This is a genomic window from Dactylosporangium aurantiacum (genome assembly GCF_000716715.1).
GTDB classification, from domain to species: Bacteria; Actinomycetota; Actinomycetes; order Mycobacteriales; family Micromonosporaceae; genus Dactylosporangium; species Dactylosporangium aurantiacum.
In genome coordinates this window covers 114050-170343 of the sequence record NZ_JNYJ01000015.1, presented here as the reverse complement: position 1 = coordinate 170343, position 56294 = coordinate 114050, and the positions used below count along the sequence as shown (strand labels likewise).

The 56294-nt window shown below is 72.8% G+C and carries 53 protein-coding genes (2 of these 53 running past the window's edge); 25 read left to right on the top strand and 28 right to left on the bottom strand.

Features of this window, described 5'->3' with window-relative positions; genetic code table 11:
- The 3 genes from OP18_RS19285 to OP18_RS19275 form a co-directional block, all read left to right on the top strand.
- On the top strand, positions 1-918 hold the 3' portion of the coding sequence (locus OP18_RS19285) for a lipase/acyltransferase domain-containing protein (protein ID WP_033360309.1). 504 nt of this gene lie to the left of the window's left edge; the window shows 918 of its 1422 coding nt (coding positions 505-1422); its start codon lies off the left edge, out of view; its stop codon occupies positions 916-918.
- Positions 915-5138 carry an ATP-binding protein gene (locus tag OP18_RS19280; protein WP_156089622.1) on the top strand — a complete coding sequence of 1408 codons (4224 nt, stop codon included), beginning with the start codon at positions 915-917 and terminating at the stop codon, positions 5136-5138. Before OP18_RS19285 ends, OP18_RS19280 begins: the two co-directional genes overlap by 4 nt.
- A 932-nt stretch (positions 5139-6070) precedes the next feature.
- Complete coding sequence (locus tag OP18_RS19275) at positions 6071-7015, top strand: hypothetical protein (RefSeq protein WP_156089621.1); 945 nt, start codon at positions 6071-6073, stop codon at positions 7013-7015.
- A gap of 17 nt (positions 7016-7032) precedes the next feature.
- On the opposite strand, the gene OP18_RS19270 is transcribed toward OP18_RS19275, so the two are convergent.
- Positions 7033-8067: a hypothetical protein gene (locus OP18_RS19270; protein WP_063745541.1), complete on the bottom strand. Its 1035-nt coding sequence runs from the start codon at positions 8065-8067 to the stop codon at positions 7033-7035.
- A 59-nt stretch (positions 8068-8126) separates the two neighbouring features.
- On the opposite strand from OP18_RS19270, the gene OP18_RS19265 reads away from it, so the two are divergent.
- On the top strand, positions 8127-8618 hold the full coding sequence (locus OP18_RS19265) for a MarR family winged helix-turn-helix transcriptional regulator (protein ID WP_033360306.1): 492 nt from the start codon (positions 8127-8129) through the stop codon (positions 8616-8618).
- A 293-nt stretch (positions 8619-8911) separates the two neighbouring features.
- On the top strand, positions 8912-9274 hold the full coding sequence (locus tag OP18_RS19260) for a VOC family protein (RefSeq protein ID WP_033360370.1): 363 nt from the start codon (positions 8912-8914) through the stop codon (positions 9272-9274).
- Positions 9275-9413: 139 nt separating this feature from the next.
- On the opposite strand, the gene OP18_RS19255 is transcribed toward OP18_RS19260, so the two are convergent.
- Complete coding sequence (locus tag OP18_RS19255) at positions 9414-10136, bottom strand: SDR family oxidoreductase (RefSeq protein WP_033360369.1); 723 nt, start codon at positions 10134-10136, stop codon at positions 9414-9416.
- Between the two features lie 103 nt (positions 10137-10239).
- Here OP18_RS19255 and OP18_RS19250 point away from each other — a divergent pair, with 103 nt between their 5' ends.
- Positions 10240-11016, top strand: a complete 777-nt coding sequence (locus tag OP18_RS19250) for a helix-turn-helix transcriptional regulator (RefSeq protein WP_033360305.1) — start codon at positions 10240-10242, stop codon at positions 11014-11016.
- Here the strand turns inward: OP18_RS19250 and OP18_RS19245 are convergent.
- A complete protein-coding gene (locus tag OP18_RS19245; RefSeq protein WP_033360304.1) occupies positions 11003-11596 on the bottom strand; it encodes a TetR/AcrR family transcriptional regulator in 594 nt (197 codons plus the stop codon). The two genes, OP18_RS19250 and OP18_RS19245, sit on opposite strands and share 14 nt — an antisense overlap.
- 101 nt (positions 11597-11697) lie before the next feature.
- Between OP18_RS19245 and OP18_RS19240 the strand changes: the two genes are divergently transcribed.
- On the top strand, positions 11698-12432 hold the full coding sequence (locus tag OP18_RS19240) for a 3-oxoacyl-ACP reductase family protein (RefSeq protein WP_033360303.1): 735 nt from the start codon (positions 11698-11700) through the stop codon (positions 12430-12432).
- Here the strand turns inward: OP18_RS19240 and OP18_RS19235 are convergent.
- The 4 genes from OP18_RS19235 to OP18_RS19220 form a co-directional block, all read right to left on the bottom strand.
- A complete protein-coding gene (locus tag OP18_RS19235) occupies positions 12420-12986 on the bottom strand; it encodes a dihydrofolate reductase family protein (protein ID WP_033360302.1) in 567 nt (188 codons plus the stop codon). The genes OP18_RS19240 and OP18_RS19235 overlap by 13 nt on opposite strands.
- A gap of 65 nt (positions 12987-13051) precedes the next feature.
- Positions 13052-13783: an ABC transporter ATP-binding protein gene (locus OP18_RS19230; RefSeq protein WP_033360301.1), complete on the bottom strand. Its 732-nt coding sequence runs from the start codon at positions 13781-13783 to the stop codon at positions 13052-13054.
- Positions 13756-14574 (bottom strand): ABC transporter permease, encoded by an 819-nt coding sequence (locus OP18_RS19225; RefSeq protein WP_033360300.1) that lies wholly within the window; start codon positions 14572-14574, stop codon positions 13756-13758. Before OP18_RS19225 ends, OP18_RS19230 begins: the two co-directional genes overlap by 28 nt.
- Positions 14571-15536, bottom strand: coding sequence for an aliphatic sulfonate ABC transporter substrate-binding protein (locus OP18_RS19220; protein ID WP_033360299.1), 966 nt, complete (start codon positions 15534-15536; stop codon positions 14571-14573). The genes OP18_RS19225 and OP18_RS19220 overlap by 4 nt, the downstream gene beginning before the upstream one ends.
- Before the next feature lie 111 nt (positions 15537-15647).
- On the opposite strand from OP18_RS19220, the gene OP18_RS19215 reads away from it, so the two are divergent.
- The 3 genes from OP18_RS19215 (at position 15648) to OP18_RS19205 (ending at position 17601) form a co-directional block, all read left to right on the top strand.
- Positions 15648-16430, top strand: a complete 783-nt coding sequence (locus tag OP18_RS19215; RefSeq protein ID WP_033360298.1) for a hypothetical protein — start codon at positions 15648-15650, stop codon at positions 16428-16430.
- Between the two features lie 2 nt (positions 16431-16432).
- Positions 16433-17188 carry a DUF5995 family protein gene (locus tag OP18_RS19210; protein WP_033360297.1) on the top strand — a complete coding sequence of 252 codons (756 nt, stop codon included), beginning with the start codon at positions 16433-16435 and terminating at the stop codon, positions 17186-17188.
- A gap of 116 nt (positions 17189-17304) precedes the next feature.
- Positions 17305-17601 carry a peptidoglycan-binding protein gene (locus tag OP18_RS19205; protein ID WP_033360296.1) on the top strand — a complete coding sequence of 99 codons (297 nt, stop codon included), beginning with the start codon at positions 17305-17307 and terminating at the stop codon, positions 17599-17601.
- Positions 17602-17604: 3 nt separating this feature from the next.
- Here the strand turns inward: OP18_RS19205 and corA are convergent, their stop codons facing one another.
- Complete coding sequence (gene corA, locus OP18_RS19200; protein ID WP_052386958.1) at positions 17605-18621, bottom strand: magnesium/cobalt transporter CorA; 1017 nt, start codon at positions 18619-18621, stop codon at positions 17605-17607.
- Between the two features lie 215 nt (positions 18622-18836).
- Between corA and OP18_RS19195 the strand changes: the two genes are divergently transcribed.
- A complete protein-coding gene (locus OP18_RS19195) occupies positions 18837-19265 on the top strand; it encodes an STAS domain-containing protein (protein ID WP_081970890.1) in 429 nt (142 codons plus the stop codon).
- Between the two features lie 68 nt (positions 19266-19333).
- Here OP18_RS19195 and OP18_RS19190 read toward each other — a convergent pair whose 3' ends face one another.
- From OP18_RS19190 to OP18_RS52735, 5 genes are read right to left on the bottom strand one after another with little or no spacing between them, the layout of a single operon-like run.
- Positions 19334-19768 carry a VOC family protein gene (locus OP18_RS19190; protein WP_033360294.1) on the bottom strand — a complete coding sequence of 145 codons (435 nt, stop codon included), beginning with the start codon at positions 19766-19768 and terminating at the stop codon, positions 19334-19336.
- Entirely contained in the window at positions 19765-20616 is an 852-nt protein-coding gene (locus tag OP18_RS19185; protein WP_052386957.1) for a helix-turn-helix domain-containing protein, read from the bottom strand. The genes OP18_RS19190 and OP18_RS19185 overlap by 4 nt, the downstream gene beginning before the upstream one ends.
- A gap of 16 nt (positions 20617-20632) precedes the next feature.
- Entirely contained in the window at positions 20633-20956 is a 324-nt protein-coding gene (locus OP18_RS19180; protein ID WP_033360293.1) for a hypothetical protein, read from the bottom strand.
- 17 nt (positions 20957-20973) lie between these two features.
- Complete coding sequence (locus tag OP18_RS19175; RefSeq protein ID WP_033360292.1) at positions 20974-21912, bottom strand: TIGR03557 family F420-dependent LLM class oxidoreductase; 939 nt, start codon at positions 21910-21912, stop codon at positions 20974-20976.
- A 48-nt stretch (positions 21913-21960) separates the two neighbouring features.
- On the bottom strand, positions 21961-23073 hold the full coding sequence (locus OP18_RS52735) for a glycosyltransferase (protein ID WP_156089620.1): 1113 nt from the start codon (positions 23071-23073) through the stop codon (positions 21961-21963).
- Between the two features lie 79 nt (positions 23074-23152).
- Between OP18_RS52735 and OP18_RS19165 the strand changes: the two genes are divergently transcribed.
- Positions 23153-25072: an ABC transporter ATP-binding protein gene (locus tag OP18_RS19165; protein WP_052386955.1), complete on the top strand. Its 1920-nt coding sequence runs from the start codon at positions 23153-23155 to the stop codon at positions 25070-25072.
- A gap of 20 nt (positions 25073-25092) precedes the next feature.
- Positions 25093-26310 (top strand): multidrug effflux MFS transporter, encoded by a 1218-nt coding sequence (locus OP18_RS19160; protein ID WP_245635440.1) that lies wholly within the window; start codon positions 25093-25095, stop codon positions 26308-26310.
- Between the two features lie 106 nt (positions 26311-26416).
- Here OP18_RS19160 and OP18_RS19155 read toward each other — a convergent pair whose 3' ends face one another.
- Positions 26417-26770 (bottom strand): histone-like nucleoid-structuring protein Lsr2, encoded by a 354-nt coding sequence (locus OP18_RS19155; protein ID WP_033360291.1) that lies wholly within the window; start codon positions 26768-26770, stop codon positions 26417-26419.
- Between the two features lie 91 nt (positions 26771-26861).
- On the opposite strand from OP18_RS19155, the gene OP18_RS19150 reads away from it, so the two are divergent.
- The 3 genes from OP18_RS19150 to OP18_RS19140 all read left to right on the top strand — a co-directional run bounded on the left by OP18_RS19150 (position 26862) and on the right by OP18_RS19140 (position 29413).
- Positions 26862-27569, top strand: coding sequence for a DinB family protein (locus OP18_RS19150; RefSeq protein ID WP_245635439.1), 708 nt, complete (start codon positions 26862-26864; stop codon positions 27567-27569).
- A 63-nt stretch (positions 27570-27632) separates the two neighbouring features.
- The gene (locus OP18_RS19145; RefSeq protein WP_162189807.1) at positions 27633-28886 is read left to right on the top strand and encodes a phenylacetate--CoA ligase family protein; all 1254 of its coding nucleotides are present in this window, start codon (positions 27633-27635) and stop codon (positions 28884-28886) included.
- Positions 28883-29413: a GNAT family N-acetyltransferase gene (locus tag OP18_RS19140; RefSeq protein ID WP_033360290.1), complete on the top strand. Its 531-nt coding sequence runs from the start codon at positions 28883-28885 to the stop codon at positions 29411-29413. Before OP18_RS19145 ends, OP18_RS19140 begins: the two co-directional genes overlap by 4 nt.
- A gap of 37 nt (positions 29414-29450) precedes the next feature.
- On the opposite strand, the gene OP18_RS19135 is transcribed toward OP18_RS19140, so the two are convergent.
- The 8 genes from OP18_RS19135 to OP18_RS19100 form a co-directional block, all read right to left on the bottom strand.
- Positions 29451-30140, bottom strand: a complete 690-nt coding sequence (locus tag OP18_RS19135; protein ID WP_052386952.1) for a hypothetical protein — start codon at positions 30138-30140, stop codon at positions 29451-29453.
- Between the two features lie 189 nt (positions 30141-30329).
- On the bottom strand, positions 30330-31001 hold the full coding sequence (locus tag OP18_RS19130) for a GNAT family N-acetyltransferase (RefSeq protein WP_033360289.1): 672 nt from the start codon (positions 30999-31001) through the stop codon (positions 30330-30332).
- A gap of 216 nt (positions 31002-31217) precedes the next feature.
- On the bottom strand, positions 31218-32525 hold the full coding sequence (locus OP18_RS19125) for a hypothetical protein (RefSeq protein ID WP_033360288.1): 1308 nt from the start codon (positions 32523-32525) through the stop codon (positions 31218-31220).
- Complete coding sequence (locus OP18_RS19120) at positions 32500-33174, bottom strand: hypothetical protein (RefSeq protein ID WP_052386951.1); 675 nt, start codon at positions 33172-33174, stop codon at positions 32500-32502. The genes OP18_RS19125 and OP18_RS19120 overlap by 26 nt, the downstream gene beginning before the upstream one ends.
- The gene (locus tag OP18_RS19115) at positions 33171-34355 is read right to left on the bottom strand and encodes an ATP-grasp domain-containing protein (RefSeq protein WP_033360287.1); all 1185 of its coding nucleotides are present in this window, start codon (positions 34353-34355) and stop codon (positions 33171-33173) included. The genes OP18_RS19120 and OP18_RS19115 overlap by 4 nt, the downstream gene beginning before the upstream one ends.
- The gene (locus tag OP18_RS19110; RefSeq protein WP_052386950.1) at positions 34352-35326 is read right to left on the bottom strand and encodes a glycosyltransferase family 2 protein; all 975 of its coding nucleotides are present in this window, start codon (positions 35324-35326) and stop codon (positions 34352-34354) included. Before OP18_RS19110 ends, OP18_RS19115 begins: the two co-directional genes overlap by 4 nt.
- Positions 35327-35340: 14 nt before the next feature.
- Positions 35341-36309, bottom strand: a complete 969-nt coding sequence (locus OP18_RS19105) for an NAD-dependent epimerase/dehydratase family protein (protein ID WP_033360286.1) — start codon at positions 36307-36309, stop codon at positions 35341-35343.
- 457 nt (positions 36310-36766) lie between these two features.
- Positions 36767-37576 (bottom strand): SDR family NAD(P)-dependent oxidoreductase, encoded by an 810-nt coding sequence (locus OP18_RS19100; protein ID WP_033360285.1) that lies wholly within the window; start codon positions 37574-37576, stop codon positions 36767-36769.
- A 77-nt stretch (positions 37577-37653) separates the two neighbouring features.
- Here OP18_RS19100 and OP18_RS19095 point away from each other — a divergent pair, with 77 nt between their 5' ends.
- From OP18_RS19095 to OP18_RS19065, 7 genes are all read left to right on the top strand, one after another.
- The gene (locus OP18_RS19095) at positions 37654-38037 is read left to right on the top strand and encodes a winged helix-turn-helix transcriptional regulator (RefSeq protein ID WP_033360284.1); all 384 of its coding nucleotides are present in this window, start codon (positions 37654-37656) and stop codon (positions 38035-38037) included.
- Positions 38038-38049: 12 nt separating this feature from the next.
- A complete protein-coding gene (locus OP18_RS19090) occupies positions 38050-38259 on the top strand; it encodes a hypothetical protein (RefSeq protein WP_033360283.1) in 210 nt (69 codons plus the stop codon).
- A 37-nt stretch (positions 38260-38296) separates the two neighbouring features.
- On the top strand, positions 38297-38878 hold the full coding sequence (locus OP18_RS19085; protein ID WP_033360282.1) for a TetR/AcrR family transcriptional regulator: 582 nt from the start codon (positions 38297-38299) through the stop codon (positions 38876-38878).
- Complete coding sequence (locus OP18_RS19080; protein ID WP_033360281.1) at positions 38875-40110, top strand: glycosyltransferase; 1236 nt, start codon at positions 38875-38877, stop codon at positions 40108-40110. Before OP18_RS19085 ends, OP18_RS19080 begins: the two co-directional genes overlap by 4 nt.
- A 132-nt stretch (positions 40111-40242) precedes the next feature.
- Entirely contained in the window at positions 40243-41532 is a 1290-nt protein-coding gene (locus tag OP18_RS19075; protein WP_033360358.1) for a ThuA domain-containing protein, read from the top strand.
- Between the two features lie 151 nt (positions 41533-41683).
- Entirely contained in the window at positions 41684-43894 is a 2211-nt protein-coding gene (locus OP18_RS19070) for a rhamnogalacturonan lyase family protein (RefSeq protein ID WP_033360280.1), read from the top strand.
- A 99-nt stretch (positions 43895-43993) separates the two neighbouring features.
- Positions 43994-46246: a discoidin domain-containing protein gene (locus OP18_RS19065; protein WP_033360279.1), complete on the top strand. Its 2253-nt coding sequence runs from the start codon at positions 43994-43996 to the stop codon at positions 46244-46246.
- A 686-nt stretch (positions 46247-46932) separates the two neighbouring features.
- On the opposite strand, the gene OP18_RS52730 is transcribed toward OP18_RS19065, so the two are convergent.
- Positions 46933-49167: an NB-ARC domain-containing protein gene (locus tag OP18_RS52730; protein ID WP_156089618.1), complete on the bottom strand. Its 2235-nt coding sequence runs from the start codon at positions 49165-49167 to the stop codon at positions 46933-46935.
- Between the two features lie 159 nt (positions 49168-49326).
- Positions 49327-50274 (bottom strand): thiamine-phosphate kinase, encoded by a 948-nt coding sequence (locus OP18_RS19055; RefSeq protein ID WP_033360278.1) that lies wholly within the window; start codon positions 50272-50274, stop codon positions 49327-49329.
- Positions 50275-50575: 301 nt separating this feature from the next.
- Here OP18_RS19055 and OP18_RS19050 point away from each other — a divergent pair, with 301 nt between their 5' ends.
- Entirely contained in the window at positions 50576-51019 is a 444-nt protein-coding gene (locus tag OP18_RS19050) for a DUF5990 family protein (protein ID WP_033360277.1), read from the top strand.
- Positions 51020-51024: 5 nt separating this feature from the next.
- Here the strand turns inward: OP18_RS19050 and OP18_RS19045 are convergent, their stop codons facing one another.
- The 4 genes from OP18_RS19045 to chvE all read right to left on the bottom strand — a co-directional run bounded on the left by OP18_RS19045 (position 51025) and on the right by chvE (position 55670).
- Positions 51025-51651: a maleylpyruvate isomerase N-terminal domain-containing protein gene (locus OP18_RS19045; RefSeq protein WP_033360276.1), complete on the bottom strand. Its 627-nt coding sequence runs from the start codon at positions 51649-51651 to the stop codon at positions 51025-51027.
- A gap of 115 nt (positions 51652-51766) precedes the next feature.
- Positions 51767-52990 (bottom strand): multiple monosaccharide ABC transporter permease, encoded by a 1224-nt coding sequence (gene mmsB / locus OP18_RS19040; protein ID WP_033360275.1) that lies wholly within the window; start codon positions 52988-52990, stop codon positions 51767-51769.
- Positions 52987-54507 carry a multiple monosaccharide ABC transporter ATP-binding protein gene (mmsA, locus tag OP18_RS19035; RefSeq protein ID WP_279327188.1) on the bottom strand — a complete coding sequence of 507 codons (1521 nt, stop codon included), beginning with the start codon at positions 54505-54507 and terminating at the stop codon, positions 52987-52989. Before mmsA ends, mmsB begins: the two co-directional genes overlap by 4 nt.
- A gap of 35 nt (positions 54508-54542) precedes the next feature.
- Complete coding sequence (chvE, locus tag OP18_RS19030) at positions 54543-55670, bottom strand: multiple monosaccharide ABC transporter substrate-binding protein (RefSeq protein WP_033360273.1); 1128 nt, start codon at positions 55668-55670, stop codon at positions 54543-54545.
- A gap of 221 nt (positions 55671-55891) precedes the next feature.
- Here chvE and OP18_RS19025 point away from each other — a divergent pair, with 221 nt between their 5' ends.
- Positions 55892-56294: the beginning of an AMP-binding protein gene (locus OP18_RS19025; RefSeq protein WP_033360272.1), read on the top strand. The gene runs 944 nt beyond the window's last position; 403 of the gene's 1347 nt are visible here — the first part of the coding sequence; its start codon is at positions 55892-55894; its stop codon lies off the right edge, out of view.

The window sequence follows — 56294 nt, the reverse complement described above, 5'->3', positions numbered from 1 at the left end:
AGCCGTGCTCTCGTCACGTTCGGCACCCCATTTCTCGGCTCATTGGAGGCGCTGGGATATCTCGCCAACGGGTACAAACGGCTCCACGTCGACTTGACCGAGGCCATGCGGTCCTTCCCGTCGGTGTACCAGCTCATGCCCGTCTATCCGGCGTTGCGTACGGCTGCGGGCTGGCAGCGGGTCGCAGAGACGGTCGGCATACCCAACGTCGACCCGGCCCGAGCCGCTGACGCGCTGCGGTTCCATCGCGAGATCGAAGCCGCGGTGGCCGCCAACGACCGGGAGGACCCGCGACGATACGCGCTGCTTCCGGTCGTCGGCACTCACCAACCGACCAACCAGTCCGCGACGCTGGAAGGCGGAACGGTCACGCTGGGCGTGGACCTGCCGGAGGGCGTGGACGCCTTCTTCACCGACGAGGGCATCGAAGGCGACGGCACCGTACCCATCTGTTCCGCCTCGCCGGCAGACATGGGCAACGTGTACAGCGACATGTACCAGCCAGCCAAGCACAGCGCCCTTCAGGTCGGCGAGTACTTCCTCGGAGATCTCGTCGGCAAGCTGGCCAAGATGCAGGCCCAGCACCCCGGCAAGTTGCGCGGCCCGCTACCGCCTGGCGGGTACGACCGGCCGTGCTTCTCCGTTGCCGCTGATGACGCGTTCGGCTCGGACGAGCCGGTCAGCATCGCTGTACGGTGCGCGCCGGACGCCGACCCGCTGGACGAGGTCCGCGCCGAAATCGAATCCCTCGACTCGGGCGAGCGGTGGACCTGGCCGCTCAAGGCCAGCGGTGACAGTGAGTGGTCGGTCACCGTCGGGCCACTGGCACCCGGCGGCTACCGCTTCACCGTTACCGGGTTGGGAGGCGGCAACGTTCCGGTCCCGGTCAGCGACCTGTTCGAGGTAGGCGGGGCATGAGCGAATGGCCGCCCTGGTCAGTCGCCGACCCGGTGGGACTTTCCCGGTACGTCGTCCCGCACCTCGACCGACTCCTCGGCAGCCTGGACAGATACCAGTTCGCGGCAGGTCCCGGCGGCCCGCTGGCAGTCGCCCGCGCCATCTACGACCACCTCGCCGGCCGCGGAATCGCCTACGATCTGGAGAGCTTCCATCCGTCGGACGCGCTGCAGATCATCCGTACTCCGGTCGAGGTGGTCTTCACCGCACGCCGCGCGACGTGCCTCGACGCGGCACTGCTCTATGCAGGCATGCTCATGGCCTACGAGCTGCTGCCCGTCGTCGTCGTGCTCGACGGGCACGCCGTGACGCTGGTGTCGCGGGTATACGGCAAGCGTGACTGGCAGACACGCGGGGGCGCCGACCTCTTCATCAACGGACCGTTGACCGACCCCGAGGCCATCCGGCGCCTGGTGGCGTCCGGCGACTTCGCGGCCGTCGAATGCACCGGCTTCACCCGCGTGCTCACCGACCCGACCGGTGAGCTCAGCGCGGCACAGCGACACGGCGGTGTTCTGCCGTTCGACCAGGCGGTCGAAGCGGGTCGGCGAGCACTGCTGGCAGGCGACCGCACGCCACGGTTCGCCATCGACATCGCCGCGGCGTGGTACGGCTGGCGCATTGACCCATATGAGTTCAATGACTCGCCGATCGCCGCCGAGGTCGACGAATGGGTCTTGCCGCACGGGACGATGCTCGCCGACCTTCGCAACCGGCCGCGGTTCCTGCTCAGCAGCCAACTCGGATTCGTCAGTCCCGGAAAAGACCATCCGACCGCACCCGCCAACATCCTCCGCCGCCTCACTGAGGCCGCCGAGCCGTGCGTGCTGTTGACCGGGCAGGCCGGCGCCGGGAAAACCCGCACCTGCATCGAGGTCGCGATCCTGGCGGACAAGGCCGGCTGGCGGGTCCTGCACGTCCAGGCCAATGGCCAGCTCACCAACGCGCACCTCGAAGCGGCGATCCTGCGCGACCCGACTGCCCGCACGCTGCTCATCCTCGACTACCTCGATCTGTGCGGCGGCCTGGACATACCCCAACTCCTGGTCAAGATGTTCCCCCGCGTCGCCGCCGGGTCGGGCCGGCTGGCGCTGCTGGGCACCTCCCGCCCCGGCCAGCTCGGCGCGGTCCTCGCCCATGGTGGACAGCAAACGTTCGAGCAGCTCACACTGCGGCAGGACACCGAATACCAGGAGGAGATCGCGGGCCGTATCGTGCACCAGGTGGCCCGTAAAGCCACTGCCGCGCTCGGGAAACCCGAGATGATCGAGATCTGCGGACGCCGCCCGATCATCACGCTGCTGATCGCGCAGGACGTGAAGCGGGCACTGGACTCGGGCCAGACCGTGCGCACCGGTCCCGGCCGCGGCCAGCTGATGCGCTGGCTGCACAAACGGTTCGTCCTCGACGGACTGGTCGAAGAGCCCGCCGATGACGTCGCCGGCCCACTGCACGACAAGGAACCTCGTCCGGTACTTCTGGCAAGCGCCCTCATCACCGCCGTGTGCCCGCTGCCTCAGCCCGCAATTGAAGCGCTCGTCCAGCCGGTACTCGACACCTCCACGGCGAGGAAGATCGGGGCCCGTCGCCTGATCGATACGTTGCGTGGCATGGGCTGGCTGGATCAAGCCGGCGACAACCTGGTGGTCGCACACGACATCATCACCGACCAGTTCCTCGTCGAGGCCATCTCTCCACAATCCGAAGTACGCCTCTTCGACGACGAGCTCCGGACGTTGCTGGACACCCTGCTCACCACGCCGGTCGCGCTGGACCACGCAGCCGGCAACGTGGCCCGTCTGCACGGCGACCACATCGACTCGGGCGCCGCGGAGAAGGCATCCCAGCTGGAGCGCACCTGCGTGGAGTGGATCGGCGCGCACGCGGCGCAACTCGGCACGGCGTTCGCCGAGTCACCCGACGGCGGACATGCGCTGTATACGTTGCTGCACGCCGCGCCGTGGCAGGCCGCAGTCTCCAGCCACTGGGACGCCATCGTCGAGCCGTGGTTGCACGAGCAGCTTCGCGACAGCGAACGCATTACGTTCCTTTCATATGCCCTGCGGGCGCTACCTACCGCCGACGCTCAGCCGATCATCATGGCTGCGCTCGTCTGGCTGGCCGGCCACCACGATGACCTCAGTGCCGAGCAGGTCCTCGGCCCGCTCCTGCTGCGCCGCGACGACCTCAAGGGAGACGAGCGTGCCCATGCTGTCGCGCACGCGCTGGCGTGGCTGAAGGCGTGGCCATCGCGCGGCGAGGCGGCATTCGTGCTGCCTGGTCTGCTTGTTCAGACGCACCGTGCCCCGTCCGGCGCAGAGGCGGTCGAGGTGGCGCTGGGCTGGCTGGCAAACCATGCCGGAAGCGCGGCGGCCGACTTCGTGCTGCGGATGCTGCTGTCGCATTCAGACCTGCGAGGCCCGGCGGTGCTGCAGGCGATCGAGTTCGCCCTGCATTGGGCGCGGGAGCACAGCACCACGAACCGAGCGCCATACGTACTGCGTCCCTTGATGGACCGGGCAGAGCTCCGCGGCGAGGCCCGGTCGAAGGCAAATGATCTCGCCATGGGATGGCTGCGCGAGCATGGGACGAGCGAAGGGGCCAGCTACCTTCTCCGCCCCCTGCTCGACGGAATCGGCGGTTTGAGTCCGCAGTACCGGGCCGAAGTCCTGAAGGCCGCTGACTCCTGGTTGGCCGCTTACCCCGGTCACTGGTCGGGGTCGTTCGTACTTCCAGCGCTGCTCGTAGCATCCGATCAGACGCTCGAGGAAGTGAAGCAGCGGATCAGGCAGTCCCTCCGCTGGTTGGAGGTCCAGCCCACGGAGCCCGATTCCTCGTTCGTGATCCGTCCGATGATTGCGAGTCTCGCTCACCAAGTCGGTCGCGACTTGAGATCCCAAGTCGTGAGCGCCGCTCTTGCGTGGCTCGGCGTCGACCCGTCCCGGCCGGGCGCCGGCTACGTTCTGGGCGAGCTTCTGCGCTGCGACGCGCTGGACGCTGCCCTGACGACCGAGATCTGCGCGGTGGGAATCAACTGGCTCGACGTCCATGCGGGCCATGACTCCGCCGATTACGTCATCCAGGCGTTGCTGAAGGTGCCGAGCCAGCACGATCCGGCGGCCGGGTACGCCTTCGCCTGGCTGGACGCCCACCCCGACCACGCCCACACCAACTACGTCATCCAGGCGTTGCTGAAGGTCCCGGACCAACACGATCCGGCCGCCGGATACGCCTTCGCCTGGCTCGACACCCACCCCGACCACGACGCCGCCAACTTCGTCATCCAGGCGCTGCTGCCACTGCCCGCACACGCCGACCGGGCCGCCGAGTACGCCTTCGCCTGGCTCGACGCCCACCCCGACCACGACGCCACCGACTACGTCATCCAGGCGTTGCTGAAGGTGCCGAGCCAGCACGATCCGGCGGCCGGGTACGCCTTCGCCTGGCTGGACGCACACCCCGACCACGACGTCACCTACTTCGTCATCCAGGCGCTGCTGCCACTGCCCGCACACGCCGACCGGGCCGCCGAGTACGCCTTCGCCTGGCTCAGCGCACACCCCGACCACGACGCCGCGAACTACGTCATCCAGGCCGTGCTGAAAGTGCCGAGCCAACACGACCCAGCCGCCGAGTACGCCTTCGCCTGGCTCGACGCACACCCCGACCACGACGCCGCGAACTACGTCATCCAGGCCGTACTGAAAGTGCCGAGCCAACACGACCCAGCCGCCGGGTACACCTTCGCCTGGCTCGACGCACACCCCGACCACGACGCCGCCAACTTCGTCATCCAGGCGCTGCTGCCGCTGCCCGCACACGCCGACCGGGCCGCCGAGTACGCCTTCGCCTGGCTCGACACCCACCCCGACCACGACAACACCCACACGCCGACCGGGCCGCCGAGTACGCCTTCACCTGGCTCGACACCCACCCCGACCACGACAACACCAACTACGTCATCCGGCATCTGCTGCCGCTGCCCGCACACGCCGACCGGGCCGCCGAGTACGCCTTCACCTGGCTCGACACCCACCCCGACCACGACAACACCAACTACGTCATCCGCGACCTGCTGCCGCTGCCCGAGCATGCCGACCGGGCCGCTGCCCTCGCCTTCGCCTGGCTCGACACCCACCCTGACCATCCCGCCACCAACTACGTCATCCAGGCCCTGCTGAAGGTTCCCGGCCAACGCGACCAGGCTGCCGCCCTCGCCCTCGCCTGGCTCGACACCCACCTCGACCATCCGGCCACCAACTACGTCATCCGGGATCTGCTGCCGCTGCCCGCGCATGCCGACCGGGCCGCCGAGCACGCCTTCGCCTGGCTCGAAACACACCCTGACCATCCCGGCACCAACTACGTCCTCCAGACCCTGCTGAAGGGGGCGGGCCCACGCGACCCGGCGGCCGGGTACGCCTTCGCCTGGCTCGACACCCACCCCGACCACGACCACACCAACTACGTCATCCAGGCGCTGCTGCCGCTGCCCGCACACGCCGACCGGGCCGCCGAGCACGCCTTCACCTGGCTCGACACCCACCCCGACCACGACAACACCAACTACGTCATCCGCGACCTGCTGCCGCTGCCCGCACACGCCGACCGGGCCGCCGAGCACGCCTTCACCTGGCTCGACACACACCCCGACCACGACAACACCAACTACGTCATCCAGGCGCTGCTGCCGCTGCCCGCACACGCCGACCGGGCCGCCGAGTACGCCTTCGCCTGGCTCGACACACACCCCGACCACGACGCCGCCGCATTCATCGCCCGGACTCTTCTGCAGCTGCCGGGGCAGGTCGAGCTGGCGACCCGAGTCGCGTACGGCTGGCTGGACGTCCACCGCGGCCGTTCGTCCGCCAACCTGGTCATTCGCGCTCTGCTGGACTCGCCGGAGCAGACCGATCAGGCCATCGGCGTCGCTGTTGCCTGGCTGGAGCGCCATCCACACCATGAATCGGCTCCCCTGATCCTTCATTCCCTGCTGCGACCACCGGCCCACCGCACGCGGACAACCGAGTGGGCACACGACCGGCTCGATGCCGGCTACCCGGTCGAACAGCTCGTAGACACCGGGGCGACCTCCGATGTCGCCGGAGTGCGAGTGGTGGAACTGGCCCTTGTCTGGGCGCAGGGTCATCCCGAGGATCCTGGTTGCGCACGAATCCTGCGCGCGACCATCGAGAGACGAACCGTCCGTGCCCCTGACCGTGCCGCGATCCGAGCCGGCCTCGCCTGCATCGCGCAACATCCCGAGCATCCGTGCGTTGACGACGTGATCAGCGCGCTACTCGACGCCACTGGTTTCGCCGGCGCCCGGGGGCGTAAACCTTCCGGTCGGAGTTGCACGGACGACGACGCGGCGCGAATCGTTGCGGGCCTCTGCGCAGTCGCTGATGAATCCGGTTTGTCGGGGCGTCCGGCCTTCGTGATCCGCCGGGCCGTCGACATCGCAGCGCAGTGGCTGGTCATGCATGCCGACGCGCCCGGGGCCGTCGATCTGGCTCTGGCTCTGCTCGGTTGCGACGAGACGCAAACAGCGCAACTGACGGTATGCGCCGAAGTGGTGATCGCCGCGCTGGACGCCGCGGAACGCGATGACGCGATGAACGTTGTCATTCGGCGGCTGCTGCGCAACGACAACGCCGACACGGCGATGCTCCAGCGTGCGGCCGGACGAGGTCTCGCATGGCTGGGGGCCAACCAGGGGCACCCGGTGGTGCCGGAGGCCCACGAGGCCCTGCTCGGATGCCGCGTCATCGACCCGTCGGTCGCGGTGATGGTCGCGGACAGCGCCCTGGCCTGGCTGGACGCGCATCCGGACGATCACCGCGCGGTGCGGGTGATCCAGGCGCTGCTCGCATGCCGCCATCTCGATGAGGACCACTATGAGTGGGCGGCCGTCGAGGCGTTCGCCTGGATCGACCGGAATCTCGGCGACCCGGCCATCCCCACGGTCCTCGGCGCGGTCCTCGCTCAGGGTGCGCTCGACTCCGAGCACACGGCCCGCGCGGCCGCCACGTGGCTAGCTACGGAAACCGGAGTTTGACGTCGACGGCAGCGGCGTCACTGCCGCGGTGTGGTCGCCAGCGGCGCGGTCATGAACGGCACCGCGACCGCGGACGCCGCATCGCCGAGCGGGACGGCCGCGCCGGGCGGGAGCGCGCCGGTCGCCGCCACGGGAGCGGTCGTCGCGGGTCGCGGGCCGGCGGTCGCCGGCGGCCCGGCGGCCGCCGCTGGTGCAGCGGCCGCCGTGTCCTGTGCGGTCCCCGGTGGCGGCGCCGTTGGTTCGACCCCCGCGATGAACGCGGCCGCCTGGGCTGCCAGGCTGGTCGCGCCGATCGCTGATGCCCACCGTGCGATCTCGCCGGCCAGGGTGACGGCGCCCTGCTCGTCGCCGGTCGTGCGGGCCAGCAGGGCGAGGAGCAGTTGCTGCGACAGCGTGCCCGGGACGTTGCCGCCGGCGGCGCCGAGCTCGGTCGCGCGGCGCCAGCGGTCGCCGGCGCTGACGTGGTCGCCGCGGTCGTGGTCGTGGCCGCCGAGGTGGCGCAGCGCCTCCCGGGCCAGCAGCGGGTCACCGGCCTCGAAGGCCAGCGGGTCACCGTCTCCAGCGGCGGACGGGTCGCCGGTCCCGGCGGCCAGGGCGGCGGTGTAGTGGGCGGGTGCGGTGTCGCTCTCGCCCAGGAGGTTGTCGGCGATCAGGCCCCGGTACATCTCCGCCCAGCCGCGGCGCACCGTGTCCGGCGCCGACCCGCTCAGCTCGGCGGCGCGGCGGCGGACCTCGTCGACGGTGACCTCGGGGCCGATCGCCGTCAGCGCCGTGCGGTACCAGTGCCGCAGCTGGGCGAAGGCGAGGTCCCAGCGACCGGCGTCGTCCAGGCCGGTGGCGAGCCGGGTGGCGGTGGCGAGGGGGTCGGTGGCGGTGGCCGTACCGGCGAACCAGTCAGCTTCGATCGCGACCTGTGCGGCGGTGAGGGCCAGCACCGGGTCTTCGGGCGGCGCCGCGGCGAGCAGGGCCGCGGCGTCCTGCCACCGGGCGGCGTGGGCCAGGCTGCGGGCGGCGGCGGCGATGGCCTGCCGCGGAACGGCGATCTGGGTCATGGCGTCGACAGTAGTAATCGAAAAAACTATCCTCAAGAAAACTATTTGAGGCGGGCGGGATGGACGACGACGTCGACCGGCAGATCGGCATCTGGGAGCGGGAGCTGCCGTGGCTCGACCCGGTGAAGGAGGCGATCTTCATGCGGCTCGCCATCCTTGCCCGGCACACGCAGCAGCTGCGGCGGGACAGTCTGGCGGCCGACGGGTTGCCGCACTGGCAGTACAAGATCCTGATGATGCTGCGGCGGCTCGGTCCCCCGTACGCGGCGAGCCCGTCACAACTGGCGGACACGCTCGGACTGACCCGCGGCGCGTTGTCGGCGCGGCTGGCGCCGATGGAGGAGGCCGGTCTGATCAGCCGCGCGGGCGACGACACCGACCGGCGGCGGGTCCACGTGCGGCTGACGGAGGCGGGCAGCGCCACGTTCGAGCAGCAGGCCGGCCGCGAGGACCACGGCGAGGCGGCCCTGCTGGAGGCGCTCACCGCCGACGAGCGCCGCGTCCTCGCCGACCTGCTGCGCCGGCTCGTCCTGGCCGCGGAGCAACGCTAGCCGGGTCAGCCCCGTGGCCAGCTGTACGCGACGGACAGCGAGAACGTCCGGGCGCCACCCCGATCTCCGCCGCGTGCAGCACGAGCCGCCGCCCGTCGACCCGGTAGCGGCACAGCGTGCCGCGGTAGCAGGCCGTGCTGATGGCCGTTGGTGTGCAGCCGTGCGCGGCGGCGTCGAAGAGCCCGGCCCCGTCGACCGCGGTGATCTGGTGCAGGGTCCCGTCGTACTCGACCTCGTCGGCGAACTGTCCGGTCACCGGCCCATCCTGCCCTGCGCGCCGTAGGATGGCCGCCATGGCAGTCGACCTGTTCGCGGGGATCGCGGTGCGCGACCTGCCGGCCGCCCTCGTCTGGTACGAGCAGCTGTTCGGCGCCCCGCCCGCGTTCCTGCCGAACGACACCGAGGCGGTGTGGGAGCTCGCCGAGCACCGCTACCTCTACGTCGAGCTCCTTCCCGAGCGCGCCGGCCACGCCATGCACACGCTGTTCGTCGACGACTTCGACACCCGGCTCGCGCAGGCCGCCGCCCGTGGCCTCGAGCCCGCGCGGCGCGAGACGTACGACAACGGCGTCCGCAAGGCCATCTACCTCGACCCGGACGGCAACGAGGTCAGCTTCGGCGGTGGCCCCGAGCCCGGCGGGCCCGCCGCGTCGTAGCCCGGCGTTTCCCGGACCCTCGTGCCGGGCACCGCCCCCTGCTGGCCGGCATCATCGGCGTGCCGTTGACCTTGGACACTTTCGCCGGTTGGACCAGCCCCTGAACCGGGCGGACGGGTCCTGGACCGAGCAGACAGGTCTAGACCAGGCGGTGGCCGCCGTCCACGTGCACGACGGTGCCGGTCATGAAGCCGTTGTCCAGCACGGCCAGGAACGCCTGGGCGACGTCCGCCGGGGTGCCGACCCGGCCGACCGGCAGGCGCGACGCCATCGCCGCGAGGCGGTCGGGTTTGGCGGCGCCGGCCAGGGTGTCCCAGATCGGGGTGTCGACCCAGCCGGGTGAGACCACGTTGACCCGGGCCGGGGCGAGCTCCAGCGCGAGGGTCCGGGCCAGGGCTTCGAGGGCCCCGTTCGCGGTGGCGATCATCGAGCTGCCCGGGCCCGGGCGGTACGCGGCGATGCCCGACGTGAAGGTCAGGGAGCCGCCCGGGGGCAGGGCCGTGCCGAGGTGCTTCGCCACGAGCCAGGGGCCCAGGACCTTGGTGGCCAGGACGGTCCGGGCGGCGTCGAGGGTGAAGTCGGGCAGCGGCGCGTACGCCCCGACGGCGTCCGCGGCGGTCACCACCACATGGTCGAAGCCGTCGCCGGCGAGGGCCGCCACCTGGTCCTCCACGCCGACGTCGAGCGGCACCGCCCTGAGCGGGGCGCCCGGTGAAGCGGCGAGCTGGGCGGTGGCGGCGGCGAGGCGGGCGGTGGAGCGGCCCGCGATGGTGACCCGGCGGCCGGTCTCCAGGAGGGCCCCGGCGAGGGCCAGGCCCATCCCGGAGCTGCCGCCGATCACGAGCACGTGCTGGTTCGTCATGACGGCCAGCGTCGCCCGCGTGCCGCCCGCGCGGGAGTACCGGCTCAGGAGGGGCCCTCGCAGGGCCACCCCCGGCGCCGGCGGGACCGGGCAGAATTGGCGGGTGAGTCTCGGGGAGTTCCTGCGCAACCGGCGCGGGCGGGTGAGTCCGGCCGAGGCGGGGCTGCCCGCCGGGACGGGGCGGCGGCAGACGCCGGGGCTGCGGCGCGAGGAGCTGGCGGCGCTGGCCGGGGTGAGCGTCGACTACTACACCCGCCTGGAGCGCGGCCGGGACACCAACCCGGGCCGCTCCGTCCTCGACGCCCTGGCCACGGTGCTGCGGCTCGACGACGACGAGCGCGCACACCTGCACCGGCTGGCGACCAGGGGCCACGAGCAGGGTCGGGACGCCACCACGGCGCGGCCCGCGCTGGTGCGGCTGCTGGCGATGGTGCGGCCCACCCCGGCGTACGTGCTGAGCCAGACCAGCGACCTGCTCGCCGCCAACGCCGAGGGCTTCGCCCTGCTGCCCGGCCTGACCGTGCCGGGGAACCTGGTCACGTACGTGTTCACGCACCCCGCCGCGGGTGAGGTGTTCGTCTCGTGGCAGCGGATGGCCGAGGACTGCGTCGCGCACCTGCGCGCGGTCGGGGACAGCCCGGCGCGGGCCGCGCTGGTCGCGGACCTGTGCGCCGGCAGCGAGGCGTTCGCGCGGCTGTGGGCGCACTACGACGTGCGGGTGAAGAGCGGCGTGCGGCGGGCGTTCCGGCACACGCGGGCCGGGCGGCTGGAGCTGACGTCGGAGATCCTGACCGCCGTCGACGGACAGCGGTTCGTGACGTTCCAGGCGGCGCCGGGCAGCCCGGACCACGCCGCGTTGGAGCTGCTCAGCGGGGACTGACCAGGTGCGCCGCGGCGACGTCGGCGACCGCGAGGAGCTCGGCGCGGCCCACGCCGGACGCGGCCTGCACGGCGATCCCGGAGGCCACCGTCAGCACGTACCGCGCGATCGCCTCCGGGTCGGCGTCGGCGGGCAGGTCGCCGGCGACCTTGGCCTCGGCCAGCCGCAGCGCCAGGACCCGCTCGCCGGCGAGGCGTTTCGCGGTCAGCACCTCCTGCGCCTCGGCGGCCGCCTCGCCGGTGGCCAGGGCGCCCTGGACGAGCAGGCAGCCGGGCGGGGTCATGTCGCCGGTGGCCGCGTCGACGGAGCCGCGCAGCCACATCCGCACGACCTCGGCGGCGGTCGGGGCCCGCAGGGCGCTCATGCCGTAGGCGAAGACGGTGTCGACGTAGCGGTCGACGGCGGCGCTGAAGAGGCCGAGCTTCGAGCCGTACGCGGCGTAGACGCTGCCGGGGCGCAGCCCGGTCGCGGCGCACAGGTCGGCCATGCTGGCGCCCTCGTACCCCTTGCGCCAGAACACCTTGACGGCCGCGTCGACCACCGCGTCCGGGTCGAACCCGCGCGGCCTGCCCATCGCCATGACCCGCCACCCCACTTCTTGAACGTGTGATCAATATATCACTGGCCACAGCGCGCGGCACATGACATGTTGAATGCTCATTCAACAACCGGAGGTACATCATGCTGGACGGCAAGGTCGCCATCGTGACCGGCGGGTCGCGGGGCATCGGCGAGAGCATCGCCCGGCGGCTCGCCGCCGAAGGAGCGGCGGTGGCGATCACGTACCACGGCAACACCGAGGCCGCGGAGCAGGTCGCCACGCGGATCACCGAGGACGGCGGCCGCGCGGTGGCGCTGCGGGTCGACTCCGGCGACCGGGCGGCGGTCCGCGACGGGGTCCGCCAGGTCGTCGACCTGTTCGGCCGGCTCGACATCCTCGTCAACAACGCGGGCGTCGCCGTCGTCGCGCCGATCACGGACCTGCCCGACGACGTCTACGACCGTTCGGTCGCGGTCAACCTGACCGGCGTGTTCACCGCCAGCCAGGAGGCGCTGCGGCACCTGGGCACCGGCGGGCGGATCATCACCATCGGCAGCGTCAACGCCGACCGGGTCCATTTCGGCGGCGGCAGCGTGTACGCGCTCACCAAGGCCGGCATCGCGGGGTTCACCAGGGCCCTGGCGCGCGAGGTCGGCCCCCGGGGCATCACCGTGAACACGGTGCAGCCCGGCCCCGTCGACACGGACATGAACCCGGCGGACGGGCCGTTCGCCGGGTTCACCCGCCCGCACATCGCCGTCGACCGGTACGGCACCCCGGCTGAGGTGGCGAGCCTCGTGGCGTATCTCGCGGGGCCGGACGCCTCCTACGTCACCGGTGCCACGCTCAACGCGGACGGCGGCTACTCGGCCTGAGCCGGCCGGTACCGCAGCAGCACCACACCGTTGGCGAACGCCCGGGTGCCGGTCAGCTCCAGGCGCAGCGCGGTGCCGGCGGCGAAGAGCGGGTTACCCCCGCCGATGACGGTGGGGTGCACGTAGATGCGGTACTCGTCGACGAGGCCGAGGCGCTCGAAGGTACGCAGCAGGCCGGGCCCGCCGATGAAGAGGTCACCGGCCGCGGCGGACCTGAGCGCCTCGACCTCGGCGGGCACCACCTCGCGCACGACGGTGGTGCCCCAGCCGGCCTCCCGCAGCGTGCGGGAGTACGCCACCTTGGGCAGGTCGCGCCAGATCCGGGCGTAGTCCGCGACGACCTTCGGCGCGGCCGGGTCCTCGTCGGCGGTCGGCCAGAACCTTGCCATGAGCTCGTAGCTGACCCGGCCGTTGAGCAGGCCACCGGCCGCGGCCAGCTCCTCGTTGAAGTGGGTGTGCAGCTCCTCGGAGATGTCCTGCCAGGCCAGGCTGTGCCCGGCGGTCTCGAAGTAGCCGTCGAGCGACACGGACATCATGAAGATGATCTTGTGCACGGGGGGAACGTCCTTCCGGAGCGGAGGCGGAACTTTCCCATATGGACGACGGGCGGGTGCCCGACTCATCGGTCCGGCGACGCCGGGACGTTGAGCAGGGCGAGCAGGGCCCGCCGTTCGGCGCCGAAGCCGGGAGCGTCCACGGCCCGTGGATGCCGCAGCGGTACCGCACGGTCCTCGGCGATCCGGCCGCCGTCCAGCACGAGGACCCGGTCGGCGAGCAGCAGGGCCTCGTCGACGTCGTGCGTGACGAACAGGGCGGCGAAGCCGTGCGCGGCCCGCAGCCGGCGGAACAGGCCCTGCATCCGCAGCCGGGTGAGCGCGTCGAGGGCGCCGAACGGCTCGTCGAGCAGCAGCAGGTCGGGCTGGCGTACCAGCGCCCGGGCGAACGCGACCCGCTGCGCCTGACCGCCGGACAGCTCGGCCGGCCAGGCGTCGCGGCGGTCGGCGAGCCCGACCTCGGCCAGGGCGGCGTCGAGCCGCTCGCGCAGGGAGCCGCCGCGCACCCCGAGGGCGACGTTGGCGGCGACGCGCTTCCAGGGCAGCAGCCGGTGCTCCTGGAACACCACGGCGGTCGTGCCGGTGGTGCCCACCTCGCCGGTCGCCTCGCCGTCCAGGCCGGCGAGGATGCGTAGCAGGGTGCTCTTGCCGGAGCCGCTGCCGCCGAGCAGCGCGACGACCTCACCGGCGGCGATGGTCAGGTCGACGCCGTCGAGCACGACGGTGCCGCCGAACGCGCGCCGGACGCCGTGCGCGCCGGCGACCGCGCTCACCGTGCCTTCAGCCCGTGGCGCCATGCCAGGAGCCTCCTCTCCCCGAGGCGCAGCAGTTGGTCGGAGAGCAGGCCGAGCAGCGCGTACGCGACGAGGCCGAGCACGACCACGTCCGTCTGGCTGAACTCGCGCGCCTCCATCATCATGAAGCCGAGCCCGCCCTGGCCGTTGACCTGCTCGCCGACCACGAGGCTGAGCCAGCCGGCCGCGAACGCCAGGCGCACGCCGAGGAACAGCGACGGCAGCGCGCCGGGCACCACGACGTGCCGGACCCGCTCCAGGGCGGTGAGCCCGCAGGTGCGGGCCGCCTCCACCAGCCGCTCGTCGATGTTGCGGATGCCGGAGTACGTGTTGAGGTAGATCGGGAAGAACGCGCCGAGCGCCACCAGGGTCACCTTCAGCGACTCGCCGATGCCGACCCAGATGATGAGCAGCGGCACCAGGCCGAGGTGCGGCAGCATGCGGGCCATCTGCACGGTCGGGTCGACGAGGTCGTCGCCGAGCCGCACGAGCCCGGCGAGGGTGCCCAGGGCGAGGCCGAGCAGCCCGCCGATGAGCAGCCCGAGGACGGCCCGCTCGACGGAGTCCAGCAGGTAGGCACCGAGGGTGCCCTCGGCGGTGAGGCGCCAGCCGGTCTCCAGCACCGCGCTCGGGGCGGGCAGCTTGTCGGGGTCGAGCAGCCCGCCGCGCACGCCGCCCTCCCACGCGGCGAGCAGCGCCAGCGGCGTCACCGCCCGCAGCCAGCGGCGGGCGGCCGGACGCCGCCGGGTGACGCCCGGCGGCGCCACCTTGCCGCGCTCCAGCAGCGTGGTCATCGCAGGATGTCCGAGAACTGCTCGTCGACGCGGCCCTTGATGTCGACCTTGCCGGGGATCAGCTGCAACTCGGTGAAGCCGTCGGCGATCTGCTGCAGCTCGTCGCCGATGGCCGGGTCGATCGCGGCGAGCGGCTGGGCGCTGCGGTCCAGGGCGCGGCGGGCGACGTCCTCGGGGATGTTCAGCTCCGGCGCGAGGATCTTGACGCGCTCCTCCGGGTTGGCGATGCCCCAGTCGGTGACCTCGCGGTACGTCTTGAGGAACTCGCGGATCCTGCCCGGCTTCGACTTCAGCGCCTGCGGCGAGACCAGCAGGTACTCGCGGTTGTCGGCCAGGCCGGTCGCGTCGACGAGCACCTTCACGCCCGGGGTCTCGGCCAGGGAGAAGTACGGGTCCCAGATGATCCACGCGTCGACCTGGTCGTTGTCGAACGCGGGGCGGGCGTCGGCGGGCTTGAGGTACTGCACGTCGATGTCCTTGATGGTCATGCCGTTCGCCTCGAGCAGGCGCACGAGCAGCCAGTTGACGTTCGAGCCCTTGTTCAGCGCGACCTTCTTGCCCTTCAGGTCCTTGAAGGAGGTGTACCCCTTGCTCGCCTTGACCAGCACGGCCTCACCCTTGGGCACGGGCTTGGAGGTACCGATGATCCTGAAGTCGATCTTCCCGGCCGCGGCGAAGATCGGCGGGGCCTCACCGACCTGACCGATGTCGATGGCGCCGGCCTTGATGCCCTCGGTCAGCGCCGGGCCGCTCTCGAACAGCGACCACGTGGTGCCGGCCGCCTCGGCCTTGCGGGCCTTGACCAGGCTCAGCCCGCCGAAGCGCTGGTACCCGACGCGCAGCGGCTCCTCGGCGGCGCCGGGCTGTGCGGCGGCCGGCTCCTTGTCGGCGGCGCAACCCGCGGCCAGGGTGGTGCCGAGCAGGACCAGGACACCGGTCAGGGCGACCGAGAGCCGACGCATCGATGACGCTCCTCGTGGACGGGGGATGTGCGCGGACACTATACCCATAAGACCTACCGCTTAACTAGAATTTGGGTTGTCGATGTTGCGGTGGAGGCGCACACTGCGACGGTGACCTCACTCACAGCGCCGGCCGCCGCGCGGCCGCGAAGGGCCGGCACGGTCTACCTCACGATCATGGCGTCGCTGGTCCTGGCCTGGTTCGCCACCGTTCTGCTGTGGGACGGGGACCCGTCCACGCACCGGACGACCGGCACCACCCTGATGTTCCTCATGCCGCTGGTGCTGCTCGCGGTGGCGCAGGCCTGGTACTGGTGGCTGCGCACCCGGTCGCGGCCGGTGGCGCTCGACGTGCGCGACGGCGCCTTCATCGCACCGGCCGACAACCGGCTGCTGTCGGCGTTCGCGGTGACGGCGCTCGCCGGCATCGCCATGCCGAGCGGTAGCCTGTTACTGCTGGCGTCCCCGGACATGCCGCGCTCGACGTCCGTCCTGGGGTGGGTCGGTGCCGGCTGTGCACTGGCCCTGTTCCTGATGTCCTCGCGGGCGTTCGTCCGCGGTGCCGGGCAGATCGAGGTGCGCCCAGAGGGGCTGCGGATGACGTACGCGTACGGCCGGCGCGACGTGCCGTGGGAGGCGGTCGCCGCCGGCCCGCTGCGCCGCGAGACGCTGTGGGACCCGGGGATGCGGATCGGCCGGCCTGACCTCGTGCGCTCCACCGGGCTGGCCGTCCGCCGCCCGCGCCGGGTGTTCCTCCCGGTGAGCTGGAGCCACGTCCGGCGCGAGTTCCTGGCCGACGCGGTCAACTACTACCTCGCCACGCCGGCCGCCCGGCCCACCATCGGGACCGCCGGCGGGTACGTGCACCTGCGCCGGGTCCTCGGGACGGACTGAGCATGGATGACGCCGTCGCCGCGGTCATCGCCCGGATGGAGGCCGGCCTGACCCGGCTCGCACCCACCGACGCGCGACGGCACTTCCACGGCACGTACCTGCGCACCACGTACGCCGTCGCCGCCGAGATCGACCGCGGCGGGTTCCTGGACGCGGCCTGGCTGAGCCGGTGGGACGTGGCGTTCGCCGAGCTGTACCTGGACGCGTTCGACGCCGACCTCGCCGGTGACACGGCCGGTGGCACGGTGCCGCGGCCGTGGCGGATCGCGTTCGACACCGCCCGGGACCGGCCCGACCTGCCGCCGCTGCGGCACGTGCTGCTCGGCATGAACGCGCACATCAACTACGACCTGCCGCAGTCGCTGATCGCGGTCATCTCCCCCGCCGAGTTCGACGACCCGGCGGTGCGCGCCGCGCGGGAACGCGACCACACCCACATCGACACGGTCCTGCTGGCGCGGGTCGGCGCCGAGGAGGCCGAGGGGCGCGCCGCGGCCCGCCCGGGCCTGCTCGACCGGATCCTGGCACCGGCGAACCGGGCCGCGACCCGGCGGCTGCTCACCGAGGCGCGGGCCAAGGTGTGGCGCAACACCGCCGTACTGGACGCGGCCCGCCGGCAGGGCGTCACGGCGTACACCGACGGCGTGCGCCACCTCGAGGACGCCGCCGCCGCGAAGCTCACCACGCTCACCGCGCCGGGGCAGGTCCTGCTGCGGCTGGCCCGCACCGGCTTCGGCGTCCTCATCCCCGGCGCGTAGGCCGGCGTCGAGGCGTCCTCATCCCCGGCGCGGAGACCGGTGTCAGGGACAACTCAGGGTCGGCCGGCAGGAAAGCCCTGACGCGGCACGAGGTCCGGCCGACCACACTGGAGCACATGACAGTCCGCCGTACCTTGCAGGCCGTCGGCGCCGCGCTCGCCGGAGCGGTCAGCGCGCCCGAGGCCGCCGCGCCGCCCGCCGACCCGCGCGCCGTGCGCGCCCTGCTCGCCGAGATCGGCCTGCTGCACCCGCGGGCGCCGGAGTCCGACGTGCCGCTCGAACTGTGCCGGTTCCAGGCCCGGGCCGGGCTCACCGTCGACGGGATCGCCGGCCCGCGCACCGTGCGGGCCCTCGTCCAGGCCGCCCGCGAGGCCCGCCACATCCGGTCCCTTGGCCTGCCGCTCGCCGCGTAGGGTTCACAGCCAGCCGTTGCGGCGCAGCGCCCGGTAGAGCAGCAGCCCGCTGCCGAACATCAGGGCGAGCGCGTAGAAGTACCCGTACCGCCAGTGCAGCTCCGGCATGAACACGAAGTTCATGCCGTACACGCCCGCGATCGCCGTCTGCAACGCGGCGAGCGCCGCCCACGACGCGATCTTGCGCATGTCGTCGTTCTGGTCGATCGTCACCTGTGCCAGGCGGGCCTGCAGGATCGAGTTGAGGATGTCGTCGTGGTTGGCGACCTGCTCCACCACCCTGGTCTGATGGTCGTTGACGTCGCGGAAGTAGCGGCGGATCTCCTTCGCCAGCGCGAACGACCGCCGGTCCAGCAGCGTCTGCAGCGGCCGCTGCAACGGCACCGCCGCCGTGCGGAACTCCATGAGCTCCCGCTTGAGCTGGTACACGTGCTCGACGGTGGTGCCGCTGTCCCGGCGGAACACGGCCGCCTCCAGGGCCTGCACGTCGGTGTCGATCGCGGCGACGATGTCGAGGTAGGCGTCGACGATCCGGTCCAGGATCGCGTGCAGCACCGCCCACGGCCCGCCGGCGAGCTGCGCCGGGTTCGCCTCCAGGTCCAGCCGGGCGGACCGCAGCTCGCCCGCCTCACCGTGACGGACGGTGACGACGAAGTGGGACCCGAGGAACATCCGGACCGAGCCGGTGTCGATGACCTCGCTGGTCTCGGTTAGCTCCGCGTGCGGCAGGTACCGGGCGGTCCGGGCGACGAAGAACGTCACGTCCTCGTACCGCTCGACCTTCGGCCGCTGCGGCGTGGGCTTCAACGCGTCCTCGACCGCGAGGGGGTGCAGCCCGAAGACCTTCTCGATCTCGGCGAACTGGTCCGGATCCGGTTCGTGGAGCCCGATCCAGATGAACGCGTCCGGTCGTTCGCAGGCCCGCTCGTACAGCTCGGCGAGGGGCAGCTCGTCGGCCTGGCGGACCCCGCCGACGTACAGCGCGCAGTCGACGATCGCGGGCCGGGAGTCCAGTTGCACCGGAAACGCACCTTTCGTCGGGGCCTGACGTCTTGGCCCGGCCCCTGGTTGCGTACCCACCCGGGTTCGTCCATGAACACCCACCCGACCAGTGCCACGCCCGCTTGTCGGATCACCCGCAGCGACGACCGGCTGTCCGGTCACCGGCCGGACGGACGGCCCCTCCACCTGGACAGAGGTTCACGGACGGTCACGGCGGACCGTATGGTCACAGCATGGCAGCCCTCACTTTCGCGGTGGACCGACTCGCTGCCGCGACGGTGCTGACCTGTCAGGGCGCGCTGGTCGCGGCCAGCGCCATGCAGCTGGAGACCGCGCTCTCACAGTTGCTCCTGCGCCCGCAGCCCCGCATCGTCATCGACCTGGCGAAGGTCACCGCCATCGACTGCACCGGCGTCATGATGCTGCGCGTCACTGCCGGTATCGCCCTTGAGCAGGGCGGATCGCTTGTCCTCGCGATGCCGGCCACGCCGGTCGTCCACACGCTGCGTGAGGGCGGCACGCTCTCCACGATCGCCACGTACCGGACCCTGGAGAGCGCTCTCGCCGCCGACCCGCACGGCCTGGTCACCGACGCCGAGGTCGCCGCCCAGTCCACCACCACCCCGTGGCCGGTCAACGCCGACAGACGCCGCAGCGCCTGACCCGTCCACCGGCCCCGCCGGCGGTGTTCAGACCAGGGTGGGGGTGTCGGGTGGAACCCCCGCTGGTCTTACGGCGTAGCCGCCGAGGAAGCAGCAGCTCTGGGTTCGCCGCGGTAGGTGCCGAAGGACCACAGGTTGCCCTCGGGGTCGCGGACGGCGAAGTCGCGGGAGCCGTAGTCGGTGTCGGTCAGGTCCAGGTGCGGCACGGCGCCGGCGGCGAGGGCCCGGGCGTGCAACGCGTCGGGGTCGTCGGTCACCACGTAGGCGCCGAACGTGCCCGGGCGCAGCGGCCACGTGTCGCCCTCCTCGGGGCGGACGCTGCCGAGCATGATGCCGCCGCCGAGCGGCCAGGCGAGCTGGGCGTGGTCGACGCGGTCGCCGTCGCCGTGCACGACGACCTCCTGGAAGCCGAACGCGTCGACGAGGAACCGGATCAGCGCACGGGCGTCGGTGGCGCGCAGCGTCGGCCACACCTGCGGCGCGGGTGTCTTGTCATCGCTCATGCCGCCCAGTCTGCCCACCGCGCCGCGTCGGGGTCTTGGATGTTTCGGAACGGCGGGAGCCGCTCCTCGGCGAGCCACCGCGCCGGGGGGCAGCCCGCGAAGCCGGTGAACTCGCGCGTGAGGTGCGCCTGGTCGTAGTAGCCGCAGGCGGCGGCGAGCGCGGCGAGGGAGGGCACGCCGTCCTGCAGGCGGCGGCGCGCGACGTCGAAGCGGGCGACGCGGGCGGCGGCCTTCGGCGACAGGCCGATCTCGACGTTGAAGCGGCGGCTGAGGTACCGCCCGCTCCAGCCGACCTCCCGGGCCAGCTCGGCGGTGCTGACAGTGCCGCCCGAGGACTGCAGCAGCCGCCAGGCGTGCACGACCTCCGGCGGCGGCAGCACCGCCGACGCGCACCGCGCGGCGAGCATCTCGTCGACGATCCGGAAGCGCTCCGGCCAGGTGGGCACCGAGCGGACCCGGTCGCGCAGCTCGCCGGCGAACGGGCCGAGCACGTCGCCCGCGGCGACGTCGACGTTGGTGAGCTCACCGGCGGGCAGGCCGAGCAGGGTGCGGGCGCCGAGCGGCGACAGCCCGACCTGGATGCCGGACTGCCGCCCGTCGTGCACGATCGTCGCCGGCGTGGTGTGCAGCCCGCCGAGCAGCGTGTCGTACCGCCCGGGCGGCGTCGCCGGGTCGGGGTGCGCCGCGACCCACAACGGGTCGTCGAGGGTGACGATGAGCGTCAGGTACGGCGACGGCAGCCCGCGGTGCGCGGCGGGCGCGACGCCGACGTCGCGGTAGCCGCTGTACCAGCCCGCGAACGGCCGCACCCGCGCCGAGGCGGGCCGGCGCACGTACTCCGACAGCACACCGTCACCGTAGCGCTCAGCCGACGGCCTTCTCCAGCTCGGCCTTCGTCATCTTCGAGCGGCCCTTGACGTTCTTGCGCCGGGCCTCCTCGTACAGCTGGTCGCGGGTGCGGCCGCCGGGTCCCTGGTGCGAGCGCAGCCCGCCGCGGCGGCTGGAGGAGATGTCCCGCGTCGAGGTGCGGCTCGACGTGCGGGCCTCACCGGCGCGGGCCCGTTCCTTGTTCACGGTGCGCGCCGCGATCTCCTCGGCGACGTCCTCGGCGCGGCCCTGCGCCTTGACGCTGCGCTTGATGTGCTCGTACTGGCGTTCACGCTTGTCGCTCCATGCCTGCTGCGGCATGACCCACCTTCTGACGGCTACAGGAACTCCCGCTTGTACAGATCGATCAGCTCGGCGTAGTGCGGTCCGATGTTGGCGACGTACACCTCGTCGAAACCGGCGTCCTCGTACTGCTTGAGCTGGGCCGCCTGCTTCGCCGGGTCCGGCCCGCAGGCGATCGCCTGCCGGGTCATGTCCGGGGTGACGAGCTGCGACGCCTGCTCGAAGTGCTTCGGCGACGGCAGCACCTGCGACAGCTCGCCGGGGACGCTCGCGTTCGCCCACAGCTCGTGCGCGATCCGCACGCCGGCGTCCTCGGTCTCGGCGTAGCAGGCCTTGAAGCCGCCCTGCACCGGCTTGTCCCCGCCGCCGCCCTTGCGGAACGCCTCGACGTGCTCGGCGACCGGCGCCACGGACATGAACCCGTCCGCGATCCGCCCGGCCAGCTCCAGCGCCTTCGGTCCGAACGCGGACATGTACACCTTCGGCGGGGTCTCGGGCCGCGTGTACACCTGCGCCTGCTCCACCGTGTAGTGCTTGCCGCGGTGGTTGACGAACCCGCCGTCCCACAGCTCCCGCATGACGTGGACGGCCTCCTCGAGCATCTCGAGGCGCTCGGCCGCGCTCGGCCAGGCGTCGCCGTGGATGTGCTCGTTGAGCGCCTCGCCGGTGCCGACGCCGAGGACGAAGCGGCCCTCGTGCATGACCGCGCTCGTGGCCGCGGCCTGCGCGACGATCGTCGGGTGGATGCGCATGATCGGGCAGGTCACCGCCGTCGTCACGGGGATGCTGACGACCTGGCTCAGGGCCCCGATCAGCGACCAGACGTGCGGGCTCTGCCCCTGCGCGTCGTTCCACGGGTGGTAATGGTCGGAGATCCACAGCGCGGAGAAGCCGGCGTCCTGGGCGAGCTTGGCCTGCTCGATCAGCTGCGCCGGGGTGTACTCCTCCGTGGACAGGAAGTAACCGATTCGCATGCCGTCATCCATACCCACGCACGCGGCGGCGATGCGTGCGGCGGGCCGTCAGGTCCCGCCCGCCGCGGTGGACATCGTGTGCAGCCGGTCCACGAGGCGTTTGAGCTCGGCGAGGTGCTCCGGCGGGTACACCCGTCCGGCCGGGTCGACCACCCGTTGCACGGGCTGCAGCAGCCGCCACGCCTCGGCGACGTCACCGAGCTGGGCGAGGGCCTGCGCGTCGAGCCAGTCGCAGTAGTCGCGGGCGACCCCGGCGCCGCGCAGCTGCGCGGTCAGCACCAGCACCGCCTCGTCCATCCCGGCGCCGAGCAGCAGCCGGGCCAGGGCGTCGGTGCCGAGGATCCACTGCCGGGTGCCGGGCGCCAGCTCCCGCAGGGTCTCGAACGCGTCGACGGCGTCCTGGGTGCGGCCCGCCCCGACCAGGCTGCGGCCCAGGTCCAGCAGGGTGTCCGCGACGAGCGAGGAGTCCGTGGAGCCGTCGGCGATGCCGTCGAGGACCGCCTGGGCCAGCTCGACGTTGCGTTCGGCCTTGCTACGCCGCTCCTGCGGGTCCGCGTACCCCTGATGCTCCAGCAGGATCGCCTCGCGCGGCGCCGACGGCCACTCGACGATCCCGATCCCCTGCACCGTGCCGGCCCCGTGGCCGGTCCCGTAGCCGGTGCCGACGCCGGTGCCGTGGCCGCGGTCGGCGAACACGTCCGGCGCGCCGCCGCCGGCGATGCGGACCAGGTGCTCGTGGACGCGGCCCTGCCAGCGCAGGTGCGCGGGGCGGAACAGCCGCGCGGTGCGGAACGTGTACGGCAGCTCGTCGTGCGCGTTGTCGATGTCGACCAGCAGCGCGTCGGCGGTCGTGGCGGCGAGGACCTCGCGCAGCTTGCCGGGCGCGGCGACGGCCCGGTCGTCGGCGTCGATGCTGAGCACCCAGTCGGCCGGGGTCCACGGCGTGCCCCGCGCCGCGGCGGCCGCCGCGAGCGCCGCGTTGCGGGCGGCGGCGAAGTCGCCGGTCCAGGTGCCGTGGCTGACCACGGCGCCGAGCTCGCCGGCCAGGGCCGGAGTGCCGTCCTCGGAACCGGTGTCGTGGACGTGGATCGTGTCGACGACGCCGCTCAGCGACGTCAGGCACCGCGTCAGCATGGTGGCCGAGTCACGCACGATCAGCACGGCGGCAAGGTTCACCCCTGCCCGATCGGCGGCCGTTCGGCCGACCTGAGCGTTTGTCGGAGCGCGGCACCATAGACATATGACGATCGAAGGCGACCCGGCGGACGAGCTCGCGGTCCCGTACTGGCTCACGGCCACCGCCGAGGCCGCCTCCGCGTCATTCGGGCGGATGGTGCGCCGGCTGCCGGGACTGCTGGTGCAGGCGTGGCGCCTGGCGTGGCGCACCGACCGGCGCACCACGGCGGCCGTCGCGGTGTTCAACCTGGCCGCCGGGGTCGCCGCCGGCGTCGGCCTGGTCAACGTCGTCGGCGTGCTGGACGGGCTGCTGCGGGAGGGCCCGACCCCGGACCGGATCCGCGCGGCGGTGCCGTCGCTGCTGGTCATGGTCGCCGCCGGGGCCGCACGCACGCTGCTGGCCTCCGCCGCGACCGCCGCGCAGGGGCGGCTGTCGCCGCAGGTGAGCCAGGCCGCCGAGCTGCGGCTGCTGGAGCTGACCACCCGGGTGGACCTCGCCACGTTCGACGACGCCGACTGGCGCGACCGGATGCAGCGCGCCCGTGACCGCGGCATCGACGCCGCGCAGCGCATCGTCGACCACGCCATCGAGCTCGGCACCAACGTCGTGTCCCTCGCCGCGGCCGCCGGGGTCCTCGCCGTGCTGCACCCGCTGCTGCTGCCGCTGCTGGTGCTCGCGGTCGTGCCGAACTTCTGGGCGTCGGTGCGCTCGGCCCGGCTCGGCTACCGCCAGCAGCTGCGCCTCATCGCCGTGTGGCGGCGCAAGTGGATGCTGTCGGACCTGCTCGCCGAGCGGGACCAGGCCGGCGAGCTGCGGGCGTTCACGCTGCAGCGGTACCTGCTCGCCGAGGTCCGCCGGCTGCTCGACGCGGCGACCCGCGAGCAGGTGAAGGTCTCCGCCGCGCAGGTGCGCACCAACCTGGTCGGCCATGCCCTGGGCGCGCTGGCGACCGGTGCCGCGTACGCCGCGCTCATCGGGCTGCTGCTGGCCGGCCGGATGGACATCGCGGTCGGCGGCGCGGCGGCGTACGCGATCAGCACCGGCATCAACGCGCTCACCCAGGTCGCGTTCTCGGTGAACCACCTGTACGAGCAGGGCCTCTACTTCGGCGACTACGAGTCCTTCTGCGCCCTCGCCACGGCCCGCTCCGAACCCCTGGACCAGCCCGCGGCGCCGGCCGGCTTCGAGACGCTGAGCCTGCGGGACGTGACCTTCACCTACCCGGGCGCGGCCCGGCCGGCGGTCGCCGGGGTCAGCCTCACCATCCGCCGCGGGCAGACGATCGCGCTGGTCGGCGAGAACGGCTCCGGCAAGTCGACCCTGGCGAAGCTCCTCGCCGCGCTGTACCGGCCGGACAGCGGGGTGATCGCGTGGGACGGTGTCGACCTCGCCGGGCGCGACCCCGACAGCGTCCGCGAGCACGTCGCCGTCGTCATGCAGGACCCGACGAACTGGCCGCTGTCGGCGGCGGAGAACATCACGACCGGCCGGCACGACCGGGTCACCACCCAGGCGGAGATCGAGGCCGCCGCCGACCGCGGCGACGCGCACGGGTTCATCGTCGAGCTGCCCCGGCAGTACCGGACGCTGCTGTCGCGGCACTTCAACGACGGCGCGGAGCTGTCCGGCGGCCAGTGGCAGCGCCTCGCCATCGCCCGCGCGTTCTTCCGCGACGCGCCGCTGCTCATCTGCGACGAGCCGACCGCGAACCTCGACGCCCGCGCCGAGCACGCCGTCTACGGCCGGCTGCGCGAGCTGGCCGCGGGGCGCACGGTGGTGCTCATCACGCACCGCATGGCGAGCGTCCGCGAGGTCGACCGGATCTACGTCCTGGACCACGGCAGGCTGGTCGAGGAGGGCACCCACGAGGAGCTTTCCGCCGCCGGCGGCCTGTACGCGCAGTTGTACGCCCTGCAGGCGACCGCGTACCAGACCGACACCGGGAATGTTCTGGATGATCAAACGCTTGACCACAAGATGTGACCGCAAATCCCGTTCGCCTGGTGCTCGTGCTCGGCTCGCTCATCGCCATCGGCCCGCTGACCATCGACATGTACCTGCCGGCGCTGCCGAGCATCACCGACGACCTGCACACCTCGTCGACCGCGGTGCAGCTGACCCTCACCGGCACCCTGGCCGGCCTCGCGCTCGGCCAGCTGGCGATCGGCCCCTGGTCCGACGCCGTCGGCCGGCGGGTGCCGCTGCTGGCCGGTCTCGTCCTGCACGTGCTCGCCTCCGTCTGCTGCGTCTTCGCCCCCGACGTCACCGTGCTCGGGGCGCTGCGCGTCCTGCAGGGCCTCGGCGTCGCCGCCTCCTCCGTCGTCGCCATGGCGATCGTGCGGGACCTGTTCAGCGGCGCCGCGTTCGCCCGCCTGTTCTCCCGGCTGATGCTGGTCATGGGCGCCGCGCCGATCCTCGCGCCCACCCTCGGCAGCGCCGTGCTGCGCTGGACCGACTGGCGGGGCGTCTTCGTGGTGCTCGCCGCGTTCGGGGTGCTGCTCAGCACCCTCGCCGCGCTCGCGCTGCCCGAGACGCTGCCGCCGGCGCGCCGCCGCTCCGGCGGGGTCGTGGCCACCCTCGGCGTCTACGGCTCCCTGCTGCGCGACCGCGTGTTCGTCGGGCTGGTCCTGGTCGCCGGCCTGGCCATGGCGGCGCTCTTCGCCTACGTCGGCGGCTCGTCGTTCGTGCTGCAGGAGGTGTACGGCCTCAGCGAGGCCCAGTTCGGGCTGGCCTTCGGCGCCGGCGCGGTCGGGCTGATCGGCGGCACCCAGTACAACGTGCGGCTGCTGCGCCGGTTCACCCCGCAGCGCATCCTCGGCTCGGCCCTGACCGCCGGCACGCTCGCCGGGGCGGTCCTGGTCATCTTCGCCGCCACCGGCCTCGGTGGGCTGCCGGCGCTGCTGGCCGCGCTGTGGGCGGTCCTGGCCTCCGCCGGTCTGGCCCTGCCGAACGCGCCGGCCCTGGCCATGTCCCGGCACGGCGAGGCGGCGGGCACCGCGGCGGCGCTGCTCGGTGCGGTGCAGTTCGGCGTGGGTGCCGTCGCCGCCCCGCTGGTCGGCGTGCTGGGCACCGGCGCGACGGCGATGTCGGTGGTGATCGCCGGCGGCATGCTCACCGCCACCCTCACCCTGCTCGTGGTGGTGCGGCCCGGCTCGCTGGTCACCGCCCCGGAGGACGCCACGGCGGCTCCCGCGGAGGTCGCCGCCCCAGCGGCCGCCTAGAACGGCCCTGCACCGCCTCTCCACGGCCCCGTACGGCAGCGGCTCCGGTCCTCGGACCGGAGCCGCTGGTGCTCTCACGACGGGCGGGTGACGCCCCGGGCGGCGCTCAGCGGCCCACGGCGGCGTGGTACTGGTCGACGATCTCCTGCTTGATCCGGCCACGGTCGGAGACCTGGTAGCCGGCGCCCTGCGCCCATTCGCGGATGGCCCGGTTCTGGTCGCGGTCGCCGCGGCTGGAGCTCCTGCCGCGCCCTCCCGACCGGGCCGCCGCGACGACCGCGCCGCGCCCGACCTTCGTGCCGGCGGAAACATAGGGCTTCAACGCGGCGCGCAGTTTCTCGGCGTTCTTCTTCGACAGGTCGATCGCATACTGCACGCCGTCGAGACCGAACTGGACGCTCTCGTCGGCCGGCTTGCCGTCCAAGTCGTCGATCAGTTCTTGAATGACGCGCTTGGCCATGACGGCGCCTCCTCGGTAACGGTGCGGGTGATGGCGGCGACCCTACGGTCGACCATCGCAGAAATAGTATCGCCCATTTCCAGGATTTGAAGTGCAGTCTGTTTCAAATAGGCACCATCACCGATCGTGTCGACCCAATTACGACCCGATCGGCCGGGCGGTGCATGATCGCAGCATCGGCGAGACTCTACCCATGGCGAACTCTTCCACACCTGCCTGGGGCGAGCTGCTGATCGGCCAGTTGGCCTTCTACTGGGACGCCCACCTGCACCCCCGGCTCGACGGCCTGACCGACGAGGAATACTTCTGGGAACCGGTACCCGGCTGCTTGACGGTCCGGCCCGACGCCGACGGGAATTACCGCGCCGACCCCGGTCCGCGCACCGGCCCGCAGCCGGTCACCACGATCGCCTGGCGCATGATGCACATCGCGGTCGGTTGTTTCGTGACCCGGAGCAGCACGTTCTTCGGCGCCGGAAGTGTCGGCGACGACGCGGACATGTTCGACCCGCGGCACGTACCGGCCGATCTGCCGCACACCGCCGCGGAAGGCGTCGCGTTCCTCGAGGACAGTTACCGTGCGTGGCACGGGCACGTTTCCACACTCGGCGACGCCGCACTGCAACTCCCTTTGGGACCGAAGGGCGCCTATTTCTCCGACGAGCCGATGGCGGCGCTGATCGTGCACGTCAACCGCGAGACGATGCACCACGGCGGCGAGATCGGGCTGCTGCGGGATCTGTTCGCCGCGACCGGCGCGGTGCGGCGCACCGACCGGCTCGCCGCATCGGCTTCCTGACATCGATCGACACCACCGTCTGCAAGACTTGCCGCCATGTCGAGCATCGGTGGCCTTCTTTCCGTGCGATCCGTGACCCGGGCGCAGCATCTTGACCGCGACAGGCTGGACCAGCTGACTCTGGCCGGGCTCAGGGACGCACTGCGGCACGCCCGGACCCGGGTGGCGGCGTACGGCGACGGACGGTACGACATCGGCGGCCTGCACGACGCGGCGGACTTCGCGCGGCTGCCGATGCTGCGCAAGGCCGACGTGCTCGCCGCGGGCGAGGACCGGTTCCGCGACCCGGCGTTCACCCGCGACCAGGTCACCGTGTACACGACCAGCGGCACCAGCGGGCAGATCCTCGAGGCGTGGCACGACCCGGCCAACTACGCCCACGACCGCGCCTGCAACATCCGCCGCTTCGCCGCCGCCGGCGGCCGCTACCGACCGTGGTCGCGGTTGGTGCACTTCAAGCCGTTCCCGCTGGACACCGCCTGGTACCAGCGGCTCGGCATCTTCCGCCGGTCGGTGGTGTACAGCGCGCTGCCGGTGCGCACCAGGGTCGAGCACCTGCTGCGGGAGCGGCCGCACGCGATGATCGGCTACCCGGTGATGCTGCGGGACCTGCTGCGCGGCATGCGCCCCGACGAGCTGGCCGCGCTGCGGCGCACCCTGCGGGTGGTCTTCACCGAGTCGGAGCTGCTCACCCCCGAGGTGCGCCGGCAGCTCACCGAGGGCTTCGGTGTGCCGGTCTTCAACGAGTACTCCGCCTACGAGCTCATGCACATCGCGTTCGACTGCGCCGAGGGACAGTTGCACATCGCCGAGGACCGCGTCCACGTCGAGATCGTCGACCCCGACGGCCGTCCCGTGCCGGACGGCGCCGAGGGCCACGTCGTGGTCACCGGCTGGCGCGAACGGGCGATGCCGTTGCTGCGGTACTGGCTCGGCGACCGCGCCACCCGCCACGCCGAGCGGTGCGCGTGCGGCCGGACGTTCGCCCGCCTGGAGCTCACCAAGGGGCGCGCCGACGACTATGTCACCCTCCCCGACGGCGAGCGCATCTACGCCGGCACCTTCATCGGCATGGCCATCAGCACGCCGGGCGTCGCGGAGTGCATGGTCCGCCAGGACCCGGCCGGCAACATCACCGTGTGGCTCGTCCCGGACGCCCGCACCGGCCACGGCTTCGACGACCTGGCCCGCGCCGCCCGCGAGTGGCTGCACGGCAGCGCCGGGCGCCCCTTCGACCTCGACGTACGCCGCGCCGACACCCTGGAGCTCACCCGGGGCGGCAAGGGCCGCTTCGTCGTGTCGGAGTTCCGCCGGTGACGACCGACCCGCTGCTGCGCACCGGGCGGCTGCTGCTGCGCCGCCCGGTCGCCGCCGACGTCGCCACGATCCTCGCGGTGCACCGCGACCCCCTCGCGTGCCTGCACAACCCCGGCGACCGGCTGCTCACCGGCCCCGCGGCAGCGGACCGGCTGCGTCACTGGTCGGCGCACTGGGACCGGCACGGGTTCGGCTACTGGAGCGTGCTGGCGGATCCGGAGGCGGCGCCGGTCGGGTTCTGCGGGCTGAAACTGATGCCGCTGCTGGGCGAACCGGCGCTGAACCTCTTCTACCGGTTCGCGCCGTCGGTGTGGCACCGCGGCTACGCGAGCGAGGCCGCGGCGGCGGTCGTGGCGTGGGCGGCCGCCAACCGCCCGGACCTGCCGCTGGTCGCCCGGATCCGCCCCGACAACGTGGCGTCGCAGCGCGTCGCGGCGCGGGCCGGCCTGCACCGGGCGCCGCACCTGGACCACCCCGGCGAGGACGGCCCCGACCTGCTGTACACGGCGACACCCTCGGGCGCGTGACGGGCGGACGCCCGCCGCGGCCGGAGCCGGGCGGGCGCTAGAGCGTCACGGCGGCGTGCTGGGGGACCAGGCGGGCGCCGAGGTCGGCCTTCAGGTCGGGCATGCCCTTGCCGAGGACCATGCCGGCCGCCCTGCCCTCGACGACCCGGTCGACGAGGCGCCAGAACAGGTCGAAGTACAGGTGGCGGCGGCCGCCCTCGTCGACGGGGAGCGCGCCCCAGGACAGCCACATGGGCCAGGTGGGGTGGTCCAGGATCGTGCCGGCGCCGAGCAGCAGGCCGGCGCTGTCGCGGTACGCGACGGCGTGCACGTCGTCGCGGAAGGCGACCGACTCCTGCCACAGCGGCGACCGGTGGCCGCTGCGCGGACCGCCGCCGCCCGGGTGCTTGGCGAGGTTCAGGCGGGCCAGGTGGGCCAGCTCGGCCGGGGTGACCACGTCGCCGACCGGGCCGGTGCGCACCTGCAGGTCGGGGTCGGCGGCGACCAGCTTGCGGACGTGCCGCAGGTTCGAGCGGCGTTTCTTGCGCAGGCCGGCGAGCCACGCGTCCACCGACGCCGGCGCGTCCAGGACGGCGAGGGGTTCGGTGCGTCTGGCGTACCGCGGCCGGGGCAGCCAGGCCTGGTCATCGTCGCCGAGCTGGCGCCACAGCACCCCGGCGACGCCCGGGCCGAGCGCCCGCCGGGCGGCCCGCCGGAACGCCCGCACGACGTCCCGCCGGTCATCCACTGTGGACGGTGCGAGCCCCCGGCCCGCATCACCGGCCACGCCCAGTTGGCCCGCAGCCCGGCCCGGCGGCGCAGCGCCGCCCAGTCCGCGGGCTCCGGGTCGGCGACCGGGTTGTGCAGCCGGACCGACAGCCCTTCGGTCAGCACCGCCGTTTCCATCATCGTGGTCCCCCGGGTCGCCGTGCCGCGGTCAGAACGTCACCGCGGCGCGCTGGGGCAGCAGCCGGGCGCCGAGGTCCATCTTGAGCTCCGGCATACCCTTGCCGAGGATCATGCCGGCCGCCCGGCGCTCGACGACCCGCTCGACGAGCCGGCGGAACAGGTCGAAGTACAGGTGCCGCCGGCCGCCCTCCTCGGCCGGCAGCGCGCCCCACGACAGCCAGATCGGCCAGGTCGGGTGGTCCAGGACCATGGCGGCGCCGAGCAGCAGGCCGGCGTTGTCCCGGTACGCGACCACGTGGACGTCGTCGCGGCCGGCGACCGCCTCCTGCCACAGCGTCGAGCGGGGCCCGCTGCGCAGCTCGAGGGCGCTGGCCTCGTGCTTGGCGAAGTTGAGCCGGGTCAGGTGGGCCAGCTCCGCCGGGCTGGCCACGTCGCCGACGGTGCCGGCGCGGATCTGCAGGTCGGGGTCGCGGGCAACGAGCCGCTGGGTGCGCCGGACGCTGGCGCGGCGTTTGGTGCCCAGCCCGGCCAGCCAGGCGTCCACCGACGCCGGCGCGTCCAGGACCGCGAGGGGTTCGGTGCGTCTGGCGTACCGCGGCCGCGGCAGCCACGCGTCGTCGGCCGCGCCGAGCTGCCGCCAGAGGAGCCCGCGGACGCCGGGACCGGTGCCCCGCCGGGCCGCGCGCCGGAACGCGCGCACCAGGTCCCGCCGCTCCTCCGCGGCCGACGGCGCGAGCCACCACCCGGGCAGCGCGCTGCTCTGCGGGGCCTGGCCCGGCCCGCATCACCGGCCACGCCCAGTTGGCCCGCAGCCCGGCCCGGCGGCGCAGCGCCGCCCAGTCCGCGGGCTCCGGGTCGGCGACCGGGTTGTGTAGCCGGACCGTCAGCCCTTCGGTCATCACAGCCATCTCCACCATCAGGTTCCCCCGTGCCGCTGCGAACCGTCCCCGGGACCCGGCGGCAGGGTCCGCACAGGGCGACGCCACCTTCCGCTGAGGCCGACGTCGAGACCGAACGCGCTCGCCCCGGCGGACAGCAGCAGCGCCGCCATCGCCCCGGACGACGCGGCGTGGGGCACCAGCAGCGCCGCCGCGGCCGCCACGACGACGAGACCGACGGTAGCCGATGTCGCGGTCAGCCGGGGGGACCGTCCGTCGGTGTTCTCCACCAGGTAGCCGGCGTAGGCGACCAGCGCGAACAGCGGCGTCTCCAGGCAGGTCAGCAGCACCAGCAGCAGGGTGCCCGCCGGCAGGAACAGCACGAGCGGCAGGCCCGGCAGGCACAGCAGCATCGCGACGCGCAGAAGCCGCCGCGCCTTGGCCCGGCCGGCCCGGCCGGCGGGCCCGCGCAGCCGCAGCGACGTGGCCGGCTGGCGCAGCCGGAGCAGGTACGTCAGCGCGGCGGAGCAGAACCCGGACAGCGTGACCGCGACGTAGAACGGGCCGCTCTCGGTGCCGTGGCCGGCGATGCCGAGGACCAGATAGCACACGGCCAGGCACAGGCTCGCGACGAGCTCGGGCAGGCCGAGCAGGCCGCAGGTCCGCAGCACCAGCCGGGCCACCCGCCGCCGCCTGGCCCGCTCGACCGTGCGGCCGGCGGCGGCCCGGCCGGGCAGTGCGGCGATGGACCAGCCCGGCGGCAGCCGCCACAGCAGGACCACCGCCGCGGTCAGCGCCGTCGCGGCGAACAGGTGCAGCTGCCGCAGCGGCGACCACGCGAAGTGGAACGTCAACGCGGAGATGACCAGCAGCGCGCCGGTCACGCCGGCGAACGTGACCGCGTCGGTGCCGGGGTGTCCGCGCACGCGGTGCAGGCCGACCGCGAGCTGCAGCATGCCGAGCGCCGCGCACCACAGCAGCGCCGCGGCCAGCACCCGCCCGCGGTCCAGGGCGGTGGCGGCCACGAACGCGGCCACGGCGACGAGCACCGGCACGGCCGCGACCCGCAGCACGACCCGGGCGATCGCCCCGCCGAGCCGGCGGGTCCGGGGCACCAGCTTCAGCGCCGCCTTCTCGCCGCTGGACGCGACGAACACGGTCCACGCCGAGACGCCGACGGCACCGGCGTACTCGGCGAAGCGGTCCGCGCCCCACGGCACGGCGAGCACCAGGGGCGCCAGCGCGATCGTCGCGCGGAACGCACCGCGGCCGGCGAACAGCGCCAGCAGCAGCCCGCCGCGGGGTGCACCGGTGCGGGCCTCAGCCTCCGGCGCGAGCAGCGTCATGACCGGCCGGCGAGGGCTCCGCCGCGGAGTCCGGGCCCTGCCCCCGGGCGGCCGTGGCGGCGCGGCGGGAGCGGGACGGCCAGCACAGCACCGCCAGCGCGGCGATGAGGTGCGCGGCGATGAACAGGTACGCCTCGGTGCGGCCGGCGACGTGCCCGAGCCGGACCGTCATGTGGTCGGCCCAGTCCCACCGTTGCGGGACCGGCTGGCCCCGCCACAGCCAGAACGACAGGTCCTCCAGCCCCGACAGCATGACGAGGATGCTGGCGTAGCTGATCCGCCGCACCGCGGCCGCGGGCGAGCCGCCGAGCCGCTGGTGCAGCGCGAACGCCAGGATCAGCAGCGGCGCGAGGACCCGCACGAGGGAGTAGAAGCCGTCGAAGTCGTCGGCGATGACCCGGTCGAACATGCGCGGCACGAACCCGCAGAACACCGCCGTGAACGTGAGGACGCCGAGCACCTCCGGCAGCCGCCAGCGGCGCAGCCACACCGGGTCCAGCGCGGCGATCGTCTCGGCGGCGAGGACGAACGGCACGAGGTACGCCAGGAACAGCCACAACGAGTCGAGTTGCTTGCCGCTCGGGGCCAGCGCCACCAGCAGCACCCCCGAGACGAGGGTGGCCAGGACGAGGGTGAAGAAGCGTTTCACGGCCGCACCTCGAACCGCACGGTGGACAGCAGGCGGGCGGCCGCCGCGCGCAGCAGCGCGGGGGTGTCCGCGGCCAGCAGCGCGTAGCCGAGCTTGCTGGTCAGGTCGATGGTGGAGGTGACGGCGCGGCCGGGCTCGGCGAGCAGGACGATGCGCACCACCTCCGGCCAACCGCGCGCCTCCTCGACGCCGTGGATGGCGGTGAGGACGCCGGTGTCGGCGGCGTTGAGCAGCTGCACCATCACCGGCTGCGGCTCGCTGCGCGGCGGCACCGGCGGCAGCGGCGCGCCGACCGCGACGCTGATCGACGCCTCGATCGGGTCGACGCCGTAGCAGTGCCGGGCGAGCTCGCCGAGGGGGTCGCCGCCGGTGCGGGCACCCATCTCGATGAGGCAGGGCCGGCCGTCGGTGTCCACGACCAGGTCGAGGTTGAGTGGGCCGCGGCGGTAGCCGAGGCGGGCGCACAGCGCGTCGACGGCGGCCACGATCCGCTCGTGGGTGCCGTCGGGCACGGCGGCGGGCAGCAGGTGCGCGGTGGTCGTCGCCTGCGGCGGCGGGGTGATGTGCCGCTCGGTGAGGGCCATGAACACGACCCGCCCGTCGTCGATGACGCATTCGCAGCCGCAGTGCTGGCCCTGCACCTCCTCCTCGATGACGACCCCGGCGCTGTAGGAGTGCCGGAGCGCCTCCGCGACCGCGGCGTCCACTGTGGACTCGTCCGGGCAGCGGGTGACGCCGCGGCTGCTCTGCGCGTCGACGGGTTTGACGACGAGCGGGAAGCGCAGGCCGGCGGCGCGCCAGTCGGTGCCCTGGATCCAGCGGTACCCGGGCAGCCCCAGCTCGTCGCAGAGGGCCCGGAACCGCCGCTTGTCCACGGACGCCTCGACCGTCGCCTCGGTCAGCCCGCACGGCAGCCCGAACCGTTCGGTGAGCGCGAACTGGGTCGGTAACGCGATGTCGCTGCTGGGCGCGAGGATGCCGGCGATGTCGGTGCGCTTGCGCAGGATCTCGCTCAGCGCCGGCACGTCGCGGGTGCTGACGGGCAGCAGCTCGTCGGCGAGGGCCACCGCCGGGGCGGTGTCGCGCAGGTCGACGGCGACGGTGCGGTACCCCAGCGCCCGGGCGGTGCGGTAGGTGGCCATCGCGCCGTCGGCGGCGCCGAGGATGAGCAGGCTCTTCATGCGGCGTCCTCACGCTGGGCCGGGATGAACGGCGCCGGTCGGGCGCCGGGGAACAGCTCGTCGGCGGGCTCGACCGGGATCGACGCCGCACGGACGTAGAACATGGCGGGGCGGGGCTGCGCGTCGGCGATGAGCACCGTGTACCGCAGCAGGACCGCCGCACCGCAGAGCGCGACGCTCTGCGCCACGAGCCCGGCGCCGGCCGCGACCCCGGTGCCGAGCAGGCCGGCGAACGCGGCGACGGCCAGCCCGGCGCTGGCCAGGGCGGCGAGCAGCAGGACGATCGCGACCCAGTGCACGGCGCGGCGGGAGAAGGCGACGTAGAGCTCCAGCGCGTGACCGATGAGCCGGCCGAGGCGGAACTTCGACGTGCCGCGGGTGCGGGGCCGGTGCTCGACCGGGACCGTGGCGATCCTGGAGGTGAGCAGCGGCACGGTGGCCAGGAAGTACGGGGTGCCGAGGCGCAGCTCGACCACCCGCCTGGCCAGCTCCGTGCGCAGCACCCGGAACGTGGTCGCGCCCGGCGGGATCCGGATGCGCAGGCGACGGCCGAGCCAGTGGTAGCAGGCCGCGCCCCCCCGGCGGTGCCACGGGTCGTGCCGCGTGCGCCGCACGCCGAACACCGCGTCGTGGCCTTCCAGGGCCCTCGCGACGAGGTGGTGCACCTCGGCCGGCGGGAACTGCAGGTCCGCGTCGAGGTGCACGAGCCAGGGCTTGCGGGCGTACTTGTAGCCGGCCGAGAACGCCGCCTCGAACCCGAAGTTGCGGCTGAACGACAGGTACTGCACGCGGGGGTCGGTGGCGGCGAGCCGCTGGATCTCGGCGAGGGTGCCGTCGGTGCTGCCGTCGTCGACGAACAGGATCTCCAGGTCGTAGCCGCCGAGCGCGGCCACGATCTCGGCGTGCGTCTGCGCGACGCTGTCCGCCTCGTCGTAGCAGGGCACGACGGCGGTGAGGCCGAACGGGTGCATGGGTCCGCGGTGCCTCAGCGGGCGGCGAGCGCGAGCGGCTCGGGCGCGGTCCAGTGCTCGCCCTGGGTCGCGATGAACCAGTCGATGGTGCGCTCCAGGCCGGCCTCCAGGGACACCAGGTCGGCGGGGTCGATGCCGACGGCGCGCAGCGTCTCGGCGTTGGCGCTGACGACGGCGCCGGGCTGCTCGCCGGGGCGCATCGGCAGGTCGACGATGTCGGCCCGCGGGTAGCCCTTGGCCTCGCACTGGTCGATGACGATCTCGGCGACGCGGCGGATCGTGGTCGACGCGACCGGGCCGCACTCCACCACGTGGTCCAGCACCGTGCCGGCCTGGGCCGCCTCGAACGCGGAGACCAGCGCCTTGGCGACGTCGCCGACCCACACCATGTCGGAGACCTGGTGGCCGCCGCCGTAGAGCTCGACCGGCATCCCGCACAGCGCCCGGCAGACGACCGCCGGGGTGATCTTGCGGACCTTGCCCGGGCCGAACGGCGCGGCGGCGAGCTGGCGCGGCCCGTAGGCGTTGACGGCGCGCACGACGTTGACCCGGCTGCCGCGGTCGGCGTTGAACATCGACACGAAGCGCTCGACGGCGGTCTTGGAGATCGAGTAGCTGTTGTTCATCCAGTGGTTGCCGACGCCGATGTAGACGCCCGGCAGCTGGTACTGGGTGACCGCCTCGAGGAAGTTGAGCCCGCCGACGAGGTTGGTCTCGGCGGCCGGGCGCGGGTTGAGGATGGTCTCCTGGGTGCCCAGCACGGCGGCGAGGTGGATGATGCCGTCGCAGTGGGCCGCGAGCTCCACCATGGCGGTCGCGTCGCGGATGTCGCCGAGCATGACCTCGCGCTCCGGCGCGGCGTGCGGTCCCCGCCGCCCGTGACCGTGGTGGTCGAACACCAGCGCCTCGTGGCCTCTGGCCTCGATCTCCTCACAGACGTACCGTCCGATGAACCCGTTGCCCCCGGTAACGCCGATCTTCATTGGTGGTTTCCTATTCCCTCGATGGGCGGGTCCTCGCCCAAGGACAGCTTCCGGCCGCCTTTTCGCAGGGTGGTGCCCCACGTCAAGACGACCGTTGAACAGCGCATATGCCGGGGCGACATTGATCTTCGTGCCCCGTGATCTCATCGCCCCGTGCCGGTCGCAATCTACCTGCACCGCGCCAATGATCACAGTCCGAGCGCGAAGATTTATTGACTCAGTCGTATGTAAGTCAGCGTTTTGCCGATGTTGTCCGCCATCCGCCGGAATTTACGCGAAGCGATGTGGTTTGACGGCGCCGGTGGACGTCGCCGGACCGCGGACGGGCAGCTCGGGCGCATCGACCTGTCCCGGCTCCCGTTGCGTCCCGGCGGCGGCGACGACCCGGTCGACTACGCCGCCCGACCGTCCCGCGGACCCTCCCGCGGACCCTCCCGCCGGCCTCCCGCCGACCTTCCTACTGACCTTCCCGCTCGGCCAGCAGCCGCTCGGTGAGGTCCATCAGCCGGGCGGCCGCGCCGGCGTCCAGGGTCGGGAAGTCCGGCGGGAGGACCCGGTCGCGGTCGACGGCGGTCAGCGCCGCCGCCGGCGGCCCGTCCACGAACCCGTGGATCGGCGCGACCGCCTCGGCGATGGGCCGGGCCGCCAGCGACGCGACCGCGAGCAGCCCCCGGACCACCACCGGCAGTCCCGAGCGGTCGCCGCTGCGGGCGAACCCGGGGTGGAACAGCACGTACCGGGCCCGGCTGCCGGACCGCGCCGCGAACCCCGCGCCGAGCAGGTCGTTGGCCCGTCCCGCCTGCAGCTGCGCCCGTACCGCGGAATAGCCGGTCGAGAGCTGCGGGTCGGTCCACCGCACGGCGCCCCTGGTGACCCCGACGCCGGCGACGTTGACGATGACGGGCCGGGCCGCCCGGTCCAGTGCCGGCCGGAGTCCGAAGCTCAGCAGGTACCGGCTGAGGTAGTACAGCGCGAAGGTGCGTTCGAGGCCCTCGGCGGTCACCTCGCGCCGCGTCGAGACGGCGTTGGCGAACAGCGCGAGGGCGTCGACCACCGGATGCTCGGCGAGGATCTCGGCGACGACCCGCCGGTTCTCCGCGACGCCGCTCAGGTCCGCCGGCAGGAACGTGACCGCCCCGCCGGCCATCGCCTCGCCGCGCGCGCGGCTGCGGCCGACGACCACCACCGTGTCGCCGCGTTCGGCGCGCCCGAGGGCGAACGCGCGCCCCATGCCGTTCGTGCCGCCGCTGACCACGACCACGCCCATCGCTGCCCCCGTTACCGTTGGTTGCCGACGGACCCATCCTCGGCGCGGCCGTCGGGGCGGCGGAAGAAGGCACTGTGATGTCCACTGCGCACACCGGTGTGCCCACCTCACCGGCGGAGCACGCGCTGCCGGTCCCCGTGCCGAGCGAGGAGTACGAGCGGTGCCCGGTGACCGGGCTGCTGCGGCGGCTCGGCGACAAGTGGACGCTGGTACTGCTGTCCCTGCTGGCGCGGCGGCCGTACCGCTTCAACGAGCTGCACCGCGCGGTGGAGGGCATCAGCCAGCGGATGCTCACCCGCACGCTGCGCACGCTCGAGGCGGACGGCCTGGTCGAGCGGGAGGTGTTCCCGACCGTGCCGCCGAGCGTCGAGTACCGGCTGGCCCCGCCCGGCGTGAGCCTCATGCGCTCACTGTCGCCCCTGGCCACCTGGGCGGTCGAGCATGCCCGCCGGGCCGGGTAGGGCCGATCGGCCATGGCGACCGCCGGGCGGACCGCGGTGGTGCACCGCACCGCGTGGAACCGCCTGGACCTGTCGGTCACGGCCACCGGCGAGCCGCTGACGCCCCGCTCGCCGCGGCCCGACCACGACCACGACCACGGCGCGCTGTACGTCAGCCCGGACGGCCGGCGGTTCCTCGAGCTGGGCGACGGCGCCGCGCGGGTATGGGCGTCGGGAACCTGACGGCGCGGCCGGCGCAATTCGCGGTAACGTCCTTACCGTGAATACGCCAGCCCGCCCGTACCGGCAGCGCGCCCGCGCCGAGTCCGCCTCCGGCAACACCGGGCGGATCCTCGCCGCGGCCCTCGAACTGTTCGTGGAGCGGCCGTTCGAGCAGGTCACCCTCGCCGCCGTCGCCGAGCGGGCCGGGGTCGGCCTGCAGACCGTGATCCGCCGGGTCGGCACCAAGGACGGCCTCGTCGAGGCGGTCAACGCGTGGATCGCCCCGCAGGTGGCCGCCGGCCTCGGCGACCCGCCCGGGCCCGACCCCGCGCTCGTCGCCGCCGCGTTCCGCCGGCACTACAGCCGCTGGGCGCCCGCGCTGGAGCGCACCCTCGCCCAGGAGGACAGCTCCCCCGCGCTGAAGGCCTCCGCCGAGGCCGGCCGGGCCGGACACCGCGGCTGGCTCGCGGCCGCCTTCCCGGGGCTGGACCCCGTCACGTTCGGCCGGCTCGTCGGCGTCACCGGTGTCGAGCTGTGGCTGGTGCTCACCAAGCACGAAGGGCTCGACGTCGCCGACGCCGAGGCGACCGTCGCGCTGCTCATCCGATCCGTCATCTCGAATCAAGGACAGTCGTCATGAACCGATACCTGGTCTACACCCCGCCCGCCGCCGGGCACGTCTTCCCGCTCGTCCCGGGGCTGCTGCGCCTGCGCGAGCGCGGGCACGAGGTACACGTGCGGACCGCACCCGACCTGGTCGAGCGGCTGCGCGCCGAGGGCCTGGACGCCGCGCCCGTCGACGAGCGGATCACCGCGTCGGTGCGCCGGCCGGGCGGGCGCGACGGCGTCGACGGCATGGCGGACCTGCTCGCCCGCGGCGCGTGGGAGGCCGAGGATCTGCGCCGCGCGGTCGCCGAGGTCGCCCCGACCGCGCTGCTGGTCGACACGAACACCTACGGCGCGGCGACCGCCGCGCAGACCACCGGGCTGCCGTGGGCGATCACGGTGCCGTCGATCCTCGCCATGCGGGGCAAGGGGATCCCGCCGTACGGCATCGGCCTCGCACCGAGGACCGGTCCGCTCGGCGCGGTCCGCGACGCCGTGCTGTGGAAGCTGGTCGAGCGGGCGTTCGCCAAGACCATGCTGCCGGGCCTGAACACGCTGCGCACCGCCGCGGGGCTGCCGGCGCTGGACAGCCCGCTGGGCTACTACCGGCTGCCGGACCGGCTGATCGTGCTGACCGGCGAGCCACTGGAGTACCCGCGCACCGACCTGCCGGCGCACGTACGGATGGTCGGCGGCCAGGTCTGGGACCCGCCGGCCGGCACGCCCGACTGGCTGCTGGCGCCCGGCGACCCGTGGGTGCTGGTCACCTGCTCCACCCACTACCAGGGCGACGAGGACCTCGCCGCGCGAGCGGTCGAGGCGTTGCGCGACAAGCCGGTGCGGGTCCTGGTGACCCTCGCCGACGCGTACGCCTCGCACCGCCTGCCGGCCGCGCCCAACGTCCGGGTGGAGCGGTTCGTGCCGCACGGGCCGGTCCTCGCCCGGGCCGCGGCGGTGGTGTGCCCGGCCGGGATGGGCATCGTCACGAAGGCCGTCGCCGCCGGGGTACCCGTCGTCGCCGTGCCGTGGGGGCGGGACCAGCCGGAGGTCGCTCGGCGGGTCCAGCAGGCGGGCACCGGGGTCGTCCTGCCGCCGAAGCGGCTCACCGCGGCCCGGCTCGCCGCGGCCGTCGACACCGCGCTCGGGCTGCACGACCGGGCCCGCGCCGTCGCGGCCCGCATCGACCCCGCCCGGGCGGCGCAGCGGTTCGCCGACGCCGCCGAGGAGCTCGCCGTACGCCGGCCGCAACCTGCCGCGACGGCTTAATTGGAGACTTACTTTAACTATTAGGGTTCTTTACCTTGTGGCGCCGTCATCGATGGCTGATGATGCGAGGGGAGCGGATCCGCCCGTCCCCTCCCACCTACCGAAGGACCCCTCGTGCTCAAGAAGCTCCCCTTGAGCGCGCGACGCCTCGTGCTCGCCGCGCTCGCCGTGCTGACCGCGCTGGGGGCGGGCCTCGCCATCCGGCCCGCCCTCGCCGCCACCCCGTTCAAGGTGCTCGCCTTCTACAACGGCACCTGGGACGCGGCGCACATCGACTTCGACAAGGAGGCCCGGGAGTGGTTTCCCACGGCCGCCGCGCAGAACGGCTTCACCTGGGAGGCGACCACCGACTGGAGCCGGCTCAACACCGGCGGCCTGGAGTCGTACAAGGTCATCATGTTCCTGGACGACGCGCCGCCGGCCGGGCAGCGGGCCGCGTTCCAGCAGTACATGAACAACGGCGGCGCCTGGATGGGCTTCCACGTCAGCGCGTTCACCACTGACCCGGGGTCGTGGAGCTGGTACTACAACACGTTCCTGGGCTCCGGCGCGTTCCGGACCAACACGTGGGGGCCGACGAGCGTCACGCTGAAGGTCGAGGACCGCGCCCACCCGTCCACGGTACGGCTGCCCGCGACCTTCCGCTCCGCGGTCAGCGAGTGGTACTCGTGGAGCAACGATCTGCGGCAGAACCCGGCGATCGACATCCTCGCCTCGGTGGACCCGAGCAGCTTCCCGGTCGGCACGGACCCCAACCAGTCGTGGTACAGCGGCTACTACCCGATCCTGTGGACGAACCGCAACTACAAGATGCTGTACGCCAACTTCGGCCACAACGGCATGAACTACTCGACCAACACCCGCACGTCGTCCACCTTCGCCAGCGCCGAGCAGAACCGGTGGCTGATCGACGGCATCCTGTGGCTCGCCGGCCAGAGCACCACGCCGCCGTCGTCCTCGCCCACGCCGTCGGCGTCGCAGAGCACCGGGCCGATCTCGCCGACCGCGTGGTACAGCGTCATCAACAAGAACTCCTCGAAGTGCGTGGACGCGCGGGCCGCCGGCACCACCAACGGCACGCCGATCCAGCAGTACACCTGCAACGCCTCCACCGCGCAGCAGTACCAGTTCCAGCCGACCAGCGGCGGGTTCGTGCGCATCAACAACCGCGGCAACAGCGCGCAGGCCCTCGACGTCACCGACGTGTCGAGCGCCGACAACGCGCCGATCCAGACGTGGACGTACGGCGGCGGCAACAACCAGCAGTGGCAGCCGGTCGCCGAGGGCGGCGGCTGGTACCACTTCGTGAGCCGGCTGAGCGGCAAGTGCCTCGACGTGCCGGCCGCGTCGACCGCCGACAGCGTGCAACTGGTCCAGTACACCTGCAACGGCACCGCGGCGCAGTCGTTCCGCCTGGCCTGAAAGTTTCGGCCCCGGCCGACCGTTCCAAGCATTGACGCGTGGTGATGCATTGCCCGGCCCGGGATCCCGGGACTACGGTCTCGCCGTCCCGGGTCGGGCAATTGTGACATTGTGACACTCGCCCGACCGCCTTCGTTCTGAGGAGCGGATCGTGCGGTTCATCCATCATCGGCGGCGGGGCGTCGCCATCGTCGCGGCCGGGGCGGCGGCCGTCGCCGCGGTCGCCGTCACCGTGACGGTCGCGTCGGCCGCCGCGTCCGGCTGCCGCGTCACGTACACCGTGACCAACTCCTGGCAGGGCGGCTTCGGCGCGAACGTCGACGTCACCAACCTCGGCGACCCCGTCAACGGCTGGACCCTGGCCTGGACGTTCCCCGCCGGGCAGACCGTCACCCAGGCCTGGAACGCGACCGTGACGAGCAGCGGCGGGCAGGCCCGGGCCACGGACGTCGGCTACAACGCGGCGATCGCCACCGGCGCCACCGTGTCGTTCGGGTTCAACGGAACCTGGACCGGCAGCAACCCGGCGCCGACCTCGTTCGCGCTCAACGGTGTCACGTGCACCGGCGCCGCTTCCTCGCCTACGTCTTCTTCCCCGTCACCATCCCCGTCGACCTCGACGCCGCCGCCTCCGGCCGGCAACGCCAAGCAGATGGAGGACCTCGACCGCGGCCTCATCTCGGTGCGCTCGGGCAGCGGCAACCTCGTCTCCTGGCGGCTGCTCGGCACCGAGGCTTTGTCCACCGCCTTCAACCTGTACCGTGCCGGCACCCGGATCGCGACGGTCACCACCGGCACGAACTACCTGGACGCCGGCGCCGCCGCGGACGCGTCCTACACCGTGCGGGCGGTCGTCGGCGGCGTGGAGCAGGCCGCGTCGGGTGCGTCGCTGCGCTTCACCGGCGGCGGGTACCTGGATGTGCCGATCTCCTCGCCGGGCTCGGGCTACACGGCCAACGACGCCTCCGTCGGCGACCTGGACGGTGACGGCCAGTACGAGATCGTGCTGAAGTGGGACCCCGCCGACGCCAAGGACAACTCCCAGTCCGGCGTCACCGGTGTGGTCTACGTGGACGCGTACCGGCTGAACGGGCAGCGGCTGTGGCGGATCAACCTCGGCCGCAACATCCGCGCCGGGGCGCACTACACGCAGTTCCAGGTGTACGACTACGACGGCGACGGCCGCGCCGAGGTCGCCATGAAGACCGCGGACGCCACCGTCGACGGCGCCGGCCGCGTCATCGGCAACGCCTCCGCGGACTACCGCAACAGCTCCGGCTACGTGCTCAGCGGCCCGGAGTACCTGACGATGTTCAACGGCCTCACGGGCGCCGCTATGTCCACAGTGGACTACGTGCCGGCGCGGGGCACCGTGTCGTCGTGGGGCGACAGCTACGGCAACCGCGTCGACCGGTTCCTGGCCGGCACCGCCTACCTCGACGGCCAGCGGCCCTCGCTGATCATGGCGCGGGGGTACTACACCCGCTCGGTCATCGTCGCCTGGGACTTCCGCAACGGGACGCTGACCCGGCGGTGGACGTTCGACAGCAACAGCTCCGGCAACAGCGCCTACGCCGGGCAGGGCAACCACCAGCTCTCCGTCGCCGACGTCGATGCCGACGGCCGCGACGAGATCGTCTACGGCGCCATGGCCGTCGACGACAACGGCGCCCGGCTGTGGAACACCGGCAACGGCCACGGCGACGCCATGCACGTCGGCGACCTCGACCCGTCCCGCCCCGGCCTCGAGGAGTTCAAGGTCGACGAGGACGGCAGCAAGCCCTCCTCCTGGATGGCCGACGCGCGCACCGGGCAGATCCTGTGGAGCACCCCGGCCAACGGCGACAACGGCCGCGGCGTGTCCGGCGACATCTGGGCCGGCAGCGCCGGCGCCGAGTCGTGGTCCGCGGCCGCCGACGGTGTACGCAGCCCCAAGGGGACCGTGGTCTCGTCGCGCAAGCCGAGCTCGACGAACTTCCTGGCCTGGTGGGACGGCGACACCACCCGCGAGCTGCTGGACGGCACCCACGTCGACAAGTACGGCACCTCCGGCGACACGCGCCTGCTGACCGCCGCCAACGTGCACTCCAACAACGGCACCAAGTCCACGCCGTCGCTGTCCGGCGACATCCTCGGCGACTGGCGCGAGGAGATCATCTGGCCGACGTCGGACAACACCGCGCTGCGCGTCTACAGCACGCCCGACCCGACCTCGACGCGGCTGTTCACGCTGATGCACGACCCGCAGTACCGGTGCGCCATCGCCTGGCAGAACACCGCGTACAACCAGCCGCCGCACCCGTCGTACTTCATCGGCAGCGGCATGGCGACCCCGCCGGCACCGGTCATCTACGTCCGGTAGCTACGGATCTGCCGGAGTCTCTCGGACTCGGAACTGTCATACGGGGGCGGTAGGTTGGTCCGCATGACGTCGCCGGCGGGGTTGGGGCCCATCCGTAAAGTGGATCGGTGCCTGCTCGCCGGCGACGTGCCGGCCCTGCCGGCCGTGCCCGACGGGTGGCTGGCCGTCCTCGTCGCCCCGGGCCTCGAGGTGACCGCCGCCGACCTGGCCGAGCCGGTCCGCACCGCGCTCGCCGGCGACGACAGCGTGCTGCTGCTCGCGCCCGGTCCGCTCGGCGAGCAGCTGGCCCTCGCGCTCGACCGGCCCGTCGTCGCCCCCGACGGCCCCGTCATCCAGACGCCCGGCGGCATCCTGGTCACCGCCGACGCGGCCGGCGGCTGGTGGCGGCACGCTCCGGGCGCGCCGGCGGTGCCGCTCGGGCCGCGCTGGCCCGCACCCGACTGGCAGGAGCTCGTGCCGGCGACGACGCTGTGGCCCGCTGCCGTCATCGCCCAGCCCGTCCCCGCGGGGTGGCTGCTGTCCCCCGGCCCGGTCGGCGCCGCGGCCGCCTTCGACGGCGTCGAGTTCGCCGTCGCCGTCGACCCGGCACGCCCCCGCCTGCTGCTCGACCCTGCGCTCACCGGCGAGCAGCTCGCCCAGGCCATGGCCGCCCTGCCGACCAGGGTGCGCCGCGTCGCCGACCTGGTGCCGCTGGGCGCCGGCCAGGGCGCGGGCCGCCCGCTGGCCGCCGCCGCGGCGAGCCGCCTCGGCGAGCCCGTCCACCTGGTCAACGGGGTGCCGCTGCACACGCCCGCGGGGTCGATCACGGTCTTCGCCCTCGACGCGCACCGCCGGCCGGTCTGGGCCGAGCCCGCGTGGCTGCTGCGGCTCACCCCCGACGGCGACGAGGAGGTCGTGGCGTCGTCGCCGCCGCACGCGTCGCTGCGCCCGATCGACCCGGCCACCTATGCGATGGACATGGGGTGGCAGGTCCGCCTCGGCGGGGGCGGCATCCACGCGTATCCGGGGCCACCGCCGCCACCGGCGAAGGGGCGCGCTTCGCTGCCGGTCGACGCTGCTGCCGACAGCGGGCGGGCGCTGCCGGTCACCGCTGCGGTGCCTGTCGCGGCCGGGGACGGTGCGGCGCCGCCGTTCGCCGTCGCGGCCGGCGACGGCGCGACGCCGCCGTTCGCCGTCGCGGCCGGCGACGGTGCGACGCCGCCGTTCGCCGTCGCGGCCGGCGACGGCGCGGGGCCGCCGTTCGCCGTCGCGGCCGGCGACGGTGCGACGCCGCCGTTCGCTGTCGCGGCCGGGGACGGTGCGGCGCTGCCGGCGCCGGGCGGGCGCAACGGGAGCTACCGGGTCGTGGTCGGGGCCGCTGACGAGGTCATCGACGACCTGGTGTGGCCGCCGCTGTCGGCCATGTTCACCGCGCTGCTGTCCGAGATCCCGGCGAGCGTCGACCTGGTCGTGCGGGGCAAGTCGTCGGAGTGGGGCGAGGCCGCCGAGCGGGAGCTGGCCGAGCGGCACCCCGGCAGCGGCGTGACCAGCGGCCAGGCCCGCGACTTCCAGCGCTGCGACCTGCTGCCCATGCCACCGGTGCCGGCGCCGCCGGACCCGCCCGCCGCCGTCCGCCACGCCCGCAACGGCCTGGCCCTGCTGGCCGCCGCGGCCGTGGTCGTGCTGCTGCTCGCCGTCGCCGGGGCCGTCGCCTTCTGGCCCCGCGGCGGCACCGGCGCCGACCTCACCGCCGGCAGCGAGCCACGCACCGCCACGATGCCCGGCGACGCCGCCGCACCGTCGGCGCCGCCACCCTCGGCCCGCGCGAGCGGCAGCACCTCGCCGAAGCCCGGCCCGTCGGCCTCCTCCCCCCGCCCGAGCACCTCGGCCCAGTCCTCGCCGAGCCCCGGCGCTCCCACCACGGCGGCGAGCACCCCGCCGCTGCCGCTCGACCCGGGCACCGACGCCGCCCTGGGCCGCCCCACGTCGGAGAGCAGCCACACCGACGTCTACAGCTCCGGCCGCGTCACCGACGGCGACCCGATGAGCTACTGGGAGAGCCGCAACAACGCCCTGCCCCAGTGGGTCCAGGTCGACCTGGGCTCCCCGGTCCCGGTGCGCCGCGTCGTGCTGCGCCTGCCCCCGTCGTCCGCCTGGCCCGCCAGGACCCAGACGGTCACGATCCAGAGCAGCCTCGACGGCGCCACCTTCACCACCATCTCGGGCGCCTCGTGCCGCTTCGACACCGCCAGCGGCCAACGCGCCACCCTCGGCGTCGCCTCCGGCCAGCACCGCTACATCCGCGTGCTCATCTCGTCGAACTCGGTCCAGCCGGCGGGCCAGCTGTCATCGGTCGAGGTCTACCGCAGCTGATCTCACCGGCCGCCGGTGAGACCCCGCCAGCCGCTGCGATGTTCGCGGGCGGTGGTTCTCGCCGCCGGGTGGGCTCGCCGCCGGATTACATCGCCGAACTCCGTCACCGAGTTTTGCCGCCGATGCGACTCCACTGAGGGCTCGCCACCAGGGTTCCGCCGTCGGAATCTCACCTCCGGTTCCCGCCGCCGAGGTCCCCGCCGAGGTCCCCGGCCGAGGTCCCCGCCGATTCTCACCTCGTCGGGCCTCACCACCGAGCCTCGCGGCTGGGTCCGCCGCCACGATTCCACCGCCAAGGTTCGCCGCCGGGCCTCGCCGTGAGACGTCGCGGTTGGGCTCCATCGAGTCTCATCACCCAGTTTCGCCGTCGGTTTCATAGCGTCCCGCCGCAGTTTCGCCACCGGGCTGCCCCATCGGGGTTCGGTGCGGGGTTTCTGCTGCCAGGGCTCCGTGCCAGGTGCTTTCGGCAGGCTTCGCATGACGGTTCTCTCCGTCCGGTGTTGCCGGCCGGTGCTCCGCCGCGCTTCCACCGCGGGTGTCACCGCCTCCCCGCCGGGCGCTTTCGCTGCGGGTTCGACGGCACGGCCGGCCGTGCGGCACTCACGGCACGTCGCCTCACGTCCTGAAGCCGGGCCTCACCGCGCACATCGAGCGTCGGCGGACTGTCCGGCGCGTCGGCTGGGTGTTCAGCGCCCGGTGCGGCGCCATGGCGGGCGCAACCAGGTGTGCGGGCGGCGCAGCGTGCGGCGGATCTCGCCCGCGCGCGGGTGGCCGAACATGTCATAGATCACGCACGATCTGCGGAGCGCCCTGCGTCCGAGCGCATACTCGCCTGCCGCGACCAGCGCGGTCCCCATCTCGCTGAGACTGCTCGCCGTCCACAGCCGCTTGTCGAGACGTTCCAGGAGCGGCAGGCTGTCGATGAAGCACCGGGTGCCGGACTCCACGTCGCCCACGCTGAGATACGTGTGACCCAGATTCACCAGCGCGAAAGCGAGCCAGTTCTCACGCTGCTGGGCCCGGAACGCCGTGACGCACTGTTCGAGGCCGCTGATCGCCTCCATGGTCCGGCCCTGGTGTCTCAACAGCACGGCCAAGTCGCAGCGGGCCTCGGCGGACCGGTGTTCGTCGCCGGCAGCGTCGAACACCGGCAGGCAGGCGACCAGCCGGGCCTCCGATTCCGCCACCGCTCCTGTCTCCAGCAAGGCGTAGCCGAGCACCAGGTCGAGGGTCGCCCGTTCGTAGTCGTCGAGATGCTCGCGTCGCGCGTCGCACTCTCGCAGATGCTCAATGGCGGCTGGCGGCTGCTCCTGCAGTGTGAGCACGTCGGCCGCCCGAAGATGCAGGCGGGCCCGCATATGATGCGCATTGTGCGGCGCGGTGGCGATCGCGAGTGAGATCGCCCGATGCCAGTCGTCCCAGTCCACCCGGCTGAGCGCGCAGACGCTGAGTCGCTCGGCGACCATCCATAGCTCTTCCGCCATACCACTCGCCGCGGCCAGCTCCAGCGTCTGCAGCACGGCTCCCTGCTCGAGCCGCCACCATTCGAGCGGATCCCGGCGCAGGATCGTGGTGCCGGCGTCCTGCGCGCCTGGCGGAGACGGCGGCAGCGGGGTGGGCAGCCGCCGCACGTCGACCGTGACCAACTGTGTGTCGAGGAGATCCAGCCATCGGGCGTACGCGTGAGCGACGCGTCTCACCGCGGTCCGTTGTTCCTCCTCCGGCTCGTCCTCCGCGAGCCGCTCCCGAGCGAACGCCAGGACCAGATCGTGGAATCGGTATCGCGTCTGTCCCGGTATGTCGTTGACGAGTTCGAGCAGCTGCGCGTCAAGCAGCTCCTCGATGACCCGCTCCGACGCCGCAGGCGCAGATGCCATCAGGATCGGCACCAGCACACCTGAGAACTCCGCGCTGTCCAGGATGGACAGCAGGCGGAAGGTCTTTGCGACGTGCGTCGCCAGTGGCCGGTAGCTCAGCATGAGGCTCGCCCGCACCTCCAGGTCGCCGACCTTGAACTTCTCGACCATCAGGCGTTGGTGTTCATCACGAAGATTCTGTGCCACGGCTTGCAGCGTGACCGACTCGCGGCGGATCAGCTTGCCACCCACGATACGGATGGCGAGCGGCAGCCCGCCGGACAGTTCGGTGATGGTCGACACGGCGTGCGGGTCCGCCGCGAGGCGGTCCGTCCCGGCGATGCGGCTGAGCAGCTCAACCGTCGCGGCCTCCTCCAGCACCTTCAGCTTGATCTGGGTGGCGCCTTCCAGCCCGGACAGTGGACGACGGCTGGCCACGATCGCCGCGCAACAGGGCAGCCCCGGAATGAATGGCCGCACCTGATGTTCGCTGACCGCGTTGTCGATGACGATGAGCATCGACCGGACGGCCAGCCGGTCCCGGTACCGGCGTGCCCGTTCCTCCAGCCCATTGGGAATGACCGACGGATCGACACCGAGGTCGACGAGCAGCTCCGCCAGGACATGTTCCGGATCGAGCGGGTTGTCGTCGGAGCCGCGGAGGTCGATGTACAACTGACCGTCCCGGAAATGGGGGCGCAGCAAATGGGCCGCGCGGACCGCGAGCGTCGTCTTGCCCACACCGCCCTGACCGCTGACGGCGACCACCGGCACGGCCGTCCAGTTGTCGTCGCGGGCCTGCTCGACCAGCTGCGTGATGCGGTCGAGCTCGTCGCGCCTGCCGATGAAATCGGGCACGTCGCGGGGCAGCTGGAAGATGGTGGCCGAGTCCTCGTCGACGTCCGGTTGCGGATTCGGGTCCCCGCCGCTGTCCCGCCGCCACTGCCAGGCGGCCAGCACGCCGGTACAGACGGCGCAGGCCACCACTGAGATCCACCGGATCGGGTGGGACACGTCCGGCACGCCGACGACGGCGCCCGTCCCGGCTGCCAGCGTGGCGAGCATCCCGAAGATCCACCACCGCCTGCGCACCCCACGGGCCCTCGTCCTAGCGGCAGCCGCGCGTGTTCCGCTTGCCATCGGCCCTCCGGTCGACTCCTCGACACCAACGTTCGCCACGCCTGCCGGACCAGCGAGCCAACGGCTGGTGCCGGGCTGCGGCGGTCACCGGCGGAAGTGATCGTGACCGCCCGGCCCGGACCACACCGCGCCGTCGACGCGGACGCCGGGCTCGCGCACCACCGTTCCGATGACGACACAGCCGGCCGGCACGGCGGCGGGCGCCGGCAGACATGCCACCAGCGCGTTGTCGTCGCCGCCGGTGAGCATCCAGCCGAGCGGGTCGACGCCGAGCAGGTCGGCGGCCTGGCGCATGATGCCGGGCACCTCGAACGCGGTCGAGTCCAGCTCGATCCCGACCCGCGAAGCGTCGGCGATGTGGCCCAGGTCCTGCAGCAACCCGTCGCTGACGTCGCACATGGCGGTGGCACCCGCGGCGGCCAGCTCCGCACCGAGGGGGTACGGCGGTCGCGGGCGGCGGTGTGCCGTCACGAGCTCCGCCGGCTCCCGCCGGTCGCCGGTGAGCAGGGCCAGCCCCGCCGCGGCCCAACCGACCCGGCCACCGAGCACGACCACGTCGCCGGGTCGGGCGCCGCGGCGCAGGACCGGCGGACGGCCGTCGAGGCTGCCGTGTGCGGTGATGGCGAGGACCACCGCGTCGGCGCGGCTGATGTCGCCACCGACGATCGACGCCTTGGCCCGGTCGCATTCGTCACGCAGCCCGTCGACCAGCTCCAGAACCCAGTCGACGGCGGTCTCCGGCGGCAACGCCAGCCCGAGGAGCAGCGTCGTGGGTCGGGCGCCCATCGCCGCGACGTCGGACAGGTTCTGCGCCGCCGCCTTCTGGCCGATGTCGTAGGCCGACGACCAGTCCCGGCGGAAATGCCGGCGCTCCACCAGCAGGTCGGTGGTGACCACGAACCGCCCGTCGGGCGCGGCGACGACGGCCGCGTCGTCGCCCGGTCCGACCAGCACGTCGTCCTGCGCCGGCAGCCGGGCCGTGATGAGCTCGATCAACGCGAACTCACCGATGGTGCTGACCCGTTTCGACATCCGCGCTCCCGTCGGCTCCCCCGGAACCGGGCCGGCACCGGGCCACGCTTCCATGTTGTCTCACACCTGGCGCAGCGTCGCAACCGGGACACGATCGGTGACAGGCCCACGATCAGCCGGCGCCCTCGGCCGCCGTGTCCGGGCCGCGCTGGGCGTCGACCGGGGTGCGGCACCAGGTGCTGCTGGAGATCCGCCGCCTCCGGTGCATCCGGTCATGGGTTGTCTCACCGCCGAGGGGCGTCCTCGACCATTTCGTCGTGGACACGGCGCGCCGGTACGGCTGCGGCCTACAGTCGGTGCAATGCGGATCCGGATCGAGGGCAGCGACCTGCCGGGGCGGCGGGGCGGAGGGCGGGCCGACGCGCTGCGGCTGGGCAATGTGCACGTCGGCGTCCAGCGCAAGGCGGAGGTGGTCGACCGGGTCGCGGCCGACGCCGGCGGGGCGGCCTGGTCGTTCGAGGTGACCAGCAGGGAGGTCGACGGGCTGCTCGACGTCGGCGGGCCGTGGGTGCACGGGCGGCCCGGCGCACGGTTCCTGTACCTGAGCTGGGGCGCGGTGACCGGGGGCGAGTTCGCGATGTTCCGGAGGGCGAAGCTCATGTTCGGCGACATCCCGACCGGCGTGCTGCGGGCCGCCCACGACGGGGAGGGAACGCTGGTCGGGCGGCTCGGGCTGACCGACGCGGCAGGTGAGCCGGTGTGCGCCCGGATCCGCCCACCGGCCATCACCTGGAGCGTCGAGTAGCGCCGTCAGAGCGCGGCGACCGAGCCGGGTGCGCGCTCCTGCCGGGTCAGGGCGCGCAGCACCGGCAGCGGGCCGTGCCGCCACACCGCGAGCCGGGCGAGGAGCTGCACGGTCGCGTCCGTCGCGGCGGCGGGCAGGTCCGGCGTCGGCACGTCGAGGCTGACCGCGAGGTCGTCGGTGTGCACGACCAGCTCCAGCAGGCGGGTGAGCAGGAAGTCGTCGACGGCGAGCCCCCACCGGCCCAGGTCGACGACGCGGTCGGGGTGCTGCGCCGGCACGACGGTGCGCAGCTCGGCCAGGGCGGCGTCGACCTCGTCGGCCAGGACGGCGGCGGAGGTCTGCGCGGCGGCGTCCTCGCTGCGCCGCAGGATGGCGGCGTTGTCGGCGCTGCCGGCGCCGGAGGTCACCCAGCCGGCGCCGGTGAAGTGGTCCAGGACCGGGATCGCCGACTCGCCGGGCGGGTCGGCGAGGAGCGTGAGGGTGCGGGTCACCTGGTTGGCGAGGTGCCGGGCCAGGCCGCCGACGGTGAAGCCGGGCAGGGCACTGGGCGCGGCCCAGCGCTCGTCGACCGCGGGCGAGCGCACCAGCGCCGCGGCGACCTCGGCGGTGTCCAGGAAAGCTGGTCGGATCATCCGGCAACTCTAGAGCGAACATGGTGGAGCCCAGGGGCCGCCAGCGTCCCCTGGGCTCCACCCTTCCGCCGGTCCGCGTCCCGCCCAGGCCACGAACCGAAGTGTGCGCCGTCCCTCAGCGGGAGCGGCCGGCGCGGCGCTTCGCCCACACGTCGAAGGCGACCGCGGCCAGCAGCACCAGGCCCTTGACCAGCATGACGCGTTCGCTGGGCGAGCCGATGAGGGACATGCCGTTGTTGATGACGGCCATGATGAGGCCGCCGGTGATGGCACCGACGACCTTGCCGACGCCGCCCTGGACGGCGGCGCCGCCGATGAACGCGGCGGCGATCGCGTCGAGCTCGAAGGCGTTGCCGGCGGTCGGGCCGGCCTGGTTGAGCCGGCCGGCGAAGATGATGCCGGCGATCGAGGCGAGCAGGCCCATGTTCACGAAGATCCAGAACGTGACCGACTTGACCTTCACCCCGGACAGGCTGGCCGCCTGCAGGTTGCCGCCGACCGCGTAGATGTGCCGGCCGAAGACGGTGCGCTGGCTGATCAGCGTGTACGCGAGCACCAGCGCCGCCAGCAGGACCAGCACCCACGGCAGGTTCTTGAAGCGGGCCAGCTGCACGATGATGAACATGAGCACGAGCGCGGCGCCGGCGATCTTCGCCACGAAGATCGGCATGCTGTCGACGGCCTGCCCGTAACCGATGCGGCCCCGACGGGCCCGCCACTGCACGACGACGATGCCGGCGACCGCCGCCAGGCCGACGAGCAGGGTGAACAGGTCCGCGCCGCCGAGCACGCCGAGCCCGACGTTGTTGAGGAAGCCGGGCGTGAAGCCGTTGGCGAGGGTGCGCACGTCGTCCGGGAACGGGCCGATGCCCTGGTTGCCGAGGACCGTCATGGTGAGGGCCCGGAAGACCAGCATGCCGGCCAGGGTGACGATGAACGCCGGGATCCCGAAGTACGCGATCCAGAACCCCTGCCACGCGCCGATGAGCGCCCCCGCGAGCAGCGTGACCAGGACGGCCACGGGCCACGCGACGTCCATGTCGACCATGAGGACCGCGGAGATGGCGCCGGTGACGGCGACGACGGAGCCCGCGGACAGGTCGATGTGCCCGGCGATGATGATCAGGATCATGCCGATGGCGAGGATCAGGATGTAGGAGTTCTGCACGACGATGTTCGAGATGTTCTGCGGCTCCAGCAGCGAGCCGGACGTCAGGACCTCGAACAGGACCACGATCGCGGCGAACGCGATGTAGATGCCGCTCTGGCGCAGGTTGACCGAGAACCGGGTCGGCGCCGCGACCACGGGGTCGGCGTCGACCTCCACGACCGTCGTCATGAGAACTCCTTCGCTGAACGAGCCGTCATGAGTTGCATGAGCCGCTCGGGGGTCGCGTCGGCGCGGGGCAGCTCGCCGGTGACCCGGCCCGCCGACAGTGCGTAGATGCGGTCGCAGATGCCGAGCAGCTCCGGCAGCTCGGACGAGATGACCAGGATCGCCTTGCCCTCGTCGGCGAGCCGGTTGATGATCGTGTAGATCTCGTACTTGGCGCCGATGTCGATGCCCCGGGTGGGCTCATCGAGGATCAGCACGTCAGGATCGGTGAAGATCCACTTGGCGAGGACGACCTTCTGCTGGTTGCCGCCGCTGAGCGTGCCGGTGACGGTGCCGACACCGGGCGCCTTGATGTTGAGGCTGTGCCGGTAGTCCTCGGCGACGCGGAACTCGTGGTTGTCGTCGACCCAGCCGCCCTTGGCGATGCGGGCCAGCGCCGCGCCGGAGACGTTGCGCTGGATGTCCTCGATGAGGTTGAGGCCGTAGCGCTTGCGGTCCTCGGTGGCGTACGCGATGCCGTGCGCGATCGCGTCGCCGACGGTCCGCAGCTGGACCGGCACCCCGTCCTTGTACACCTGACCGGTGATGTCGATGCCGTAGCTGCGGCCGAAGACGCTCATCGCCAGCTCGGTGCGGCCGGCACCCATGAGCCCGGCGAGACCGACGATCTCGCCGCGGCGCAGGGTCAGGTTGGCCCGGTCGACGACGACCCGGCCGTGCTGGGTGGGGCTGTGCACCGTCCAGTCCTCGATGCGCAGCGCCTCCTCGCCGATGCGCGGCTCGTGCGGCGGGAAGCGGTGCTCGAGGTCGCGGCCGACCATGCCGGAGATGATGCGGTCCTCCGACACGTCCTTGCCCCGCATGTCGAGCGTCTCGATGGTGCGCCCGTCACGCAGGATCGTGGTGGTGTCGGCGACCGCCTCGATCTCGTTGAGCTTGTGCGAGATGATCACGCAGGTGATGCCCCGCTGCCGGAACTCCAACAGCAGGTCGAGCAGGTGCCGGGAGTCGCTCTCGTTGAGGGCCGCGGTCGGCTCGTCGAGGATCAGCAGGCGGACCTCCTTCGACAGCGCCTTGGCGATCTCGACCAGCTGCTGCTTGCCGACGCCGAGGTCCATCGCCGGGGTGACCGGGTTGTCCCGCAGGCCGACCCGGCGCAGGAGCGCGCCGGCGTCGGCGTTGGTGCGGTTCCAGTCGATCAGTCCGCGGTGCACCCGCTCGTTGCCGAGGAAGATGTTCTCCGCGATCGACAGGTGCGGGATCAGCGCCAGCTCCTGGTGGATGATCACGATCCCGCGCCGCTCGCTGTCGCGGATGCCGCCGAAGTGGCAGGGCTCCCCGTCGAACTCGATCTCGCCGGTGTACGAGCCGTGCGGGTACACCCCGGACAGCACCTTCATGAGGGTCGACTTCCCGGCGCCGTTCTCGCCGCAGATCGCGTGGATCTCCCCGCGACGGACCTCGAGGTTCACATCCTGCAGCGCGGCAACGCCGGGAAAGGTCTTGGTGATGCCGCGCATCCGCAGAATTACATCGGACTGAGCCTGGGACATGGTTACTTGAGGTCGCTCTCGGTGTAGTACCCGGAGTCGACGAGCACCGTCTTGTAGTTGGACTTGTAGACCACGACCGGCTCGAGCAGGTACGACGGCACGACCTTCACGCCGTTGTCGTAGTCCTTGGTGTTGTTGGTCTCCGGCTTGCCGCCCTTGAGCACGGCGTCGGCCATCTTGACGGTGACGTCGGCGAGCTTGCGGGTGTCCTTGTAGATCGTGGCGTACTGCTCACCGGCGATGATGGACTTGACCGACGCCTTTTCCGCGTCCTGGCCGGTGACGACCGGGTAGGGCTGGCCGGCGGTGCCGTAGCCGCTGCTCTTCAGCGCGGACAGGATGCCGATCGACAGGCCGTCGTACGGGGACAGCACACCCTGGACCTTGGTGCCGCCGACGTACGTCTTGGTGATGATGTCCTCCATGCGCTTCTGCGCCGTGGCCGGGTCCCAGCGCAGGATCGCGACGGTCTTGAAGTCGGTCTGGCCGGACTTCACGACGAGCGTGCCCTTGTCGATGTACGGCTTGAGCGTGTCCATCGCGCCGTTGAAGAAGAAGGTGGCGTTGTTGTCGTCCGGCGAACCGGCGAACAGCTCGATGTTGAACGGCCCGGTGGCGGTGCCGTCGGAGCCGTCCTCCTTCTTCAGGCCGAGGCCCACCAGCAGCGACGTGGCCTGCTGCACGCCGACCTTGTAGTTGTCGAAGGTGGCGTAGTAGTCGACGTTCGGCGAGTTGCGGATCAGCCGGTCGTAGGCGATGACCGGGATCTTCTTGTCCGCCGCCTGCTGCAGCTGCGTGGTGATGGCGGTGCCGTCGATCGAGGCGACGATGAGCAGCTTCGCGCCCTTGGTGATCTGGTTCTCGATCTGGTTGACCTGGGTCGGGATGTCGTTCTCCGCGTACTGCAGGTCGACCTTGTAGCCGAGCTTCTCCAGGGCGGCCTTGACGTTGTTGCCGTCGGCGATCCACCGCTCGGAGGACTTCGTCGGCATCGTCACGCCGATGAGGCTGCCGGCGCCGGCCGCGGCCCCGGCCTCCTTGTCGGCGGTCTTCTCACTCGAGCCGCACGCGGTGACGCTGAGCGCCACGGCGAGGCCGAGGCCGGCGAGCAGTGCTCTGGGGAACTTCATGGGGTGTCCTCCACCTGTAGGGCAGGATGCAGCGACCGCGGGACGCCGGGTGTGAGCGTTATCAGCGGGCGCGGCGGGATCTGTGAATGTCGGGGTCTCGGCGGGGCGGAATGTGCGGAAACGTTGGAAGGCGGTGAGTTGGGTGACGCTCGGGGACAGTGTTAACGCTCACAAAAGGAGGTGTCAAGGAGGTTGCAGGTCACGAATGGGAGGATGTCTGCATGCGCCTGCTCGCCGGCACCACCGGTCCGGGATCCGCCGACCGGCCCGACGCCGTGACCGTCGCGGGTCGGGCACTGTCCACCGAAGCGCTGCTGGGTGCGGCGCTCGCCGTCGCCGGTGACGTCCGCGGCGCGGCCGCCGTCGCCGTGGACGCGACCCCGTCGCTGGAGACCGTCGTGGCGGTCGTGGGCGGCCTGCTCGCCGGCGCCGCGGTGGTGCCGGTGCCGTCCGACGCCGGCCCCGCCGAACGCGACCACATCCTGCGCGACTCGGGCGCCGAGCTGGTCCTGGGCCCCGGCGCGACCCCGGTCGACGTGACCCGCCGCGGCGGCGGCACGCTTCCCGCGCCGGCCCCCGGCGATGCGGCGCTCATCATGTACACCTCCGGCACCACCGGCGCGC

Excerpts from the sequence above, each read along its gene's own strand:
- OP18_RS19280 (WP_156089622.1), top strand. The coding sequence starts at position 915 with ATGAGCGAATGGCCGCCCTGGTCAGTCGCCGACCCGGTGGGACTTTCC.
- OP18_RS19270 (WP_063745541.1), bottom strand. The coding sequence starts at position 8,067 with ATGACCCAGATCGCCGTTCCGCGGCAGGCCATCGCCGCCGCCGCCCGC.
- OP18_RS19265 (WP_033360306.1), top strand. The coding sequence starts at position 8,127 with ATGGACGACGACGTCGACCGGCAGATCGGCATCTGGGAGCGGGAGCTG.
- OP18_RS19260 (WP_033360370.1), top strand. The coding sequence starts at position 8,912 with ATGGCAGTCGACCTGTTCGCGGGGATCGCGGTGCGCGACCTGCCGGCC.
- OP18_RS19255 (WP_033360369.1), bottom strand. The coding sequence starts at position 10,136 with ATGACGAACCAGCACGTGCTCGTGATCGGCGGCAGCTCCGGGATGGGC.
- OP18_RS19245 (WP_033360304.1), bottom strand. The coding sequence starts at position 11,596 with ATGGCGATGGGCAGGCCGCGCGGGTTCGACCCGGACGCGGTGGTCGAC.
- OP18_RS19240 (WP_033360303.1), top strand. The coding sequence starts at position 11,698 with ATGCTGGACGGCAAGGTCGCCATCGTGACCGGCGGGTCGCGGGGCATC.
- OP18_RS19230 (WP_033360301.1), bottom strand. The coding sequence starts at position 13,783 with ATGGCGCCACGGGCTGAAGGCACGGTGAGCGCGGTCGCCGGCGCGCAC.
- OP18_RS19225 (WP_033360300.1), bottom strand. The coding sequence starts at position 14,574 with ATGACCACGCTGCTGGAGCGCGGCAAGGTGGCGCCGCCGGGCGTCACC.
- OP18_RS19220 (WP_033360299.1), bottom strand. The coding sequence starts at position 15,536 with ATGCGTCGGCTCTCGGTCGCCCTGACCGGTGTCCTGGTCCTGCTCGGC.
- OP18_RS19210 (WP_033360297.1), top strand. The coding sequence starts at position 16,433 with ATGGATGACGCCGTCGCCGCGGTCATCGCCCGGATGGAGGCCGGCCTG.
- OP18_RS19205 (WP_033360296.1), top strand. The coding sequence starts at position 17,305 with ATGACAGTCCGCCGTACCTTGCAGGCCGTCGGCGCCGCGCTCGCCGGA.
- OP18_RS19195 (WP_081970890.1), top strand. The coding sequence starts at position 18,837 with ATGGCAGCCCTCACTTTCGCGGTGGACCGACTCGCTGCCGCGACGGTG.
- OP18_RS19190 (WP_033360294.1), bottom strand. The coding sequence starts at position 19,768 with ATGAGCGATGACAAGACACCCGCGCCGCAGGTGTGGCCGACGCTGCGC.
- OP18_RS19180 (WP_033360293.1), bottom strand. The coding sequence starts at position 20,956 with ATGCCGCAGCAGGCATGGAGCGACAAGCGTGAACGCCAGTACGAGCAC.
- OP18_RS19175 (WP_033360292.1), bottom strand. The coding sequence starts at position 21,912 with ATGCGAATCGGTTACTTCCTGTCCACGGAGGAGTACACCCCGGCGCAG.
- OP18_RS19165 (WP_052386955.1), top strand. The coding sequence starts at position 23,153 with ATGACGATCGAAGGCGACCCGGCGGACGAGCTCGCGGTCCCGTACTGG.
- OP18_RS19155 (WP_033360291.1), bottom strand. The coding sequence starts at position 26,770 with ATGGCCAAGCGCGTCATTCAAGAACTGATCGACGACTTGGACGGCAAG.
- OP18_RS19125 (WP_033360288.1), bottom strand. The coding sequence starts at position 32,525 with ATGACGCTGCTCGCGCCGGAGGCTGAGGCCCGCACCGGTGCACCCCGC.
- OP18_RS19115 (WP_033360287.1), bottom strand. The coding sequence starts at position 34,355 with ATGAAGAGCCTGCTCATCCTCGGCGCCGCCGACGGCGCGATGGCCACC.
- OP18_RS19110 (WP_052386950.1), bottom strand. The coding sequence starts at position 35,326 with ATGCACCCGTTCGGCCTCACCGCCGTCGTGCCCTGCTACGACGAGGCG.
- OP18_RS19105 (WP_033360286.1), bottom strand. The coding sequence starts at position 36,309 with ATGAAGATCGGCGTTACCGGGGGCAACGGGTTCATCGGACGGTACGTC.
- OP18_RS19100 (WP_033360285.1), bottom strand. The coding sequence starts at position 37,576 with ATGGGCGTGGTCGTGGTCAGCGGCGGCACGAACGGCATGGGGCGCGCG.
- OP18_RS19095 (WP_033360284.1), top strand. The coding sequence starts at position 37,654 with ATGTCCACTGCGCACACCGGTGTGCCCACCTCACCGGCGGAGCACGCG.
- OP18_RS19090 (WP_033360283.1), top strand. The coding sequence starts at position 38,050 with ATGGCGACCGCCGGGCGGACCGCGGTGGTGCACCGCACCGCGTGGAAC.
- OP18_RS19080 (WP_033360281.1), top strand. The coding sequence starts at position 38,875 with ATGAACCGATACCTGGTCTACACCCCGCCCGCCGCCGGGCACGTCTTC.
- OP18_RS52730 (WP_156089618.1), bottom strand. The coding sequence starts at position 49,167 with ATGCTCGCCACGCTGGCAGCCGGGACGGGCGCCGTCGTCGGCGTGCCG.
- OP18_RS19055 (WP_033360278.1), bottom strand. The coding sequence starts at position 50,274 with ATGTCGAAACGGGTCAGCACCATCGGTGAGTTCGCGTTGATCGAGCTC.
- OP18_RS19050 (WP_033360277.1), top strand. The coding sequence starts at position 50,576 with ATGCGGATCCGGATCGAGGGCAGCGACCTGCCGGGGCGGCGGGGCGGA.
- OP18_RS19045 (WP_033360276.1), bottom strand. The coding sequence starts at position 51,651 with ATGATCCGACCAGCTTTCCTGGACACCGCCGAGGTCGCCGCGGCGCTG.
- mmsB (WP_033360275.1), bottom strand. The coding sequence starts at position 52,990 with ATGACGACGGTCGTGGAGGTCGACGCCGACCCCGTGGTCGCGGCGCCG.
- mmsA (WP_279327188.1), bottom strand. The coding sequence starts at position 54,507 with ATGCGCGGCATCACCAAGACCTTTCCCGGCGTTGCCGCGCTGCAGGAT.
- chvE (WP_033360273.1), bottom strand. The coding sequence starts at position 55,670 with ATGAAGTTCCCCAGAGCACTGCTCGCCGGCCTCGGCCTCGCCGTGGCG.